This is a genomic window from Paenibacillus sp. FW126-R14 (assembly GCF_058789495.1).
On sequence record NZ_JBYTBS010000018.1, the window covers coordinates 1 to 57,671 of the forward strand.

Annotated in this window: 55 protein-coding genes and 1 pseudogene (1 of these 56 running past the window's edge); 9 read left to right on the plus strand and 47 right to left on the minus strand. The window is 44.1% G+C overall.

Translation table 11 applies throughout. The features are described from left to right. Positions 1-38: 38 nt before the first annotated feature. From AC3WRW_RS13700 to AC3WRW_RS13710, 3 genes are all read left to right on the plus strand, one after another. Positions 39-443: a helix-turn-helix domain-containing protein gene (locus tag AC3WRW_RS13700; protein ID WP_492546870.1), complete on the plus strand. Its 405-nt coding sequence runs from the start codon at positions 39-41 to the stop codon at positions 441-443. A 65-nt stretch (positions 444-508) separates the two neighbouring features. Beyond that, positions 509-1,162: an ImmA/IrrE family metallo-endopeptidase gene (locus AC3WRW_RS13705; RefSeq protein WP_492546871.1), complete on the plus strand. Its 654-nt coding sequence runs from the start codon at positions 509-511 to the stop codon at positions 1,160-1,162. Continuing rightward, positions 1,137-1,505 carry a hypothetical protein gene (locus AC3WRW_RS13710; RefSeq protein WP_492546872.1) on the plus strand — a complete coding sequence of 123 codons (369 nt, stop codon included), beginning with the start codon at positions 1,137-1,139 and terminating at the stop codon, positions 1,503-1,505. Before AC3WRW_RS13705 ends, AC3WRW_RS13710 begins: the two co-directional genes overlap by 26 nt. 462 nt (positions 1,506-1,967) lie before the next feature. On the opposite strand, the gene ppnP is transcribed toward AC3WRW_RS13710, so the two are convergent. The 4 genes from ppnP to AC3WRW_RS13730 form a co-directional block, all read right to left on the minus strand. Further along, the gene (gene ppnP, locus AC3WRW_RS13715; protein WP_492546873.1) at positions 1,968-2,285 is read right to left on the minus strand and encodes a pyrimidine/purine nucleoside phosphorylase; all 318 of its coding nucleotides are present in this window, start codon (positions 2,283-2,285) and stop codon (positions 1,968-1,970) included. A gap of 159 nt (positions 2,286-2,444) precedes the next feature. Next, entirely contained in the window at positions 2,445-4,466 is a 2,022-nt protein-coding gene (gene tkt / locus AC3WRW_RS13720) for a transketolase (RefSeq protein WP_492546874.1), read from the minus strand. Between the two features lie 191 nt (positions 4,467-4,657). Next, entirely contained in the window at positions 4,658-5,557 is a 900-nt protein-coding gene (gene purU, locus AC3WRW_RS13725) for a formyltetrahydrofolate deformylase (RefSeq protein WP_492546875.1), read from the minus strand. A gap of 42 nt (positions 5,558-5,599) precedes the next feature. Continuing rightward, positions 5,600-6,727 (minus strand): deoxyribonuclease IV, encoded by a 1,128-nt coding sequence (locus tag AC3WRW_RS13730; RefSeq protein WP_492546876.1) that lies wholly within the window; start codon positions 6,725-6,727, stop codon positions 5,600-5,602. Between the two features lie 125 nt (positions 6,728-6,852). Here AC3WRW_RS13730 and AC3WRW_RS13735 point away from each other — a divergent pair, with 125 nt between their 5' ends. Then, complete coding sequence (locus AC3WRW_RS13735) at positions 6,853-7,281, plus strand: DUF2621 domain-containing protein (protein ID WP_492546877.1); 429 nt, start codon at positions 6,853-6,855, stop codon at positions 7,279-7,281. Positions 7,282-7,699: 418 nt separating this feature from the next. Here the strand turns inward: AC3WRW_RS13735 and AC3WRW_RS13740 are convergent, their stop codons facing one another. Continuing rightward, positions 7,700-8,128, minus strand: a complete 429-nt coding sequence (locus AC3WRW_RS13740; protein WP_492546878.1) for a hypothetical protein — start codon at positions 8,126-8,128, stop codon at positions 7,700-7,702. Positions 8,129-8,265: 137 nt separating this feature from the next. Between AC3WRW_RS13740 and AC3WRW_RS13745 the strand changes: the two genes are divergently transcribed. After that, a complete protein-coding gene (locus AC3WRW_RS13745; protein ID WP_492546959.1) occupies positions 8,266-8,634 on the plus strand; it encodes a helix-turn-helix domain-containing protein in 369 nt (122 codons plus the stop codon). A gap of 217 nt (positions 8,635-8,851) precedes the next feature. Here AC3WRW_RS13745 and AC3WRW_RS13750 read toward each other — a convergent pair whose 3' ends face one another. Continuing rightward, positions 8,852-9,358, minus strand: a complete 507-nt coding sequence (locus AC3WRW_RS13750; RefSeq protein ID WP_492546879.1) for a tyrosine-type recombinase/integrase — start codon at positions 9,356-9,358, stop codon at positions 8,852-8,854. Positions 9,359-9,602: 244 nt separating this feature from the next. On the opposite strand from AC3WRW_RS13750, the gene AC3WRW_RS13755 reads away from it, so the two are divergent. Next, a complete protein-coding gene (locus tag AC3WRW_RS13755) occupies positions 9,603-9,998 on the plus strand; it encodes a hypothetical protein (protein ID WP_492546880.1) in 396 nt (131 codons plus the stop codon). 42 nt (positions 9,999-10,040) lie between these two features. Here the strand turns inward: AC3WRW_RS13755 and AC3WRW_RS13760 are convergent, their stop codons facing one another. Next, positions 10,041-10,907, minus strand: a complete 867-nt coding sequence (locus AC3WRW_RS13760) for a metallophosphoesterase (protein ID WP_492546881.1) — start codon at positions 10,905-10,907, stop codon at positions 10,041-10,043. 203 nt (positions 10,908-11,110) lie between these two features. Here AC3WRW_RS13760 and AC3WRW_RS13765 point away from each other — a divergent pair, with 203 nt between their 5' ends. Beyond that, positions 11,111-11,290 carry an anti-repressor SinI family protein gene (locus tag AC3WRW_RS13765; RefSeq protein ID WP_492546882.1) on the plus strand — a complete coding sequence of 60 codons (180 nt, stop codon included), beginning with the start codon at positions 11,111-11,113 and terminating at the stop codon, positions 11,288-11,290. Between the two features lie 19 nt (positions 11,291-11,309). On the opposite strand, the gene AC3WRW_RS13770 is transcribed toward AC3WRW_RS13765, so the two are convergent. The 14 genes and pseudogenes from AC3WRW_RS13770 to AC3WRW_RS13835 all read right to left on the minus strand — a co-directional run bounded on the left by AC3WRW_RS13770 (position 11,310) and on the right by AC3WRW_RS13835 (position 26,975). After that, positions 11,310-11,651 carry a helix-turn-helix domain-containing protein gene (locus AC3WRW_RS13770; protein ID WP_492546883.1) on the minus strand — a complete coding sequence of 114 codons (342 nt, stop codon included), beginning with the start codon at positions 11,649-11,651 and terminating at the stop codon, positions 11,310-11,312. A gap of 164 nt (positions 11,652-11,815) precedes the next feature. Next, positions 11,816-12,157: a helix-turn-helix domain-containing protein gene (locus tag AC3WRW_RS13775; RefSeq protein ID WP_492546884.1), complete on the minus strand. Its 342-nt coding sequence runs from the start codon at positions 12,155-12,157 to the stop codon at positions 11,816-11,818. A 390-nt stretch (positions 12,158-12,547) separates the two neighbouring features. Beyond that, the gene (locus tag AC3WRW_RS13780) at positions 12,548-13,672 is read right to left on the minus strand and encodes a DegT/DnrJ/EryC1/StrS family aminotransferase (protein WP_492546885.1); all 1,125 of its coding nucleotides are present in this window, start codon (positions 13,670-13,672) and stop codon (positions 12,548-12,550) included. A 93-nt stretch (positions 13,673-13,765) separates the two neighbouring features. Then, entirely contained in the window at positions 13,766-14,404 is a 639-nt protein-coding gene (locus AC3WRW_RS13785) for an acetyltransferase (protein WP_492546886.1), read from the minus strand. Between the two features lie 18 nt (positions 14,405-14,422). Continuing rightward, on the minus strand, positions 14,423-15,016 hold the full coding sequence (locus AC3WRW_RS13790; protein ID WP_492546960.1) for a sugar transferase: 594 nt from the start codon (positions 15,014-15,016) through the stop codon (positions 14,423-14,425). Between the two features lie 102 nt (positions 15,017-15,118). Beyond that, positions 15,119-15,991, minus strand: a pseudogene (locus AC3WRW_RS13795) (glucosamine inositolphosphorylceramide transferase family protein); the annotation flags it as partial. 108 nt (positions 15,992-16,099) lie between these two features. Beyond that, positions 16,100-17,134 carry a UDP-glucose 4-epimerase GalE gene (galE, locus tag AC3WRW_RS13800; protein ID WP_492546887.1) on the minus strand — a complete coding sequence of 345 codons (1,035 nt, stop codon included), beginning with the start codon at positions 17,132-17,134 and terminating at the stop codon, positions 16,100-16,102. 23 nt (positions 17,135-17,157) lie between these two features. After that, entirely contained in the window at positions 17,158-18,243 is a 1,086-nt protein-coding gene (locus tag AC3WRW_RS13805; protein WP_492546888.1) for an EpsG family protein, read from the minus strand. 21 nt (positions 18,244-18,264) lie between these two features. Continuing rightward, on the minus strand, positions 18,265-19,149 hold the full coding sequence (locus AC3WRW_RS13810; protein WP_492546889.1) for a glycosyltransferase family 2 protein: 885 nt from the start codon (positions 19,147-19,149) through the stop codon (positions 18,265-18,267). Positions 19,150-19,153: 4 nt separating this feature from the next. Beyond that, a complete protein-coding gene (locus AC3WRW_RS13815) occupies positions 19,154-20,263 on the minus strand; it encodes a glycosyltransferase family 1 protein (RefSeq protein WP_492546890.1) in 1,110 nt (369 codons plus the stop codon). Then, entirely contained in the window at positions 20,248-21,405 is a 1,158-nt protein-coding gene (locus AC3WRW_RS13820; RefSeq protein WP_492546891.1) for a glycosyltransferase family 4 protein, read from the minus strand. Before AC3WRW_RS13820 ends, AC3WRW_RS13815 begins: the two co-directional genes overlap by 16 nt. Before the next feature lie 9 nt (positions 21,406-21,414). Next, entirely contained in the window at positions 21,415-22,290 is an 876-nt protein-coding gene (gene galU / locus AC3WRW_RS13825) for a UTP--glucose-1-phosphate uridylyltransferase GalU (protein WP_492546892.1), read from the minus strand. A gap of 17 nt (positions 22,291-22,307) precedes the next feature. Continuing rightward, positions 22,308-24,137, minus strand: a complete 1,830-nt coding sequence (locus tag AC3WRW_RS13830) for a polysaccharide biosynthesis protein (protein ID WP_492546893.1) — start codon at positions 24,135-24,137, stop codon at positions 22,308-22,310. A gap of 420 nt (positions 24,138-24,557) precedes the next feature. Continuing rightward, positions 24,558-26,975 carry a right-handed parallel beta-helix repeat-containing protein gene (locus AC3WRW_RS13835; protein ID WP_492546894.1) on the minus strand — a complete coding sequence of 806 codons (2,418 nt, stop codon included), beginning with the start codon at positions 26,973-26,975 and terminating at the stop codon, positions 24,558-24,560. A 228-nt stretch (positions 26,976-27,203) separates the two neighbouring features. Between AC3WRW_RS13835 and AC3WRW_RS13840 the strand changes: the two genes are divergently transcribed. Next, a complete protein-coding gene (locus tag AC3WRW_RS13840) occupies positions 27,204-29,363 on the plus strand; it encodes a right-handed parallel beta-helix repeat-containing protein (protein ID WP_492546895.1) in 2,160 nt (719 codons plus the stop codon). Positions 29,364-29,451: 88 nt separating this feature from the next. On the opposite strand, the gene AC3WRW_RS13845 is transcribed toward AC3WRW_RS13840, so the two are convergent. The 23 genes from AC3WRW_RS13845 to AC3WRW_RS13955 all read right to left on the minus strand — a co-directional run bounded on the left by AC3WRW_RS13845 (position 29,452) and on the right by AC3WRW_RS13955 (position 52,090). Beyond that, a complete protein-coding gene (locus AC3WRW_RS13845; RefSeq protein WP_492546896.1) occupies positions 29,452-30,624 on the minus strand; it encodes an acyltransferase family protein in 1,173 nt (390 codons plus the stop codon). 35 nt (positions 30,625-30,659) lie between these two features. Then, complete coding sequence (locus AC3WRW_RS13850) at positions 30,660-31,766, minus strand: acyltransferase (protein ID WP_492546897.1); 1,107 nt, start codon at positions 31,764-31,766, stop codon at positions 30,660-30,662. A 35-nt stretch (positions 31,767-31,801) separates the two neighbouring features. After that, complete coding sequence (locus AC3WRW_RS13855) at positions 31,802-33,358, minus strand: lipopolysaccharide biosynthesis protein (RefSeq protein WP_492546898.1); 1,557 nt, start codon at positions 33,356-33,358, stop codon at positions 31,802-31,804. A gap of 21 nt (positions 33,359-33,379) precedes the next feature. Next, the gene (locus AC3WRW_RS13860) at positions 33,380-34,564 is read right to left on the minus strand and encodes a glycosyltransferase (RefSeq protein ID WP_492546899.1); all 1,185 of its coding nucleotides are present in this window, start codon (positions 34,562-34,564) and stop codon (positions 33,380-33,382) included. A gap of 17 nt (positions 34,565-34,581) precedes the next feature. Next, positions 34,582-35,694: a polysaccharide pyruvyl transferase family protein gene (locus AC3WRW_RS13865; RefSeq protein WP_492546900.1), complete on the minus strand. Its 1,113-nt coding sequence runs from the start codon at positions 35,692-35,694 to the stop codon at positions 34,582-34,584. Further along, positions 35,691-36,926: a glycosyltransferase gene (locus AC3WRW_RS13870; RefSeq protein WP_492546901.1), complete on the minus strand. Its 1,236-nt coding sequence runs from the start codon at positions 36,924-36,926 to the stop codon at positions 35,691-35,693. Before AC3WRW_RS13870 ends, AC3WRW_RS13865 begins: the two co-directional genes overlap by 4 nt. After that, positions 36,919-37,524, minus strand: coding sequence for an acyltransferase (locus tag AC3WRW_RS13875; protein WP_492546902.1), 606 nt, complete (start codon positions 37,522-37,524; stop codon positions 36,919-36,921). Before AC3WRW_RS13875 ends, AC3WRW_RS13870 begins: the two co-directional genes overlap by 8 nt. 23 nt (positions 37,525-37,547) lie before the next feature. Then, complete coding sequence (locus AC3WRW_RS13880) at positions 37,548-38,306, minus strand: glycosyltransferase family 32 protein (protein WP_492546903.1); 759 nt, start codon at positions 38,304-38,306, stop codon at positions 37,548-37,550. A 166-nt stretch (positions 38,307-38,472) separates the two neighbouring features. Next, a complete protein-coding gene (locus tag AC3WRW_RS13885) occupies positions 38,473-40,296 on the minus strand; it encodes an ABC transporter ATP-binding protein (protein ID WP_492546904.1) in 1,824 nt (607 codons plus the stop codon). Then, entirely contained in the window at positions 40,296-41,468 is a 1,173-nt protein-coding gene (locus tag AC3WRW_RS13890; protein WP_492546961.1) for a nucleotidyltransferase domain-containing protein, read from the minus strand. Before AC3WRW_RS13890 ends, AC3WRW_RS13885 begins: the two co-directional genes overlap by 1 nt. A gap of 17 nt (positions 41,469-41,485) precedes the next feature. After that, on the minus strand, positions 41,486-41,935 hold the full coding sequence (locus tag AC3WRW_RS13895) for a lasso peptide biosynthesis B2 protein (protein WP_492546962.1): 450 nt from the start codon (positions 41,933-41,935) through the stop codon (positions 41,486-41,488). After that, entirely contained in the window at positions 41,925-42,233 is a 309-nt protein-coding gene (locus tag AC3WRW_RS13900; protein ID WP_492546905.1) for a lasso peptide biosynthesis PqqD family chaperone, read from the minus strand. The genes AC3WRW_RS13895 and AC3WRW_RS13900 overlap by 11 nt, the downstream gene beginning before the upstream one ends. Beyond that, on the minus strand, positions 42,230-43,168 hold the full coding sequence (locus tag AC3WRW_RS13905; RefSeq protein WP_492546906.1) for an aldolase: 939 nt from the start codon (positions 43,166-43,168) through the stop codon (positions 42,230-42,232). The genes AC3WRW_RS13900 and AC3WRW_RS13905 overlap by 4 nt, the downstream gene beginning before the upstream one ends. A gap of 106 nt (positions 43,169-43,274) precedes the next feature. Then, positions 43,275-43,409 carry a paeninodin family lasso peptide gene (locus AC3WRW_RS13910; protein ID WP_492546907.1) on the minus strand — a complete coding sequence of 45 codons (135 nt, stop codon included), beginning with the start codon at positions 43,407-43,409 and terminating at the stop codon, positions 43,275-43,277. A 16-nt stretch (positions 43,410-43,425) separates the two neighbouring features. Then, complete coding sequence (locus AC3WRW_RS13915) at positions 43,426-45,369, minus strand: lasso peptide isopeptide bond-forming cyclase (RefSeq protein ID WP_492546908.1); 1,944 nt, start codon at positions 45,367-45,369, stop codon at positions 43,426-43,428. Positions 45,370-45,629: 260 nt separating this feature from the next. Further along, positions 45,630-45,893 carry a PqqD family protein gene (locus AC3WRW_RS13920; RefSeq protein ID WP_492546909.1) on the minus strand — a complete coding sequence of 88 codons (264 nt, stop codon included), beginning with the start codon at positions 45,891-45,893 and terminating at the stop codon, positions 45,630-45,632. Between the two features lie 70 nt (positions 45,894-45,963). Next, positions 45,964-46,134: a hypothetical protein gene (locus AC3WRW_RS13925; protein WP_492546910.1), complete on the minus strand. Its 171-nt coding sequence runs from the start codon at positions 46,132-46,134 to the stop codon at positions 45,964-45,966. 12 nt (positions 46,135-46,146) lie between these two features. After that, a complete protein-coding gene (locus tag AC3WRW_RS13930; protein ID WP_492546911.1) occupies positions 46,147-47,868 on the minus strand; it encodes a hypothetical protein in 1,722 nt (573 codons plus the stop codon). Positions 47,869-47,889: 21 nt separating this feature from the next. Beyond that, positions 47,890-49,173: an efflux RND transporter periplasmic adaptor subunit gene (locus AC3WRW_RS13935; protein WP_492546912.1), complete on the minus strand. Its 1,284-nt coding sequence runs from the start codon at positions 49,171-49,173 to the stop codon at positions 47,890-47,892. Between the two features lie 24 nt (positions 49,174-49,197). Beyond that, positions 49,198-49,863, minus strand: coding sequence for a CpsD/CapB family tyrosine-protein kinase (locus AC3WRW_RS13940; protein WP_492546913.1), 666 nt, complete (start codon positions 49,861-49,863; stop codon positions 49,198-49,200). Beyond that, positions 49,844-50,605 (minus strand): YveK family protein, encoded by a 762-nt coding sequence (locus AC3WRW_RS13945; protein WP_492546914.1) that lies wholly within the window; start codon positions 50,603-50,605, stop codon positions 49,844-49,846. Before AC3WRW_RS13945 ends, AC3WRW_RS13940 begins: the two co-directional genes overlap by 20 nt. A 184-nt stretch (positions 50,606-50,789) precedes the next feature. Further along, the gene (locus AC3WRW_RS13950) at positions 50,790-51,089 is read right to left on the minus strand and encodes a response regulator transcription factor (protein WP_171683091.1); all 300 of its coding nucleotides are present in this window, start codon (positions 51,087-51,089) and stop codon (positions 50,790-50,792) included. Continuing rightward, positions 51,086-52,090 carry an HD-GYP domain-containing protein gene (locus tag AC3WRW_RS13955; protein ID WP_492546915.1) on the minus strand — a complete coding sequence of 335 codons (1,005 nt, stop codon included), beginning with the start codon at positions 52,088-52,090 and terminating at the stop codon, positions 51,086-51,088. Before AC3WRW_RS13955 ends, AC3WRW_RS13950 begins: the two co-directional genes overlap by 4 nt. Positions 52,091-52,548: 458 nt before the next feature. Here AC3WRW_RS13955 and AC3WRW_RS13960 point away from each other — a divergent pair, with 458 nt between their 5' ends. Then, positions 52,549-52,986, plus strand: a complete 438-nt coding sequence (locus AC3WRW_RS13960; RefSeq protein WP_492546963.1) for a collagen-like protein — start codon at positions 52,549-52,551, stop codon at positions 52,984-52,986. 609 nt (positions 52,987-53,595) lie between these two features. On the opposite strand, the gene AC3WRW_RS13965 is transcribed toward AC3WRW_RS13960, so the two are convergent. The 3 genes in view from AC3WRW_RS13965 to AC3WRW_RS13975 are tightly spaced (at most 22 nt apart) and all read right to left on the minus strand, a layout consistent with a single transcriptional unit that may run on beyond the window. After that, entirely contained in the window at positions 53,596-55,833 is a 2,238-nt protein-coding gene (locus AC3WRW_RS13965) for a glycoside hydrolase family 88/105 protein (protein WP_492546916.1), read from the minus strand. 22 nt (positions 55,834-55,855) lie between these two features. Continuing rightward, on the minus strand, positions 55,856-57,595 hold the full coding sequence (locus AC3WRW_RS13970; RefSeq protein ID WP_492546964.1) for a hypothetical protein: 1,740 nt from the start codon (positions 57,593-57,595) through the stop codon (positions 55,856-55,858). Positions 57,596-57,607: 12 nt separating this feature from the next. Continuing rightward, positions 57,608-57,671, minus strand: partial view of a sugar phosphate isomerase/epimerase family protein gene (locus AC3WRW_RS13975; protein ID WP_492546917.1) — the final stretch only. It continues 884 nt past the right edge of the window; only the last 64 of its 948 coding nucleotides appear in the window; its start codon lies off the right edge, out of view — the gene reads right to left on this strand; its stop codon occupies positions 57,608-57,610.

A 57,671-nucleotide genomic window follows, 5' to 3' on the forward strand; every position in this document is an offset into this window, starting at 1 on the left:
CCTATAAGCATTTACAATAAGTAACAGGTGATGAATCGATGAAAGATATGGTCCAGTTCGGCCTTCGAATCCGGCAGCTGCGTAAACAGAACCATTTTACCCTTAGAGAGCTTGGAGAACGGTCCGGTGTTAGTTACTCGTTTATTAACTCCATAGAAAATAACCGCTTCAGTCCATCGAGGGAAACGGTCATTGCGCTGGCCGATGCGTTGAATCGCTCAGACAAGGACGAGCTCTTGCTGCTCGCTGGCTTTGCGCCGACGGAAGAAGAGTCGCTGGATATCTCAACTGAACCGGGGATTGATGGCATCGATGATCCTGAGGTCAGTTTATTTTTTAAGGACTTTCAAAGTGCGCCCAAGGAACGGCGGGATGAAATGCTCCGCTTCTGGCACTTCATCAAGGAGCAGCAGATCAACCGTATGCCGGATAGCGAGCAATAATATGAAGAAGCAAAGCCCATCGGGCTTTTCTTTATCCCTAATAAGCGAACATACATTCCTATATTTTGAATACCGAGGTGTTTACCCTGTTTACTCACTATCAAACTACCCCTCTGGAACAGTGGGTCGAAGCTTTATATGAGCAGCATGAGATTACAACGCCGGCTCAGCTCTGCATGACCCATTTGGCGGCTAAGCTGCGCATTTGGGTGTATACGATGGATATGAACAGTATGGCCGTCGAAAATAACGGGCAGTTCAGCATCAACGTTGACCGCCGGCTCTCCCCTAAGGAGCAGTGGGAGGATTTTTTGCACGAGCTGTGCCATGTTCTCCGCCACTCCGGCAACCAGATGGCCATGCCTGACCGTTATGTGAATTGGCAGGAGCAGGACGCATCCGCCTTCCAGCTCTACGCGGCGCTCCCGCTCTCCATGCTGAAAAAGCTGCCGCTGCCGGAGCACAAAAATGAAATGATCGCTTACCTGTCCGAAGAGTTCCAAGTCACTTTCCGGCTGGCCAAAGCGCGTATCGACCAAATTCAAAGACGTGTGCTGCAGGGAATTCTGGATTATGAGTATCAACAATATACGCAAAGCCAGGTGGGGAAATATGATCCGTCCAAATGGTCCGACGCAACTCGCCTCATGATGGACAAGCTGGAACAATTGAAGTCGAAAGGAGTGCTGGCAGATGGCGAAGCTAACCGTATTCTATGATTATCATGAGGAAGGAATCGTGCCGGTTCTCTTATCTTTGCGTTTTAGCCCGGGGGAGCTCGATTTCAGCCAAGACTCGCTGTACGTGCCGCTGGGGGCGCCTTTTCAGCAGTTGACCATGGAAGACATCGGCGATCTCGATGCCGGTATTACCGTGCTCATGGAGGATCTCATCGTCCATCCCGAACGCCCTCACGCCGTTGGCATTTCCCTGTCTCGCCTTAGACAGCGGTATGCGGCGTATCTGGAGCAGCTCACTGATATCCGGCAGCTGTGGCTGCGGATGAGCGACATCGAAGAGGTGCTGCAGATGGATGTGCGCTCTTTATATCGTTGGAGCTGATGGCGCGGCGTGCAGCACCCATCATTAGCGCCGCATACTACGCTTCCGATGCGGCTTTCCTGCCTTGAGACGACCTTTTCGGTCGTCTCGCTACGTTCCTGGGCCGTCCCCTCTACTGAGACGGCCTTTTCGGTCGTCTCGCTGCGCTTCTGGGCCGTTCCCGCTACTGAGACGGCCTTTTTTGCACTCTCACGACGCAAATATCCTTCTCTTGCGGCTTTTCTGCTTCGAGACGGCCTTTTCGGTCGCCTCGCTGCGCTTCTGGGCCGTTCTCGCTACTGAGACGGCCTTTTTTGCACTCTCACGACGCAAATATCCTTCTCTTGCGGCTTTTCTCCCGCAGCGCGGAATTCCGGCATCATCCTCTCCCGCTCGATCCCTATAAGCCCACAAAAAAAATCCCACACACCCGTGAACGAAGTTCACAAAGTGTATGGGATTTTCGCAGAGTTCCGCGCCTTATTACTCGCTAATATAAGAGCAAATATAATCGCTGACTGTTTTCACGTCGAGCTTGAATTTCGCATTCGCCGGCACGGTGAACTCACCTTGACCGTTGATGCTGATCCATTCGCTGCTGTCTGGAAGAAGTACTTTCAGCTCACCGGCTTGGATCTCCATGATTTCTTTGACATCCGTACCGAACTCGTATTCGCCCGGAAGCAGGATGCCCAACGTTTTCTTCGTACCGTCGGCGAATTGTACCGTGCGGCTTGTTACTTTTCCATCAAAATAAACGTTAGCTTTCGTTAATACTGTTACATTTTCAAAGCTGGACATAATGATAAGTTCCCCCTCTAAAATGGCAATAAATAAAGACCAAGCCCACGCGGGGTGGGCTATGGCGCTGTTAACTAACGCGCAAGGGTGCGGATGCACGCGATGCGATGTTTCACTTGATGTTTCACATGACGTTTCACTTGATGCTTCGCTCTTGTACTAACCCAACAATGCTTTCACTCTAGCCGCAACGTTCTCTGGAGAGAAGCCGTACTCTTTCAGCACAAGGTCGCCAGGCGCGGATGCGCCGAACGTGTTGATGCCGAGCACGGAACCTTCGTCGCCGACATAACGCTCCCAACCAAGCGGGAACGCCATTTCAACCGCAAGACGTTTTTTCACGCCAGGCAGGATGACGGAGTCTTTGTATTCTTTGGACTGTTTCTCGAACAGCTCCAAGCTTGGCAAGCTAACGACGCGTACGTGGATTCCTTCAGCTTGAAGCAGTTTTTGCGCCGCGACAGCCAGTTGCACTTCAGAACCTGTTGCAAGGATTTGAGCATCCGGGTTACCGTTCGCAGCATCGGATACCACGTATCCGCCTTTGCTCAGGTTCGCTTTCGCGCCTTCAACCGTTCCTTCGAGAATCGGCAGATTTTGACGAGTCAATACGAGCGCAACGGGTCCTTTAGCCTCAGCAATCGCATAGCGCCAAGCTTCGGATGTTTCGTTCCCGTCAGCCGGACGAATCACTGTGATGCCCGGAATAACACGAAGTGCCGGAAGCTGCTCAATCGGCTCATGCGTCGGTCCGTCTTCGCCAACCGCGATACTGTCATGTGTCAAAACGTAGATAACCGGAAGCTGCATAAGAGCTGCCAGACGGATGGAAGCACGCAGGTAGTCGGAGAATACGAAGAATGTCGCACCGTATACTTTCACGCCACCATGCAAAGCCATACCGTTCATGGCTGTCCCCATACCGAACTCGCGAACGCCAAACCATACATTGCGGCCCGCATAGTTGCTTGCCGTGAAGTTAGCTTCGCCTTTGATCATCGTGTTGTTAGAGCTCGCAAGGTCCGCGGAACCGCCGATCAGCTGCGGAAGCAAAGGAGCAATCGCGTTGATCGCATTACCGGAAGCTGCACGAGTCGCCATCGGCTTGTCCGATGTACTGTAAACCGGAAGGTTCGCATCCCAACCAGCAGGCAGTTCGTTATTAACAGCCGCGCTGAACTGGCTGCCCAATTCAGGATATGCTTTGATGTATTCATTCAAAAGGTTGCTCCAAGCTTGTTCAGCTTCAGCGCCTTCTTTGCCGATTTCCGCATAGTGGGCACGAACTTCATCAGGAACCAAGAAGTCCGGCTCTTCCGGCCAGCCGTATGCTTGCTTCGTTAATTTCACTTCGTCGCCGCCAAGCGGGGAACCGTGAGGTCCAACGTGTCCGCCTTTGCCGCCTTTATTCGGGCTTCCGAAACCGATTGTCGTTTTCACTTCGATAAGCGTAGGACGGGTTGTATCAGCTTTCGCTTCAGCAATCGCGTTGGAGATCGCAACCAGATCATTCTGCTCCTCTACGCGCAGCACTTGCCAGCCGTAAGCTTCGAAACGTGCTTGAACGTTCTCGGAAAAAGCCATATTCAGCTCGCCATCGAGCGAGATATCGTTTGAATCGTACAGCATGATCAATTTGCCCAGTTTCAAATGAGCAGCCAAGGAAACGGCTTCAGAGGAAACCCCTTCCATCATGTCGCCATCGCCGCAAATCGCATATGTATAATGGTCGATCACCGGGAAATTCTCTTTGTTGTAAGTCTCTCTCAAATGAGCTTCAGCCATGGCCATACCAACGGCCATACCGATCCCTTGTCCGAGCGGACCCGTCGTTGCATCAACACCCGCCGTGTGACCGTATTCCGGATGTCCTGGCGTTTTGCTTCCCCATTGGCGGAAGTTTTTGATTTCTTCCATCGGCAGATCGTATCCGCACAGGTGAAGAAGGCTGTATAGGAGCATGGATCCATGACCCGCAGAAAGTACAAAGCGGTCGCGATTGACCCATTTCGGATTAGCTGGGTTGTGCTTCATATGCTGTTTCCACAGCACGTAGGCCATTGGGGCTGCGCCCATCACCATACCTGGGTGACCCGAGTTGGCTTTCTCAATGGCATCGATGCCCAAAGTACGAATCGTGTTGACTGCCAATTGTTCAATTGTTTTGTTTGTTGCTGTCATTTCGAAAATTCCCTCCTATATGTCTATACTTACGTGAGTCTTAAACTTGTACATACAAGTGACTTTTCTCGCTTGCATTATTGTACCATTTGCTTTGAGGCTTTGCCACAATAAACCGCTAAAACTCGATGGATATGCGGCTCTCTGCCAAAAAAGACTGCATCCTTATCGGATACAGCCTAGCTTTCCCATCAATTGAAGACGACAGTCTTATTGTTGTGAACGATGATGCGATCTTCCACATGCCAAGCAACGGCTCTGGCGAGAACGATCCGTTCGATATGACGGCCGATTCTTTTCAAATCTTCCACATTGTCGCGGTGGCTAACCCGCTGAACGTCTTGTTCGATAATCGGCCCGCCGTCTAATTCCTCGGTCACATAGTGCGCGGTTGCGCCAATAATTTTCACACCGCGGTTATGCGCTTGGGCATAAGGCTTACCGCCTACGAAAGCAGGCAGGAACGAATGATGGATATTGATGATGCGATTCGCGTAATGCTGAATGAAAGATGGCGAGACAATCTGCATATAGCGCGCCAAAACAATCGCATCCACCTTGTCTCCCACCACTTCAAGCTGACGGCGCTCAGCTTCTGCCTTCGTATCTGCCGTAACCGGAATATGGTAATACGGAATGCCGAAAGGCTCGACCAATGATTGCATATCGGGATGATTCGAAATAACCATGGCAATATCGGCATTCAAATCCCCAGCGCGCCAGTGCCAGAGAAGCTCAAGCAATGCATGATCTTCCTTCGATACGAAGATCGCGATGCGCTTCTTATGACTAGCCAAAGACAGACTCCAGTCCATGGAGAACTTGTCCGCAACGACGGAGAACGCCTCTTTCAATTGCTGGACGCGGCTCTCTAGCTGCTCCAAGTCAAACTCGATCCGGATGAAAAACATGCCGCCTTCCGGGTCCATGGTGTACTGATCGGATTGCACGATGTTCGCGCCGTAGTCAAACAAAAACTGTGAAACTGCCGCTACAATGCCCGGTTGATCCGGACAAGAAATCAACATTCTTGCTCTGTTCGCCCATTCGCTCTCCCTGCGAGCTGAGCTGTTCGTACTTCCCCGTTCCATGTGAATCCCCCTCTATGCTATCTGTACAAAAAGCTATCTGCGTTAGACTTTTTTAAGAATTTCCTGACCGGCAAGCCAAACGATCAGACGTTGGTTAAGCTGCTCTTCGCTAAGGTCGGACAACAGTCTTTCCTCGTGCAAAATATCATACAAACGCTCTAATGGCTCGCGTCCGTCCGCTTTTTTCGCTTTCGCATCATTTTTCAAAATGTCCCAAGTTTTCAGCACATAATCGCGGAAATGAATATCTTTTTTGCCAAACAAATGATCGATGCGCTCGACATGATCCAGGAACTCATCGCCGAAACGGCCTTTGAGATTACCGGATAAGAGGGCAATCTCCGCTTCGTACATCGGGCGCTGCGTCTTGTCTTCTTTACCGATCCATGGCGTCTCCAGAATCATAGGCAAATGCTGCAGCTTCTCATGGTTAGCGACATTGTTCATCGCCTCAAAGCCAATCCAGCCCGAGCCTAGCGGCGCATGGCGGTCCTTGGCGGCTCCGCGGGGATTTTTGCTGTCGTTTAAATGAATAACGCCCAGCTTGTCTAAGCCGATAACTTTGTCGAAATGATGCAGAACACCGTCCAGATCGTTCACGATATCATAGCCGGCATCATGAATATGGCAAGTGTCCATACAGACCGTAAGTTTGTTGTTAAACTCAACGCGCTCCATAATCTCCGCGATTTCCTCGAAGCTGCGGCCGATTTCGGTCCCTTTGCCAGCCATCGTTTCCAGCGCGATATTCACATCCGTGTCCTTGACACCAGCCAAGACTTCGTTCAAACCCTCGGCGATACGGGCAATCCCGTAATCCGCATCTTTGTCCGTGTAAGCCCCTGGATGCAGCACGATGTTGCGCACCCCGATGTAGGCTGTCCGGCGAATCTCTTCTTGAAGGAAACGCACGGCTAATTCAAAAGTATCCTCTTTATAGGAGCCAAGGTTGATGATATAAGGAGCGTGCACGACGATTTCATTAATCGCATGCTTGTCCATCAAAGCTTTGCCTTCTTCGATATATTGATCTTCGATCGGTTTGCGGCGCGTATTTTGCGGTGCGCCGGTGTATATCATAAACGTAGAAGAACCGTATGAAACTGCCTCTTCTGCTGCATTTAACAAGCCTTTATCCGAGAACGAAACGTGTGAGCCGATTTTGGGCATGATTCATTGCTCCTTTACTGAAAATCTGTACTACCTTCCTATTTTACTCGGATTGTCGCAAGAAATCTAGAAATAAGGTATAATTCTTATCAGAAATGATTGGATGGTAGTGAGGTGACAAATAAATGGTTAACAATTATTTCATGTGGTTCATTATTTTCTGGGTATTTGTCCTGCTCTTCTTTATGTCTGTAGGCGGGTACTTCATGTTTCGCAAGTTCTTGAAAGTTCTCCCCAAGGAAGACGGAAAGTCCAAGCTGGATTGGCAGAATCATTATGTCGACAATTCCCGCCATCTATGGACAGAAGACTCCAAAGCTTTTCTCGATCAGTTGGTCTCTCCTGTGCCTTCAGCTTTCAGAGATATTGCCAAGCATTCGATTGCCGCTCGAATCGGACAGGTTGCACTAGAGGCAAATGCGAATGAAGTAACGAGGGAGCACTGCATCGAGGGATACATTCTTGCGACGCCGCGCAGAGATTATCGAAGTTTGACCAGCTTTCTTGAAAAAGAGCAGATTGACTATAGCGCTTATAAACATTTGTTGAGTTAAAATGAAAAAGCCACTCATTTCTTATTTATAAGAAGTGAGTGGCTTAATTGTTATGACAGCTAAAGCTCCGGCATCCCGAACAATTCCAATCCAACGTTAGCATGCAGATCCCGCCTTATTCATTCAAATCCAAGTCTCAGTTGTCATTTCTTCGTACCTGTGTATGCACACGCTGCGCAGCGAATCGCACTTTTGGCAATGCGCCAGAGGAATTGTCGTCTGATAGAAACCCGTTTTGAAAATCTTCTTTGCATAACATTTGGCCATGGTTGAATTGCATTCTACACAATATACCGTATCCGAATTGCCCATTATTTTTTCTCCCCTTACTGATCAAAATGTCGTTTATTGTTACAATATGTATATATAAAACATTATAAGATACATTTCGTAACTTAACAAGGGGGTCTCTACATTTTCAGCACATGTAATCGACAATAATGTCATCAAAAATCCGGTCTGGATCATAGCTTTTTGTTAATTTTACAAATTCTTTATTTTGCAGCGCGGCAAGTTGGTTTATTTCATAAAGCATTTCCGATTCTACATAGTCATTAGGTTGAATAACCGCTTTATAAATACAGCTGTCCTCTTTTTCATTTAAGAGCTCTATCCGGCCTACGCTATGAAACATACGGCTCGAAACCATAATCCCAAAGCCATAAATAACTTCATCATCGGTAGGCAAAATCAATGGACTCTCAAACGTAAATTGAGACTTCTCCAGTTCCAAAATATCGATCATGGCATATTTCGTATGAATCGGTCTTTTGTTAATTTGAACAATCGTCAGCTTGCCTTGCAGAGGTGAAACCAGCGATAACTTGCTTCTTTTCGTCATCGTCATACGACCTTCACACCACCTTAATACATTTTGTATCTAGTCAAATGAATCTCTGCTTTGATATAATGGTTTTCTGGTATATTTCGCTAAACATAGTGGATATAATGGTAGAAAAAAATAAACTGTGAGGAATGATCAAGCTGAAGTATGGAGATCGTATTGCCCTCTTACGTGAAAAAAGAGGACTAACCCAAGAAGAGTTATCCATCAAAATAGGAATTTCTAGGGCATCCCTTTCTCACTATGAAACAAGTCGCCGTGAACCTGATTACGAAACCATTAATAAGATAGCAACCTTTTTTAATGTTTCTATTGACTATTTGCTTGGCCGTACCAATCTTCAGCATACGATTCTTGATAACGATGTTCGGGACTTCGTAGAAAATCTTGATTTAACGGACGAGAATATTTTGCAAAAGTTTTCACTGACCGTTGACGGCAGAAAACTTTCCCCGGACGAAGCGAAACGATTCATTGCTTTTGTAAGGGCTGAGCGTTCATTGGAGTAGTTTGTAAAGGAAATCTTACATCTTGCGCCTGAAACTTATGTTTGTAGATGCCCAGGTAGAGAAGAATCTGATGAATATCAATTGAAATTTTATGTTCTTGATTCATATGTAGGCCTACTCCAAACGCTCAGCTTTTCTCAAAAGCAAGGAAACCGTATTCATGATATGCGATACATTATGTATCTCTGGCGAGACAGTCTTACGAGGGAAACTGCTTTTATTTATTTACACCAATATACTTCAAAGTCACGGATGGGGCAGATTGATTAAAGAGGTCTCTAAGGACTGAGACGTTTTTGGTTTTTAAGTAGTAATGATAGCCATATGTTTTTCGAAGAGTATGCGTGCCAATGTCGGTTAAGCCAACCTGCTTGGCAGCTTGATTCAAAATCCTGTAAACGCGAATTCTCTTGATAGGATTGCCTGTTCGTTGGGACGGAAATAAGTAATTATCTTCGTCCATATATTGTATATATTCCTTGATAAAGGCTTTTAACTGTGAAGAAAGCTGAAAAGTCTTTATTTTACCCGTCTTTTCCTCCCGTACGCTTACGACATTCCGATCCATCACATCCTTGACTTTCAAAGACAGAAGATCGCTTAGATGGAGTCCGGAATTAATTCCAATCGTGAAAAGAAGCCAATCTCGAATCGATTGTTCTTTCAAAACCTCTTGCAATTGTTCAATTTTCTCTTGATCTCTTATAGGCTGCACAACTTGCATGAATAGCACCTCACATGACCTTTATCAAATTTCATTGTATGCTACTAATTGATTTTCGCTATTACATGTAATCTCAATCTATACGCTATCAATCCTCCCAATTGCTTTATGTTACATATTGTATCACAAATTTGATAAATGATCTATGCCTTTTCCTGTTCTCAAACGCTAATCTGTACGGTATAATTCTTAATAAAGAACGTTTTTCGCACACTAAACTATTATGGGATGGAGGCCTCCTGCATTGTTAAAAATCGTTAGGTTTCTTTTTATTATGCTGCTCCTCAGTGCAATTACGTTTCCTGCATCAGCCTATGCCTCAGGTAATGAAAAAGGAAGTTCTCAGAAGAACAGTTTATTGTCTCAGATCACTTCGATCTTTAATTTAAGTAAATTATGGAGTGCCAGTACATACCAGGATAATAGCAGCAGTACTAGCAACAACAAGAACAATAGTAAAGACAATGATCACAATAATAACGGCAAAAATAACAATAACAACAATAATAACAAAGACAAAAACCAAAACGAGAAGAACAAATGGGACGATTACGATTGGCATGATATCGGCTGGAATGACAAAGATTGGAATGAACGTCCGGATTCGTTTGACATATGGAAGAAGTGGTTTTGTTATTAAACGATAAAACTCCGTCCGGATCAGCCGGCGGAGTTTTTGTGGTTAGGGCAGCTTCGTTTCAAGAACGAATACCGTAATTTCAGGTCGGCAATTAAACCGGATTGGAAACAAGGTTGTTCCGATCCCGCGGTTCGTATACACGTGAAACTCACTTTCCTCAAAGCTGTAAAGCCCTATTTGGTACTTTCGACCTAGATCCGGTGTAAAGAGACTCCCGTAAAAGGGGATTCGAATTTGTCCGCCATGGCTGTGGCCCGAGAGCTGCAGATCGATCCCATGGGCCGAAGCCGTATCGGCGAAATCCGGTTCATGCGCGAGCAGCAGGACAAATTCGTCCTCCTTGGCACCTTGTAAGGCGTGCGGCAAATCGGGTTTTCCATGAAAAATTTCATCCAGCCCGGCCACTCTTATTCGCCCATTCCCTCGTTCAATCGTTCTGTTGTCGTTAACCAGTACAGTGAATCCGGATCGTTCAAGCACATCCCTTACCCGCTCGGATGAAAGACGCATATCATGGTTGCCAAGCACCGCGAATTTCCCCATCCCGGCTTGAAGCCGAGATAGAACGGGGATCACATCATCCGTTATTTCACCGTATTGAGAATCAAATAAATCTCCCGTAAAACAAATAATGTCCGGCTCTTGCCGCTGAATCATAGCAACCGCCCGGGCCACATGTCCGATACTGAAATGCTTGCCGATGTGCGTGTCGCTGAACTGTACAATCCGTACGCCAGCAAACGCCGGCGGATAACGGCGGTACGAAAGTCGAACCGTTTTCAACTGAATCCAATAACGCTCTCCGAAAATGCCATATAGTCCGCTAAATCCCGCCAAAATCCCTAAGGATCCGGCAACGGATAAACTACGCTTGAGAAACGTCCTGCGAGTGATACGTCTATTGTTCATGGTCTTTTCCCCTAACCTATTCCGCGTGTATGGGGCTAAATATTCAGTGGCTCATGCAAAATTTGTCGAGGGGAGGCGCAAAAGTATTGATACACTTTGTATAATTTTAATATTATCGGGATTGATTTCGCTGAAAAAACGTGCGATAATAAACTACGAGATACGATTTGTATCACAAAAGAAATGTTTTGGAGGGGTCACTTGTGAACAAGTTAAATCAGATGGATTTCGAAGAGTATGATACGGAATGGATCGATCTTATTTTGAGCGCACGTAAGATGGGTCTTACTATGGATGATATTCGCGCATTCCTAAGAAGCCCTTTCCAGACGACTCAAAAATCGCAAAATTCAACTGAAAACGATCCTTGTATGTCCCCATAAATTCCGAAAGCACTCATCGCTATTCATCGTTTGGTCGTTTCATTCTCCATTTGTTGAAATCCAGAAACTCCCGAAACTGCTGCTTATCAACCCCGGATGACATAGCTTCTTTAATAATCTCATACCATTCCTGATCTAGTTCAAGCCCATTGTCTGTCGTCTGTTCCTGTTCGTCAATTAACCGCTCGACAGGTACCTTCAAAACAGCTGCAATTTTCTCCAGAAACTGAATTGAAGGATTCTTTTGAATGTCCCGTTCGAGGCTGCTAATATATGACTTCGCAACGCCTGCACGTTCAGCCAGTTCTGTCAGTGACAGGCCCTTCTCTTTCCTCAACTGTTGGACACGTTTTCCAATCATGTGTATCTTCCCTCGTAATAAAGTTATAGTTGCTCTTCTAATTATACCAGAATTCCTTTAAAAGAACAAATACGTTTCTTATTAAGAACAAAAAAAGCCCCTTACGGGGCTTTTGCCTTTATATCTCTCATCATCTGGCCAGACTTACCATAACCGATCACATTTCACTTCATTTTATCATTATGCCATTTCATAAACTCAATCAATATTTTAAATTCATGAATGCGTTCCTTATCAATCCCTGATTGCTTCAAATCAATGATAAAATCCATCCATTCTTGATCAAGCTGGTGACTGGCCTCTGCATCTACGGCAATTTTCAGCAATAGTTTGAGATCTACCTTGAGCACCTCGGCGATTTTCTCCATTACGTGAATCGATGGGTTCTGTTTGAGATTTCTTTCAATATTGCTTAAATAGGATTTGGAAATACCTGTCCGTTCCGAAAGCTCGGACAACGTATACCCCCTTTGTTTACGAATACTTGAAATATTTTGACCAATCATGGTTATCATCACTCCACAGTGACACTTTTGACAAGATTTCTTTGCTTGCTAACATGTCAACACCTCAACCTATCATAGCGGTTGCCTAACTGTTCAGGTCCAGCCTTATATGTTCTTCTATCCTCTCCTTCCTGTTAATCATCATTTTCTCCAATACAGCATACATTCGGCATTTCACTCATAAGGTTTACAAAAGGGAGGGATTATGTCATGTATTTACTTTCGACAAGTGTGTGGAAAAAAGCTCAGCGTACTTATCATAAGGTCATGCATGTATACAATTCTATACTCTATAGAGACTGTCTTGATGTGGAGCTGAAAATAGCTTTATTTGAAAAGGTTCAGCACCACCGGCAAAAGTTGAGTGAAAGCGCTTAAAAAGATGGCGTATCAGGCAATATAAGACTTTGCCTTCAATAGCTTTTTAATACACCCAATGACTCTGGATTGCTCGTCTTCCGTTAAGTTGGATCCGGACGGCAGGCATAGTCCTGTCTGGAACAATTGCTCGGACACGTTCTCATTGTCGCTATGCGAGTAATATTTAACCCCTTCAAAAAGCGGCTGCATATGGAGCGGTTTCCAGACAGGACGGGCTTCTATATTGTCTTCAGCCAGAACTTCCAACAACGCCTCGACAGATACCCCCGCCTCTTTTTCCTCTAGCGTAAGAACCGTCAGCCATCTATTTGACCGGGTATTGGCTAGTTCCGGCATAAACCGGACTCCCGGCAGATCAGCTAATTCTTGGTAGTACCGGTCAAAGACCGCTCTTCTGGCAAGTATTCTGTCTTCCAATACTTCTAACTGAGCTCTGCCGATCCCCGCCAATACGTTGCTCATTCGATAATTGTAACCCATCTGACTATGTTGATAATGTGCAGCATAATCGCGTGCTTGGGTGGCCAAGAAACGGGCTTTATTCAATTCCTCGACCTCGTTGGAAACCAGCATCCCCCCGCCTGAAGTCGAAAGAATTTTATTTCCGTTAAACGAATAAATGCCAAACTTCCCGAATGAGCCGCTTGCTCTTCCTTTGTAGGTGGAGCCCAACGATTCAGCCGCGTCCTCAATGACCGGGATATTAAATTGATTGCATAACTCCAGGATTTCATCCATCTTCGCGCTTTGGCCATATAAATTAACGACGATAACCGCTTTAGGCAATTTTCCTTCTTGAACAGCCTCGAACAAAGCAATTTCTAAGGCCGCAGGAGACATATTCCAAGAATCCGGTTCCGAATCGATAAAAACCGGTTCAGCTCCTAAATATACAATCGGGTTAGCGCTCGCAACAAAGGTGAGACTTGAACAAAAGACCGTATCCCCCGCTTGCACATCAAGCAATCGCAGCGCCAAATGAATGGCTGCCGTCCCCGAACTGACTGCGGCCGCATCTTTCACCCCGACATGGGAGGCCATTTCCTTCTCGAATGCATCAACATGCGGACCTAGCGGGGCAATCCAGTTCGTATCGAATGCATGCTGGATATAAGTCATTTCGTTCCCGCTCATGTGCGGAGGGGAAAGATAGATTCTTTTATGATTCGAAAACACTTGTTGTGCCACATCCTTTTATAGGTTTTTGGGATGAAGAAGCGCTGGACGCTAGGCGAACTTCCGGCTGTTTAGAATTTTTGCCGGGGTTCCTACGGCTGTGCTATGGGGTGGAATATCACGGATTACCGTAGCCCCTGCGCCTATAACTACCCATTCGCCGATCTGCTTCTCCGGAATTACCGTAGCCCCCGCTCCAATCATTGTCCCTTCTTTTACAATGACTGCACCGGTAAGCACAGCCTTTGGCGCAATGTGAACATAATCCCCAATGTGATTGTCATGCTCTACGATTGCACCAGAGTTGATAATGGCATGGTCGCCTATAACGGTATCGGCACTCACGATTGTATTCGCCATGATAACCGTTCCATACCCTATAGATGCGCTGGTACTAATAATCGATGTATCGTGAATGAGTGAAACATATGTATTCTTGGATAAGTTAAGCTTCTCAACAATCGACTTTCGAATGCCGTTATTGCCAATTGCAATAACAAATTTAAGATGGTTCCTTTCATGCAATAAAAGATGCGCTGAGGAAATCGGACCTAGGTAAATGTCATTGCTTAGAGTTAACTTATCGTACTTATCATCCAAAATGGCTATGATCTTATTGTCACTTTTAGAACGAATCAATTCCCTAATGACTTTACTATGTCCACCCTCGCCAATAACAACTAAATCCAATCTGCCTCACATCTTTCATCAGAGATTTGAACCGGAGAATTTCTCCATCGTCACATGATTCCCGTGACTGATTCCATCTGACTTGATGACTTTAACAAAAGTTAAAGCAAGAATTTTGATATCAAGGAGGAAGCTCTGATTTTCCACATACCAAACATCAAGTCTAAACTTTTCTTCCCAGGAGATTGCGTTTCTCCCATTAACTTGCGCCCACCCCGTTATTCCGGGGCGTACTTGGTGACGTTTGGCCTGTTCTTCCGTGTACAAAGGCAAATAATCCATCAGCAGCGGCCTTGGCCCTACTAAGCTAATGTCTCCTTTGATAACATTGACCAATTGCAGCAGTTCATCAAGGCTGTATTTTCTGAGGAATTCCCCGAAAGAAGTTAGCCTGATTGAATCAGACAATAAGTTCCCTTCCTTGTCTCTAGCATCTGTCATCGTGCGAAATTTATAAATATTGATAGGCCTGCCATGCAATCCTGGTCTTAACTGCTTAAATATAATCGGAGATCCCAGCTTTACTCTAACCAATACAGCAACAATGCCGATAATCGGAGATAGAAGCAGCAATAAAGGAATAGCTATCAGCAGGTCGAAAAGTCGTTTCATCATTGACCTACTCCTATTGATTTTGACTCTAAGTTTTGATTTCATACGGTTCATTTTCCAAACAAAGTAATTCGATTTCACTGTACTTTGACCATCAACAGCTACTAACCACTGATTGTCCTCCATCAATTGTTGGTCGATATGGTGCATCCCATCTTTTCTCCAATCACCGTTTTTGTTCGAGCCGCATAAGACGACGGAAATTTCCTCTTCCTCATATTCGGTTTCTGTCAGTTGGTTTACTTTAAAGACCCTTACGGACTCGCCATAATGAGGATAATCCGCTTGTGTGTACCTGTAGATGTTTCCTTCTGAAAAAATAATTCGGCCTGCAGGTCTGCTAATCATCATATTGCTTGTAATGACCGGGCTTTGGGGATGTTCCATCCATGGACCCTCTAGCTTTTCAGACGAGAATAGATGCAGATTTCCCCCTGCCGTAGAGGCAAATATCCACCATTTCTCTTGATACTGAACAATGGAAGGATCCAAGAAGTTGCCTTTGAACAACTCACACGCAATTTCCCATTGAATTGGGAACTGTTTCGCTCTGTACAATAAAACACGATTGGCTTCCGTCGTTTCAGGCAGCATAAATATTTCGTCTTCAACCTTAAAAACTTGAGGATAAGATAAGTGGAAGTTTTCACGCAGGACGACTTGCTGATAATCCCAATTAACCCCGTCCGTACTTACGGCTACGCCAATTTGCCCACGTTCCAGTTGTTTATTCAAGATCTCAAAAAATAGATATAACTGCGAATCATGCTTAATAATAAAGGGGTCTGCTACAAATTCAGCTTGCACATCCGTTACATCTGACGCTTGTATCGAAGGTGTGTCCATGTCGGTTTCATGCCATGACTTCATGATCATGACAGGGGAACTGAAAACCTTAATCGACCATATCTGAGCAACAATTCCCGTCTTTATGAGAGAAGTGACATTCGTAATTCTTTGGAGAAGCTTCTTCATAGGGAACAAGTAGTAATCCTCCTTTGAAAGGAGGTACTCTGATTTTGCAAAAATAATTGTTTGAACTGCTGCTCAGTCAGCACCAAGATACACATGAGTAAGCCCCCACTATACAGTTATTTCTTCTTCCGCCTTTTGAAATCCATTCGGATTTTGGGTTTGCCATCTCCATGAATCAAGACACATCTCACTTATGCCTCTCTGAGCGATCCATCCCAACTCATGCTTAGCCTTGTTTGAATCCGAAAAACAGACGCCTATGTCGCCCGGTCTTCGATCTTCCATCGTATAAGGTATATGCTGCCCGGTTACTTTTTCAAAAGCAGTCACCATCTCCACAACACTGTAGCCCTGCCCGGTTCCAAGGTTGTAGGCTTCCACCCCAGTGATTGCCATGATCTTCTCCAACGCTTTGACGTGCCCGAGCGCCAGATCAACTACATGGATATAATCTCTTACACCCGTGCCGTCCAAGGTGGGATAATCGCTTCCATAAATCTTTAACTCCTTTAATCTGCCTATCGCCACCTGTGTAATAAACGGCATTAGATTATTAGGGGTGCCATTGGGATTCTCTCCTAATCTTCCACTGCTATGGGCTCCAATAGGGTTAAAGTAACGTAAAAGCGCAATGCTCCATGTCGGATCAGACACATATAGGTCCTGCATAATTTCTTCAATCATAAGCTTAGTACGGCCGTATGCATTCGTGGCGCCTACTGGGGAATTTTCGGTAATCGGTACTTGTTCCGACTTGCCATATACAGTAGCCGAGGAGCTGAACACGATTTTATTTACCCCGTATTCCTGCATAAGTTCACAAAGGATAAGCGTCCCAGTAATATTATTGTGGTAATAGCGAAGCGGCAACCGAACCGATTCTCCTACTGCTTTAAGTCCTGCTAAATGAATGACCGCTTCAATTTGATGCTGCTGAAAGACCCTCTCAAGATCCTGCCGGTTTAAAAGATCAATGGGATAAAACGCAAAATGTTTGCCTGTTAATTCCATTACCCGCTTTAACGCTTCCGAGCTGCTGTTACTAAGGTTATCTACAACCACGATCTCATGTCCTGCATTTAATAATTCCACACAGGTGTGACTTCCAATATACCCGGCTCCTCCAGTTACGAGGATTGTCATCGTGTAAACCTCCTAACTTTTTTTCAAAACTTCAAATATTCGCTTCGATAAAAAAGATGTAAAGTAACCACATTCTCGTAATAAAAATAAATCAGATAAAAGCCTATTATTGCGTAATACATAATTTTCCGTTCCCTTTTTACAAATAAACTGATGACCCATGACATAAGAATGACATTGTATAATCCAAAGTAGATGCTAAATCTTGCAAAAATCCAATTTTGCGTAGCGACGGCCATGACAACAAAATTCAATAATGACATGTTGACGACATAGTCACTGTTGGGAAATATTTCTCTAAGTTTGTTTCTTCCCAGATAGGCGAATATCAATGGAACCGCTCCGACAGCCACCCTAATGATGTTAGCTCCGCCTTCTTGGATACTTTGATATTCCCCATAGTGGGTATCAGAAATGGCAGTGAAGATAGCGTCCGAGATCACGCTGTATCCTACAATTAACAACACCGCCAAAGTCAGCAGCACGAAAGTAGAGGATGTCCAAGCCTTTCTTCTCACAATGAAGTAAAGCGGTATAAGAATTAAGGCGCTGCCATGAAATGTAGAAGCAAAGGCAACCACAAGAAAATACTTTTTCCAGCTTCCTTCAAATAAATACTTCGTAGCCGCGAATACCATCGCCGAAGCCAAAAATTGCCTTACCCCGTTCATAGAAACAATGTAAAGTCCTGAAGTTATGTATACATATACGCTAAGTTCAAACAATCTTGAGTATTTATATAGCACATAGATAATGAGTACATTGGTTACTAAGGCAGTAATAAAGATTAACAGCTGTGGATTCTCCGTAAATTTTTTTAAAATCATTTGAAGAATTCCGAAGCCTATATCCTTCTCCGCTTTAACTTGTTTCCATGTGAAATCATTAAGCTTGTAGGCATACATATAAAAAAAGGTATCGCCAATGTTATTGCGGAGCCCGGCTATTATGGCGAATGTGGCCATTACGATGCCTACCATCCATTTATTGGGCTTCAGCGATAGAACTCCAGAGCCTGCTCCAGAGCCGATTGTCACAGGTTTGGCCAAGTACCTTGAAAAATAGGAGGCAATATAAACGACAATCAGATTAACCCAAAGTATGGCCATAATTGATTTCCTTTCGAGTCCTTATGTGACACTCGTTTTTCTCATTACATACCAATAGAGCATGGCACCAAGCGGAATAGCGAGAAAGGTGAGGACTTTCGAAGGCGATTCCCTCAAGAACTTGCGATTGCCGGAAGTCATGCAGCTGGACACATAGTGGATGGATTGTCTGAATTTGAAGAGCAAGCCGGCAGACGGCAGCTTCATAAGCTCCTTGCGGTAAAAGGCAAAGCCTTTCGGGTTCTTGCGGTACTGATTCCACATATTCATGGACGAGCCATCCGGCAAATACTCCACGCAGCAAAGCACTTCATTCATGAGAAGCATTTCATACTGCTCATCTAACTTATAGTATTTATAGGCCAAGCCTACATACTTTTCATTTTCAAAAATGGGATAAGGATAGTCCCGAGTTAATTCGGTTCGATAAACCAGCTTCTTATCCCCGGTTACCCGGTGTTTGCTGTACAGCTGAAAAAGGGTCGAACGCTTGATGCCCTCAGGCAGTTTTGTGCCAATAATGCGGCCATCCGTATAAGAATCAAGTCCAATGATTCCACTTACTTGCTCACTACCGTGCTGCTCCCAAAAAGCGTTTATTTGTTCCACAGCATGATCTGGCATATAGTCGTCGGAGTCAATACATACGTTAAGCTCCGTATCGATCAGCCTGTAAGCCGTATTATGAGCTCCATGCATGCCCTGATTGTCCTGGCGGTAATAACGAATTTGGATTTCATTCTCAGCCATCCAACCGGCCACCAATTGTTCCGTATGGTCTGTCGATCCATCGTCGATAATCAGCCAAATGAAATCTTTGGACGTTTGCCGTTTAAGGCTGTTATAACAAACGGGAAGGCAATACGCTCTATTATAGGTAGGTGTAAAAACAGTCAATTTCTTCATACGATCACCTCGATAAGCCTAAATAAAACCCCTCTGTCCATAGAGCGGTATTCTTAATATCGTATCCCTTGTTTGATAAAGAGAACTCCGGAATATGCCTGGTTGCATTTCTTGAAATAACGTGATTCATTCGATCTATCCAAATCGATTTATTCCCCAGCGATAACCGCTCTACGAGTTGAATGCCCATATCCACTTCTTGGGTAATCTCATCGGATACGAGACATGGCAGTCCGGCCCCCTGCGCTTCGATGAGTGTAACAGGAAGACCTTCATGCAAGGAGGGAAATACGAACATATCAAAAGCTTGCAGCAGCCGTGTGATGTCACTTCGTACCCCAAGGAACTTCACCTTATCCTGCAGGTGCATAGCCTCCACTTTCTTCTCGACCTCTGCACGCAGCGGTCCGTCTCCTACTAAAATTAGGACCGTATTCGGCTTCTCTTGGTGCAGCTGCGCGAATAGATCGACGAGGAACGAATGATTTTTTTGATGCGCAAATCTCCCGATATGCCCTAAGACATAGCTTTCTGAAGGCAGGCCCAGTTCTTGCCTGACTTGCTCTCTAATCCCGGGTGAGAACGCAAATTTGTCACTCTCGATCCCGTTCTTTAAAATCAACGCTTTATTCACCTTGTTTGCAAACAACCATTTGGCCGCTTTATTGGAGCAGGCAACAAAGTGAGTGGCACAGGATGTGATAAATGTTCCCGCAACCCACTTATATGTTCTGGCTGCAATTCCGCCCTCACTGCTTGTATTATGGCTGTGCGCAATTCGTATAGGTGCTCCCACTTTCTTAGCGGCGCGCAATACGAATCCGCTCATTTTGTCCATGTGGGCATGCACAATTTTGTACTTGGGATGCGTTACAAAGAAATGATCCAAAGCTTCGATATATTTCGCATGACCAATATCCGACACATAGGGAATTCGATGAATCGTTCCGCCCATCTCTTCAATTTCAGCATCAAAGACCCCAGCTTTACAGGTTAGGAAATCAAACTGAACCTTGGAGCGGTCGATATTGCGATATAAATTCATAAGGAGGGTCTCCGCTCCACCGCGATTCATATTAACGACTACGTGTAAAATTCTTATTGGATCGCCCACACGACATCCACCTTTTCGTCCATGTATAGGGAGTAAATATTTCTTTTCTCATTTAGCACCGTCTGGATGGCATATTTCCTTTCAATCATTTCTCGGCCCATCCCGCCCAGCTTTGACCGCAGATCCTTATTTTGCGCCAACTGTTTGATCCTCGCTGCCATTGCCTCATAATCATTTGGCTCTATAATCCAGCCATTATAATCATCGCGAACGAGTTCTCTATGCCCTCTATTGCTGCTCGCGATAATTGGGAGGGCACACGCCATAGCTTCCATGATATTTACCGGCAATCCTTCGCGCAGACTCGAAGCAACAGCCACATCGCATATGGGCAATAAGCGGTCAATATCATTTCGATACCCAAGAAAATCGACCCGGTTTGCAACACCTAACTCCCTGGCAAGATCAAGACATTGCTCTTTCAAGGGGCCCTCGCCTGCAAGCAGAAGCTTGACATTAGGTTCCTCATCTTTCAGTAATGCCATGGCACGAACGAGCATTTGCTGATTCTTGTTCCGGTTAAATTCTGCGGCATAAAACAGGAGAATGTCCTCTTGTTTATACCCCATCGTCATTTTTCTCAACTCATGCTTATGTATTTCATTACTCGGAATGTATTTTTCAATATCTACGCCTACACCGTGTACGTGCTCAATTCGACCTGCTCGGAAACGCCGATTAAGGGCTAGATTGTAATCTTCCTCATTTATGGTGATTAAACAATCCGTATAGGAAGAAAGGACTTTCTCGAGAGGATAATAGGCCAGCCAATTGATGAAGGGAGCGCCTTTGCAAAAGTGAAAACCGTGTGCGGTGTAAATGACCTTAGCTCCGTTCCTGCGCGCTTCCCGCGCTGCTAAGCGAGCGAGCAAACCGCCCATTGGCGTATGGCAATGGATGAGATCATAGTTGTTTTCATCGATAATTGACTTTAATGCTCCGTAGGCCTTCAAGTTGATTCCCCTGAAAGGTGATCTTTGAATCGGAATATTAAACTTTGCGTCGACATAAGGAAGGTCCATCTCACCGTTAGCGGCAATATGGACCTCCCATCCCTGCTCTTTAAACCACTTCATGTAAGGTAAGTGAAAAGCTTTAAAATGATAATCGACCGTGGCACACAAGAGTACTTTTTTGGACATCTATATCCCCTACTTAATTAGTTCTTTCTCCAAAATTGAAGAAAAATATTTGAGTAATTCGTATTTTAAATCGTCACGCTGCAATGCGTAATCAATTGTCGTCTGTATAAACCCCAGCTTCTCGCCCACATCGAATCGCTTGCCTTCGAATTCGTAGGCATACACGGATTCCAGAGTATTTAATTCCTCGATGGCATCCGTAAGCTGTATTTCTCCTCCAGCACCCGGCTTTTGATCGTTCAAAATGTCAAAAATTCTCGGCGTCAGAATATAGCGGCCCATGATGGCAAGATTCGATGGAGCTTCTTCTTTCCTTGGCTTCTCCACTAAATGATTGATGCTAAACAAGTGTTCTTCCATTTGTTTGCCGTCAACAATTCCATATCTGGACACTTCCTCATCCGTTACATGCTTCACGCCAATGATGGAAGAGTGACGATACTCATACTGATCCATCAGCTGTTTGAGGCAAGGTTTGTTGGCCCGAACGATGTCATCCCCTAATAACACTGCGAACGGTTCATTTCCAATGAACTTCCGCGCACACCAGATCGCGTGCCCCAGACCTCTAGGCTCCTTTTGGCGGATATAATGAATATCTACTTTGGACGACTTCTGAACTTCCGTTAATAGGTCGAACTTTTGTTTTTCAAATAAATTTTGTTCAAGCTCAAAAGAGTTATCAAAATGATCCTCAATAGCTCTTTTCCCTTTGCCTGTCACAATAATGATATCTTCAATTCCCGATTCCACAGCTTCTTCTACGATATATTGAATGGTTGGCTTGTCGACAATGGGAAGCATTTCTTTGGGCATTGCTTTCGTTGCGGGCAGGAATCTTGTACCCAATCCAGCTGCTGGAATAATGGCTTTACGTACTTTCATTGTGTAAAAGCTCCTTTTCAAACGATTGAAATTAATTTTTTCGGCATTGGAAGGACATTGTTATTGGCCAAATTCAACAATTGAACCCTTAGGCTTTCTTTGTCTAAGGTGGTGTAGGTGGAAATCATTTCTTTTATTTCTTCCATATACAGATCGGATGTTTTACCGATATAAATTTTAGGATAAACCTGCTTTTCATTGATTTCATCGCTATTTAACAGCTCTTCAAACAACTTTTCTCCCGGCCTCATACCGGTAAATTCAATGCCGATATCTTCTAGCGTGTTTCCCGAGAGCTTGATCAGGTTCTTGGCCAAATCAACAATTTTCACCGGTTCCCCCATATCAAGGACGAATATCTCCCCGCCTCTGGCTAAGGCGCCTGCTTGAATGACTAATCTGGAGGCTTCGGGAATGGTCATAAAATAGCGAATCATGTCAGGATGAGTAACCGACACCGGTCCGCCTTTGACAATTTGCTGTTTAAACCGCGGAATTACGCTGCCTCGGCTCCCTAACACATTGCCGAAACGCACAGCAACGAACTTCGTGTCACTGCTTTTATCCATATCCTGAATAATCATTTCAGCCATTCGTTTGGTGGCTCCCATGACACTTGTTGGGTTAACAGCTTTATCCGTGGAGATCATGACAAACGTGTCCACATTGCTTTGACTTGCCGCTATCGCTACATTCATCGTGCCTATCACATTGTTTTTAAATGCTTCTTCCGGATTTCGCTCCATTAGCGGAACATGCTTATGTGCGGCGGCATGGTAGACGACATCCGGACGATATTTATTCATGATCGACATCATCTTCTTCACATCTTGGATATCGGCTATTTCCGTTATGAACTCAATCGAAGTAGAGCCGGACAAGTCCTTAAGCTCCATTTCAATGGAATAAATGCTGTTTTCTCCGTGACCTAACAGAATTAGCTTCTTAGGCGTAAACTTCGTGACTTGACGGCAAATTTCAGAGCCAATCGATCCGCCGGCACCGGTTACCAAGACGACTTTATCCGTGATATAGCCTGAAATACTTTCAATATCCAAATCGATGGGATCTCGGCCCAATAGATCTTCTACCTGTACGTCCATAAAATGGCTAACCGACAGTTTCCCCGAGACCAGATCCTCCAACTTAGGCAGCGTTTGCGTCTTTGCTTTTGTTTTCGTGCACGCTTGAAAAATGTGGTTCAAATCCTTTTTGCTCAGCGATGGAATGGCAATGATAATGTTATCGATGTTTAATCTTTTCACCGCACTCTCTATTTGCCCAACCCCACCCATCACGGGAATTCCCAAAATATCAAGGTGATGAATTTTCACATTATCATCGATAAATCCAACAGGAACCAATTCGGATTCGTTATTTTTAATCAGCTGTCTGGCAACCATCGTCCCTGCGGATCCTGCGCCAACGATCAAGGTCCTTTTTTTAATCACGGTTTTATTGATATATGTATTCCGAAGCAGGCGCCAACAGAAACGGGAACCTCCAATTAACAACATGTGCAGCATCCATGTCACAGTGAGCAAACGAAAATAAATGTCATGGACGATGATTTGTTGAATGCAAGCGACGGTAATAATCGAAAAAGTGATGGCTTTGATAATAAATAGCAATTCTCCAATACTAGCGTGCTCCCAAGCTTTCTTATAAAGCTTATATACAAAGGAAAACGCGTGATGACTAAGAAACAAGGTGATTGAACTAACGACCAAGGGCAGCGTTATGACATTCAGATCTGCGCTCAGTAAAAAGCGGCTAATAAAAATGGACGTTAATACAATAAAGGAGTCTATGAAGAATAATAACGATAACCTTTGTCGGTATGACAAATAAATCCACCCTCTCTACTTAAAGTTCTTAAGTATAGGGCCTTTGTGAAAAGACCATATAATTAAATCCTTTAATTGTACGGGGGCATCTAACCCCACCTCGCACCACACTCTTGACGACTCGCGTCTAAGGTTGATTCAACCCACAGCATGGCCGAGTGCCTCCATTGATATTGGTTAGGAGGCATCACCGAACGTTGTATGTTATTAAGAACGGCAACATAAAATTTTTTAGGAACGCCGCTGCGTGAGCCTACAGAAAATTCTCAATAAAGAACGATAGGCTCATTTTCATTTTAGTTCTTTATAGAGAACGTGTCAACACAGTTTTCAATATTTCCTGAAGCGTACCCTTATTCCATTTATGAAACCAAAATAGGCCACGCGCAGTTTTATGGTGGCCTCACATATACAAATTTTTCAGCTTATTAATCCAAAGGGCTTGAATTGTGCTAACACATCAACGAACTCCCATACCAGGCTGCCATCCGTTGAAGTTCCGCTTGTTTGCGATGGAGGAACTTTACTGCTTTTACCTGCCGCATTGGATTTATAAACGTTGCCGTTCGCATATACAAAGGCGTTCAGTGGATATGAAGTATCCGCTGACCAAGCCGTACCCGCCGCTGTTCCAGGCACCGTGACTACCCAACCGATATAACTGCCAGAAGCCGGGCTGGCGTTGTTGATAATTTGGCCGCGTCTATAGTTTCCGGAAGCAGGCGGGCCAGCCAGCTTATAATATGGATCTACAACGCCATCGATATAGTTGTTTATTTTCACATGATTTTGATACTCGAGTATTTCTGCCGTTGCCACTTTGACCACGTTGTTACTGAATAAGATTTCGATTGATGCTGATTTGGGATCGCTTGCATTTATCGCTTTCATTGCTTTGGTTGACTTAAATATATTCCCGTCGATGATAAAAGATGCTGCGACAAATGTAGGCCACCAGAAGTCAATCATGGTTGCCGCGTTCGTTGGATTGTAGCTAAAAGTATTCTGTTTAAATACAAGCTCGCCGCCGATATCCCTAAAGAGGAAGGCTGTGCTTTCTTTGCTGGCAAAAGAGCTGCCGCTTATATGAAGCAAGGCATTTTTCTTGTTCTGATCGAATGTAAGCAGCGTATAACCGTCCCACTCAAACGTGCAGTTCTTAAATTGATATTCCGCTTGAGGATTGTTGATTGTAGAAATCGGTCCTGAGTTCTTGAACGAACAGCCCAAATAGCTCCCTGGAGGCAGCCCGGTCACAATATTCTGAGCATGCTTCGTGTTGATAAAAGAAACGTTGTTGAATAACCACCCGTTCTTGGTTGAGTTCGACACCCACGTCAAACTGCTGCCTTTCGCTCCGCCCCCCTCAATCGTGCAATTCGAGATCGCCTGAGGTTCTGTAGAAAATAAGAGCGTTGAGCCTAAACTTTGGTACGTACCATAATAATCAATATCATTATAAAACCTGCAATTATCCAGTTGTACACAGTATGCTTTCGTTCTGTTTATATTCAGAGGACTATTCTGAAATAGGCAGTTACTGACCAGAGCTTCCTCACTGCTTTGGGTTAAAATGATTCTTGAGCCATAAAAGTGATTATTCGATAGAATAATTTCTCCCGCTATTAACCCCGACATATCCCTGAGATCGTTTCCCTGCATGATAGCCTTGTCCACGTTTTCATTAATCGCAAGAGTGCCGCCTCTTATCGCATTGTTGGTAATACTTATATGTCTTCCGGCAACTGCAATAATATTATAGGTTGTATTATCATGGAAATTATTACTGTCAATATATATATATTGATTAAACTCATACATATCTTCAATATCTATTGCTCCCTGCGGGGCCGTTCCTTTAATATGGTGAATTTTGCATTCTGTAATGTAAACATGCTTTGCACCGGTAATACTCACTCCCAGCCTTCTGCAATCATGTATATTGCATTTATCGATATAAAGTTGTTTGCCAAACTCTACCACTTTTAAAGTTATTGAGCTTTGCCCAGCCGGGGGCACTGTATTCTGATGGATAATAAATTTGGCATAACTAGCACCTGAGGGGACTTCTACTTCGTCAAAAAACTGTATGTTCGTTTTGGCCGAAAGGAAGGTGTCGTCTTTTTTATAAAATACAAGGTCGTACAAATTAGAAGTTATTCCTGCACCTACTCCACCATAACTGCTTCCATACAATCCAAAATAGCCCCATTTTGCGATATTTGCTTGATTCATATCTATTTTTATCGTATTTCTAATTCTTGTATCATCGGCTACAAGCGTTCCATCCGTTAAGCTAATACCGCCCGCCTCAAAGTTTCCATCAAAATTATAGCCTGGAATTTGACCATACAAGCTTTCCAGAGAAATACCGTCCCCTGTACAATTATAAATTTCCAGGTTGTCAATTGTTAAAAACTTAACATTAGCGCCAACTAGCGGGGTGTTGCTGATCCTGATCCCATGTCCCCATTCATGAGTACCTGGTACGGTGGTATAGTCATGCGTATTTCTATCGCCTTCAATCTTACCGTTCGTAATCCGGCAATACTGCTGATTTCTTTGAAATAAAATAATCGCATAATTCGGCAATCCATTTGGATTTATTTTCAAAGTAGCACCGTTCAGATTGAAGGCCATAAAGCTTTGAGGTTCTATGGGATTTTTTTCATCGACTAGATATATTCCCTTAGGCAATGTCGCCTCTGAATAACCTTGGTCAAAGGCATATTGCAATGCATTATTAATCCCTTTACTTGTATTTACTGCATCCGTTCCGTCGCTCTTAATCCCCCAACGTGACAGTTCAATCAAATAGGCACATCCTATATCCGCCATCTCTTAAACACCTCCATATCAAATCGTATTCAATAGAGAAGCAGATGGTTACAAAATCCCAATATTTGGTTTAATGCACATATAGTTAAATAGAAAAGGAGCCTACATGACGCGGCGCACGGACAAAAAAATTTTAAAATACATTTTATGACTTCTTACGACATTTTTTCCGATTTATTGTGTACAATGGTACCTGTATTTAAATAACTGACAAGGATGGTAAGATTAATGATTAAAAAGGCAATAATTGTTCTAACTTTTCTCATGCTTTCTTTTCAATCTTTACTTGTTGAGGCTGTGACCCTAGAAAATTCCACACAAGCGATAGGCTCCAAAACTTACAACTTAGAACTTTCCCGATGGAATGTATATAATGACGGAACACATCCGGTTGAAACGACCAATGGGATCAACAAAGCGTTACAGTGGGCAAGCGAGCAAGGATACCAAGTCTTTAAAGTACCCGCGGGCAGATATCTCATTAGTAAAGGGACTAAACCGGACGATCCACAAGCACGAATTAATATGGTCAGCAATATGACTTTCTTACTTGACGATTCATCCATTATTCAAAAAGAAACGAACAGTTATGAGAATTATCGAACCTTATACGTCGGCTATGGAGTCAATAATGCAACCATCAAAGGCGGTACTTATCAAGGAGATAAAGAAACTCATAATTATAGCGGTAGAGACAACGCAGACAGTGCGGGAACTCATGAGTTTGGCAGCGGAATATCCTCGGAGGGATCGTACAATTTAACCATAGACGATGTTAAAATAATTAATTTTACAGGTGATGGCATTACAATTGCCGGATCCAATATTGGAATTTCAGGTACCTATGGGAAAGACTATCTTAATGGCGATATAGACGGTTCAGGCAAATTTATGAATTCCACTTCCAAGATTAGACCCAAAACTGCCATGGACTTCGCAAGCTCCAGTTATAAGGGGAGAAAGTACTTTGCCTTTGAACAACCGCAAGGTGTTACGAGCAATAGATATGATGTCCATTTCTATAAAAACGATGGAACGTACTTATCTTCAGTTAAGCAAGTCAGATTTGGAATGGATCTAATTCAGATTCCGCAAGAGGCGAAAAGCTTTTATCCTGTCTTTGGTTCTAATGCCACTTCTAGTTTTTTTGTTAAATTGTTCAGTAATGACGTTTCTAGAAATGTAACGATCAAAAATTCAGAATTAGCATTTAATAGAAGGCAAGGGATATCAATATTCGGGGTAGATGGCATCGAAATTAGCAATAATAAGATCCATGACATCAAAGGTACTGCGCCAGGGTTTGGAATTGATTCCGAGGCTGAGGGCTTTTTTCCTAACAATAACCTGAATATTACGAATAATCACTTTTATAATAATAGAGGCGGAGACATCGTATTTGCTGATGGAGATACGGCTTTAATCAGTCATAACAAATTTGAGAGCAGTATAGGCGTATATATTTATAGCGCATTTCCAAATACAACGGTTAAAAACAATACCTTTAATAATGGTGGACTGACCATGGGAGGTACTGGGGTTGCGGACTCAAACACCTTCACGAACGCCGAAGTTAATTTAAGTGCAACAAGCAACACACTAACCAATTCAACTTTTCTTAATAGTCGCTTAAACTTGAAAAACACGGACTCCTTTGGCTCTAAAGTAGAGAATATTACTATGACCAATACGGATTCCTCCGTTTTTACTTCTTTAAATGTAGGGGATCGTCCTGTCCGTCTCTCGAATATTACGATCCAAGGGGTAACCAAGCTTTCAACGTTAGGCGGAAAAGGTACGGATCAAAATGTCTATAATAATCTCCGTATGGAGGATTATAATGCATACAACGGTACCGCACTTCCAGCCGGAACTTACAATAATTGCCAATTTTCGTCGGAAACCAACGAGCTTGTTGGCTTAGCTATTAATCAAACAGGCACATATACTTTTAATAACTGTTCTTTTCATGCTATAGGAAAGATATTTACAATATATAGTTTATACGGAGAAGCAGATATTACGTTTAGCAATTCTAATTTTAACATTTCCAAAGATGTTGGTTACGCAGCTGCAGTATATGTACAAGGAGCAAAGCAGTTATCTATTCTAAACAGCACCTTAACTGCTAATAATCTTACACTGAATAATACGCCTTATATCAAAATTGGATCATTAGGCGGCGCAACTAAACCGACTGAAGTCAACTCTTTTACATTCAAAAACAACTCAATTACGACCAGTAAAGCTTTGTATGGCATTGATTCCATGGATGCAGGAACCGGAGCGCCTGCCTATACGATTTCCAACAACATCTTTAATGTAGCCTTACTGAAATTAAAAACGAACGACTTGAAACTAAATAATGAAGAGTTCTCTCAATATTAATATTTTAATATAAAAGTCCCCCGCCAGTCATACGGCCAAGCGGAGGACTTTTTTTATGGGATTAAAAAGCTTATATCCTCATTCCAACTTAATTAAATTGCTTTTCAAATTCATTATTAAATTGAGGTTTTGATCTTCTGAATATTTTATTTGTTAGTGCCTTACCTAATTGGATAGATGTCCTTTCTATCAGATGATACATGCCAACTGAGATAATTAAACTAGTAATCATTGTAATGAGGAAAATACACCATAATGGGAATATATTATGCAACCTGTGAACAGCTGAAAATAAAACTACGACATGTATCAAATATAGGCTATACGATATTTTACCTAAGTAGTTAATCAGATAATTCCTTAATAATCTAGAAAAAAGACTTGAATTAAGGGCAAATATGATTAGAATAACGGCTCCGCCTGTTACTGCCCATGAGTCAATAACCGTTCTGTAAAATGGGGATATCGCTGGATATAATAATAGTTTAATTCCAAAAGAAGGATGTAAAAATAAATACGTCAAAAGGCCAATTACGAATAATGTGATCTTAAACTTTTTAGTTAAAAGAGAAAATTTATTTGCAATAGGCATCCTATATTTAGCAAGCAATGCACCTATTACAAACATAGCAGTGTAATTAATCGTGGCTACAAGTTCTGTCCCAGTATTAGTAGGTTTCGATAGATGATAGATGATAATTCCAATCAAGCTAAATAATAGACTCAGTGCTAATCCTTTTTTCCAATCTAGTCTGACTATAAGTATCATTAAAAATGGGAAAATAATTGAAATTCTCATTTCATGTAGAAGAGACCACACGACAGGGTCTAGATTGCTAAGAAATGTCCCCATCAAGACGACATGATTTTTAATCACTTCCATGTTTATTGAAGATACCCAATATGAATTAAACCATTCACTGTAGCCCCTTAATTGCCCATTATAAAATAGTTCTCTACAAATAACTGCAACCATTACCGTAAATAAGTATGGCAAATAAATTCGACAGATTCTTTTTATAACAAATGAAAAGTAATTGGACTGTTTATTATTAAAATATGGTAATGATAACACTAGTCCACTTAACACGAAGAATAATACAACAGACTCTCCACCTGAGGTTAATAAACGAAATGGGCTATACTCAAAGATGATTTTTAAAAACTTATTTCCTGGCACCATCAGATACATATGCAAGAAGACTACGAAAATTGCAGCAAAACCTCTTAATGAATCCAGCTCTTCCAAACGCGTTTTCATCTAACACCTCAAATATAAATTTTCTAAGTACCATACTAGCTCTCCACTCTGCTGGTTAGAGGCTCCAAAGGAACATGTTTTTTACTTGCATTGTTTTTTCCGAGCAACAAGGAGGAGATCGGAGTCCTCTTTATAAGCTCAACGCACCAGTAAGAAACAATTAGTGTTAGCAGCGTGCTTAACATACTAAATAAAAGATTAGAGAAAAAAATCGATGAGACCATGAAAATAACCTTTATTACTGCAACATGAATAAGATATATGCCAAAGGAATTTCGATAAAGCGACGTTACAGGTTTCAATTTATATGTCATGCCTAATTTTACGAGAAGTGCCATTGACGCAAACGAATAGATCAAGACGGTTATTCTGAAATAACCCATTATTTCCATTTGCTTTGCATATCCAAAGCTTATAAAGGCATCCGTAATTAAAGCGATAGCAGACACCGCATAAATAGCAATAAAGATAGCTATCGATTTTGATTTCATAAATTCAAGCAATCTGGAGTAATATTGTGCTGCATACACGCCCAGGCAGAAATAACTCATCCAAATAACAAAGGTGGATTGCAAGATTGTACTCGCTGATCCAACGAGATCTTTACTTAAAAACGTCCCCACTAATAAAGTTTGATAGCCAACGTACATGAGAAGGTTTATAAGCAAGATGCTAATTAACATTTTTTTGCTTCCCGCCAGTTTGATGATCGATGGCAAGAAAACAAACATTTGAAACAGAAGAGGGATATAATAAAGCTGGTAAAAGGGTCCATTGCCTGTTAGATAAATCATTATGATGCCTTTGTAATTGCTGGAGAAAGACAGGAACAGGACTAAGCCTAAACTAGTCCAGACTAGATAAGGAATAATTAAGTCCTTGATCTTCCCTTTCAATACTTGCAAATAGCTGTTCCGCTTGTAGCTTTGAAAGGCTAACACGCCATAAAAAAATAAAAACGCCGGTACGCAAAAGCGGCTCAGTTGATTTAAGATAACGCTTGCATGAAATGTGAATGGATCCGGAGACATTTTCGTCAAGGTCATGCTAGTAACATGAATAGCAATAACTGCGATTACAGCTATTGCTCTTACGAAATCTAATTCTGGGAATCTATTAGTATTCTTTACCTCTGATGCCATGTCAGCACCTCCGAGAATAAGTAATCAAATACTATTTAAACATTCTTATGTTTCATACGTATGGCGACGATTCTTACTTTAGATTTTTCAAGCAGCGCACCAAGCAAACCCTTAAAATAAATAAACTCTTCGTTTTTCCTAAATATGAAGTAATACATCACATTTATCAGTACGAGATTGATCACGCAGTTACCCATAAGAGCATATATGCTTTTCGATTCTTTCAGAGGCATTGTTGCAAAGTAAGTTAATATTAAAGGAATGCAACCGATGAGCAGGTATTTGGCATACATTTTGAAGTATTCGATTAAGTCAACTTTGAATATATACTTATAAACCATCTTCGGTTTCACCCAAAATATAACGGTCACATTGCTTAATAACGTCCCTAAAAGTACACCGGGCAAGCCAATGAGCTTAACCAAAATGATGGATGCGCCCAAATTAATAGCTGCCTCTGCTAACGGTGCATATCGGTCTTGAACGTAGATTCCTCCCCCCTCTTTAAAGCGCTCAACAGATCCTCGCATCAAAAAGAAATAGAAGTTTATGACTAACAAGATAATGCTCAAACGGCCAAGTACTTGACCGTCCCCTAACCAAAGCAGCACGAATTGCTCAATCGTATTAAGCAAAGAGATGGTTGCCAAAGAAACTAACCAGAAGCTTAAGAAGAACAGCCTCTTATGGACCTTATAGGCCGCACTTTTATCCCCTTCTGCCAACAAGTTTCCAACACTGGCTGAAACACCTGAAAGCGAACTGGAAATCAGCCCTTGAGCCGCACCGGTAATCATGCTATAGCTATTAAAAATACCTACAACCGTCAAATTGATAAAAGCGGAAATGACGATATTACTTGTCCCTAATACTAAAATACCGCCAATTTTATGCATGAACAGAGCTTTGACATTTTGAATTAAGGATGTTCGTTCTTCTGAGCTTATCTTGCCTGAGGTTATCTTAATCCATGGGTATTTGCTCCTAATGTATAAATCCATAAATAAAAAGTAGAGCAAACTTACCGCGATCTGAATAATTAAAAAGACATATAAACTCGGATACAATTTCAGCATTGCCAGTTGTAAAATAGATACCAATAGTTTGCTTGCCGTAGTGCCTATTGCTACTTTATAGCCATCTTGGGCCACATTCAGAATGCATATCTTATAAGAAAAAAAGTAGGTAATTATGGTATTGACTAAAAACAACAGAAAATATAGCTGTGCATCCAGCAAGTTAATTTGATCCTTGATGAAAAACTGTAAGAAGAAAGAGACGATGATGCCGAGCACCAAAATGATGAATCCGACCGCATTGTAGAATTTGGAATAAAACTGCAAATACCCCTTAACTTTTACCCGGTCATTCTCTGCAAAGGGTTTATATAAGGAGTAGATAATTGCACTCCCTATGCCAAGTTCAACGATGGAGAGTAAACCAATGATATTGGTATATAGCGAGGTTAGGCCTAATAGCTCATTTCCCAGAGAATCTAAAAAAGCTTTTCTCACAATAAAAGAGGGCAATAAACCTAGCGCAAAAGTTAATAAATTTACGATGACGTTAATACTTGCCTTACGTACTCTCATTCTTTAGCTCACCATCTTTTATTATGACTCAATCAAGGCGTACACTTTATGGATTTCCTCTTCTGTTCCTACATTTTCTTTCTTTAAATTGGAGCTTATCTTTTGTCTCAGGTCGCCATCTTCCATCATATTTTTAATTCCCTGATAGATATCTTCAGAATTCATATTCACAATCAGCCCATTTTCCCGGTCTGTAATTTGATTATGAACAACAGTAAAGTTAGTAGTCACGATTGGGATATGTAATATTCTCGCTTCTGCTATGGCCAATCCATATCCTTCAAATCTCGAGGGTTGAACATAGACATCGCTTTGTTTTAAGTAAGTATATGGATTTTGATGCGTCCCCAAGAAAATAAAAGTGTCTTCTAAACCCAGCTTTTTTACCGTATCCTCTAGCTTCGTCTTTAACTCGCCTTCCCCAATAGCAAACCATTTGAAGTTAAAGCCTTCTTCTTTTAATTTATGACATGCCTCAATAGCCCATTCATACCCTTTTTGATGAACAAGCCTGCCGATCGTTAATATTCTCATTCCTTCAAATTCTTCGGTAAATCCTCCGTTTTCATTCGACATAGATCTGATCAGCAGGGGTGAAATAATATCGTATATGACGGTTACTTTGGACTTCACGCTTGGCAGTTCACTGACCAATACATCTTTGCATAATTCAGATACAGCGATGATTTGATTAAATTTCTCATAATAATTAATATCAAACTCTTTGTTGTATCCAGCAATTTTATAGTCGATATTAACCCATGAGAGTTTCTTTATTGCACTTACTTTCTCTGCGACAAAGTAGGTAGGCATCCCTTGACTGTAGGCAATGGCTACATCATATGTCTTATCTAACTTCTCTATCTCCTTGCTTATCCATCCCCAGTTGATTTGTGCTCCGTGCATATTCTTCTTCACATGCGGAATTCTGAGCGAAGTGGACACTCCAAGCCTTACGAATATTTGTTTAAAATTTCTTTGCCTGATTAAATGCTTAAATCCTCTCATTTGATTTCTCATATAAACCGGCACTTCGATGACATTCACTTCTTTGGGCAATAACGGTAAATATAACCCATTTGGGGAAAACATTAATAAATCGACTTCATATTTTTGAAAATCAAATAACGTTAATAAGGAGATTAGACTTTTTTCGGCCCCTCCGCTATGTAAAGAATCTATGACAAATAGTATCTTCTTTTTCATACATGACTCCTTTCGCCCTATTTCTTTATAGAAAGTACATCCTGTAAATATTTTTTTGAGTGTCTGATCTTTTCATGCAATATCGCATTACTTTCTTTATAATCAATTCCCGTTAGCATCTGATCTAAGTTGTAGTTTTGATCGACTAATCTGTCCTTTAGCTGTAGATCGTGCAGCAGATCCCTCATTCTCGTATTTATAGCTTCATTCCTGTTCACAATAACGAACAACTTTTCGTAGAGAACTGAAAAAACCGCCGCATGAAACGAATTCGATATAACGAATTGGGCATCTCTGACAAGCGATACAAAGGTCTCAGGTCCATCTAATGTAAAATACTTATCGGCATATTTGAGCTTCCCTGAATAAATCGTGTAGATCTTATACCCCTTTGCCATAGCAATTTCTAAAGCTATTTTCCTTATTAGCTCACTGTTATCAAAATCGTAGACCAGTATGTATTTTTCATGAAATTCCTTTGTGCAAATATCGTTCCAATCGTCCCGATCTAACAAGAACACAGGATCAACAACATGATTTGCTTTCAGGATGTTCAACTTATTTAAAATTTCAACGCCACTCTTCTCTCGCACTCCAACCGCGTCTAACATCTCAACTCTTTGTTTCACAACCGGTTGATATTCAGACGGAATGGTTTCTGTGGCGAAGCTTGCCGCATAAGAGGCCTTTATTTTTTCATCAGGGGCAAAATCCAAATAAAACGCGGGATCCTTGCCATTTTTGTGGAGGCAATTCCAAATCTGATCACTGCCACACAGGTAAGCATCGGCTGCGGGGGGATTATTCTTTAATTCCTCATTTGATTTATATCGCTTATCTGTGATTTGCAAGAATTCGGACTTGAATTGATCGAATGCCCTTTTTCTTGCGCGCTCGCGTAATCTTGTTGGTATTTTCAGCGTCAAATAGAGCGCCTTAGTGATAACATTCTTCTCCCACCTAGGGTTATCTATGCTCCACAGATTATAATGATTACTTAAATAATCAGGTTTATAATCGATAATTTCCGCCTCATGGCCGCTATTCTTTAGATGTTTCAACAATCCATAGGCCTGCAATGAAGCACCATGATTGTATACGTCATGGCAAGTAATTGTACAAACCTTCACACTGTCACTTCCTTCATTACATAGTTCTGCTCTGGAACATGCACTATGCTGTATAGTTTATTCAATTCATGGCTATTGCTATGATTTATTTGCAAACATGTGCTAGCCAATTTGCTTCGCAACTCGCTATCTACAAGTAATCTTTCGATCCCATCTGCTATGCCTTCAACACTTAACCCGCAAATGAAACCTTCCTCACCGTCCACAATCTGGCTGCTCGCAGTAGGATAATTAGTAATTAGTATCGGCTTGCCTAATATTTTCGCTTCTGTTACAGTCACCGCTTTGCCTTCATACCTGGAGGGCTGGACATAAATGTCGCATGCTTTCATATAGGGATATGGATTCACTTGCTTCCCTACTAACACAAAGCTGCCTTCTAATTGGTTCTCTGCGATTAACTGCTTCAGTTCAGCCTCGTAGCCGCCGTATCCTACAACTAACCATTTGATTTGAGTAAGCCCTTTATCATGCAACAGTCTCAACGCCTTAACGGCCATATCGAATCCTTTGACATAGGACAGTCTTCCAACGGATACAATCGTAAAAGCATCCTGATCGCTTTTATTTAATTGAATTGGCTCATCAGCCATTTTTCGAATGAAGTTTGGCGAAGTGATATTCTCGATCAACTTGATTTTGTCTCGTAATGAGGGGTATGTCTTAATAAATGCTTCTGTGACTGCTTCCGAAATAGAAGCTATGACGTCGAATTTGTTCCAAACCGCCAGGTCCATCTTATTATCTATTTCCAATTCGCTGTAGTCGGTATGAATCCAGGCGATCTTCTTCGCCGCGGCCACCTTATTCGCCACAATATCATGAGGCCAAGCGTAACTAATGGCTAGATCATAGGTTTTCTTAAATTTCGGTAGTACATAGGACGTGTATTTGAGATCAAGCTGCATTTGAATATATCCAGGGCCTTCTTTTAGATGTCTAAATCTAGCTTTCGCAGCTGCAATGGTTTTACTTAGCAACCTAATAATCAAAGCCGGGATATGCCCTTCCTTTAAGCATTGGACCATTGATTTTCTGAATACGGTGTAGCTAGGGTTTTGCGGCAGAAGATTTACTTGCTTCGGAATCAGTCCCAGAAAATCACCTGAATGATTGCAAATGAATAAATCCACTTCATAGTTATCGTAATCGAAGCTCTCAAGCATATTGATTAAGCTTCTTTCAATCCCGCCAATTTCCATGTCATAAACCGTTATTAAGATTTTATGCATATTGAATGTAGCTCTTTTCCCTTTTATTTAAGAAAACCGTATTAGCAGGAACATTCCCCTTAACCACACTGCCAGCCGCAATTACCGCATTATCTCCGATGACCGTATCCCTTAAAATCACAACATTCGAACCGATCCAAACGTTCTGCCCGATTAGGACTTCTCCCTTCAGCAAATGTCCTTCTATGGAGTTCCTAAAATTGTGATCATGGTCATTGATGCATACGTTTGGAGCGATTTTGGTATATTTGCCTATCGAAATTTTATGCGCGCAATTGATGTTGCAGTTATCGTTAATAAACACTTTATCTTCGATGCGGAGCTCTCCATAATGATCGACTCTAATACTCGTGTTTTTCCTGATGAACACAAACTTTCCAATATAGATCTTTGCATGTTTGCTAAATGCCTCAATTTTGCTGTTTGCTTGAAGGGAGAACACCGTTGAGTTAATATTTTTGAAATAAATCAGCTTGTTCAAGTAAGCCCTCAAAATACCGCCAAGATGCGATAGATTCATAATCACCGTGTAATAAAGTCCCCTGCCGCGACTTTCCGCAATGATGGTTGCTATAATTTTCCGCAAAATAGATATCATACCGTTCTCCCAAAAGATTTATTTTAACTCATCAGCTTGCGTAATCTGGCAATATTGTCGCCACCAATAATCTTGGCCAGCAGCACCTTTAGATTACCCTTGAATCGTACGCCAGGCGGCAGCCAGCTTTTATAGAAATGATGCATAGCATACGTGTTATTTGTTATAAATTTGCGGCAGTTAATATAGTCGTAAGGCGAGAAATAAGTCTGAGGATAAAATACGGCATCGCCATCAATGACTTGATACTCCCCGTTCATTTTAAGTCCCTTGTTCTGCAAAATTGCTGTGATCATCGCCACATTGGTTAAATCATTATAAGTGCCATCCTCTTTAATAAACTTAATGCCTGTATAGGAGGCTAAAAACTCTTCAATGAGCTTATTTCCTTTGGCTGCTCCGATCGTGCTTGTCGCGATATAGTTTTCCTGCTCAAATCCCCAGAACGAATGGTGGTGCAGCAAATCGTCAAAGGATTTAAACACTTCAACATCCGTATCCAAGTAAATTCCGCCAAAATGATACAGCGCATAGACCCTTACATAGTCGCTTACAAATGCATATTTTCCGGATTTATAAGCTTCGCTTACGTAGGGGGTGCAATGAATATCAAAATTGTCCTCATTCCATTCGATAATTTGATACTCCGGACATTTTGCTTTCCAACTGCTAATGCACGTTTTTACGATATCCGGCTGTTCATTTTTTCCGAACCAACAGTAATGGATCATTTTGGGAATGATGCTGCTTCTATTGTTCAAAAATATTGCCCCCCAGCTCATACAAATAGTCCAGAGCATACTCCTAACACTTTAAACCGTTCTTTATAGTGAACTGTCACTTATGAAAAATCCCCATTTATCGAAGAATGGGTTGCAGCATGCAGTCCTCTTCCCCTTTAATTGTAGTTCTTTATAAAGAACGTGTCAATGTTTTGGACTATTTAATTTACGTTGATGTCGCAGCCATCGCTTTCGTGTCTGCGAATTGATTGCTTAGAAATGTTGAAAATAAACCATCTTTTTCTCTCGCCAATTGGATGAATTCCCCGCTTTGCACAATTCTGCCTTGATCCATGACGATGACCTGATCGGCATTTCTAATCGTCGACAACCGGTGAGCGATGACAATGATGGTCAGCTTTCCTTGAAGCCTATCGAGCGCCTCTTGAATCTTCGCCTCATTCTCCGAGTCTAGTGAACTGGTCGCCTCATCCAAAATCAGAAGTGAAGGTTTGCGTAATATCGCTCGCGCCAATACAAGCCGCTGCCTTTCTCCGCCGGACAACCGGACACCGCGGTCTCCAATCAGCGTATCAAGCCCCTGAGGAAGCCTTCTTACAAATTCAGCCGATGCGGCGAACGCCAGAGCATCCCAGATTTGCTCCTCCGTTGCATCCGGGTCGATCATTAACAGGTTTTCCCGTATACTCCCGTTAAAAAGAAACGGGTCCTGCGGCACATAGCTGATCGCTTTTCTCAGAGATAACAGATTCGTTCCTGTAAGGGGAACTCCATCCACGAGCACCTGCCCTTTCTCCGGCTGCAGCATCCCCATCAGGATATCGATCAAGGTGCTTTTACCCGCGCCCGATCTGCCGACGATGGCTGTCATTTGATTGGAACGGATTCGCAAGTTAATATCCTGGAGCGAACAGACCTCTTCATTGCGATTATACCGAAAAGACACATCACGGCATTCGAGGCATTCCTTGATATGAATCGGCTTTACCTGATTATTGTCGCGGCTCTCTTCTTGAACTTCCCTGGAGGCTCTGCATGCATTTTGCAGCTCCTCCAAAGATTTAAAGGCAGGAATCGCCGTGGCGATTTGTTCCAGGTTCGTCTGAACGCCTTGAAAGCGGGGCCAAAGTCTAAAAAATACGAGAATGATCAGCATCAATTGCTGCCCTTGTGTGTGGAAGAGCATGACGGATGCGTAGATAAAAACGGCAATAATCAGCGCTGACGATACCTTGTAATACAGCTGTGAATTTGCACTTACTTTCGCCGCCTCCAATCGTTCCCGGGCGAATTGTTTGCTCCAGTCGATCAGCCAGCTGCGCCGGGATTCCTCCAACATATTGCTTTTGATATCTTTGATCCCGTTGAAATGATCTGTAATTCCGCCAATATAGCTTCGCCCGATCTCTAGCGACTGATTTCCGATCTTGTTGGCTCTCCGAATAAAAGTCCGGGAAAAGAAGGATACGGCCAACCCGCAGCAGATGACGAAGAGCGTCAATTTAACGGATAGCCATAAGGCAATCCCCACTTGAATCAAAGTAAATATCATGGATGTCAAGAATTGCAAAAAGACATAGGAGCCTGTTGTTACATGTCCCAATTCTCCAGTCAACGAATTAATGAGATCCGATTTTCTTTTCTTGATAAAAAAATCCCAATTCGCTTGCAACAATGCGTTGTAAGTCTCTAATCTTACATGACTAATGAATCCTGTATGGATTTTGATATCCCGAAGGTGAAGATTCCGTTGAATGAAACTTTGACCGGTTATGAGTGCAATGTATGCGCCCATGATCACAAGCAGCGATACTGACTTTGGAAGCTCATTCAATACTTCAATGATGGCTAGATGAGAGCTCCATCCGGTGTTAATGTCCATGATGCCGCTAATGCCGAGCAATGGGAGCAATAAAAATATTCCCATTCCGTCAAGGAAGCTGATGAGCATCATGCCCAGAAGGTTCACGTACAGTATTTTACCCGCGTAGCCGTGCAGCTGTTTGACAAAATACAAGAGATGTTCCATTATGCTTCTCCCTGCGATAAGTTACGCTTCCAAGTTTTTCGCCAAACCCATAAAACAGGACGTAATGGGAAGTAGAGCAGCTGCAGCGGTTTGGGCAATGGCAGCGTCTCGGCATCTTCCGGGTATGGATATAAGAAACTTACTACGAAAAGAATCTTATGCGGAATCGGCATCAGTGAAAACAAGTGGCGTTTATGATACTTAGACACATGCTCCGGCAATGGAGGGGTATGCAGATTGACCATTTGACCGATATAGAATAGTGCATCATGGGCTAATCGTTTAGCACGCTTAGAGGCAGTTATTGATTCCAAATCCGCTGTTAACGGAGTATGTAGAAGCTGTTTAGACAAAATTAGCGCTTGTGCTCCAAGGTGGAGCTGCCGGTTTTCCTTTAACAGCTGATGAAGTCTGACGAAGTCGAAATGTTGTCTGGCAATCCGATCTATATCTGCCAACCAGCGAAGTCGGGACCATCCATGGCGTGCCCCATGTGAGGCGAGAAATATAAATAAATCCTCTCTCCCTAAATAATAGACAGGATTGCTCGTTATCGTGCTTATTCGTTTCCGATCCCACAATTCATCGAAACCGGGCTCTTTGCCGGGACCCGGGCCTAATCTCCAATGGATTTCTAGCGTAACTCCCGTATTCTTGTGGATATAGGTGACATGATGATGTCTCCATTTCCAGTCATTCAATATCGTCTTGTACTCTTCATCCTTCACATAGCCTTGCTCTTCGAGCAGCTCCTCTGCTTGGTCCAAATCTAGTATCGGAATCAGGATGTCTAAATCACGTGAAGTTCGAAGGGATAGATCGCCATAAAGATCAGCGGCAAGAACGGGTCCTTTCAAGACAATAGCGCGGATGCCGGTATCGGAAAACAGCTTGCAAAGCTCTTCCATCTGTGCGCTCAAGCGCAGCATATCGAAGGTATTGCTTTGATATTCCCTTTTCAGCGTTTGCCTGACTTGCGGAGGTATCCGTACATGATCTATTTTGCGAAGGTAGTGATAAAGGATGGAGTACACCCGGTGATGCCTGGCAAGCTCAAGAAATTTGTCCCAATCGATTTCAGTTATTTCAGCAGGATCGTTTCTCATGAAGGCTAACAGCAAACTCAATTCTTTAGAAAAAGGTCCTTCATCCAAACGGAAATCATCGTCCATCTTAATCTCCTTCATTTCTATCCACTGATATATTTTGCGAATTTCCCAACCACCGCGTACCGTTCCATGCCGTCAGATCCGGTAATATAGTAGGGGCCGCTGCGGAGCCAAGCGTGAGCCACCATTTTTCCCGATTCGTCCTTACCGGTCCCGAGATAAAGCGTGCTTTCGATTCGACGCTTCTCGAGCATCTTCAAAGCAGCGATAGCCTTAACCAAACACTTGCTTTCCCAGAACGTATGCCGACTCATAACCTGAATCGCATCGTGAACGCTAAGCAATACAGCAGTGTTCATTGGGTTCTGCGCGTTAGTCGTTTCCTCCATCTGTGCGCCTAACGAGGGCGCAACCTTAGCAAAAGGAATAAAGAGCAGGAAACGTGCCCACCCCAAATACAGATAAGCTTCTATAAATAAAAGCACGGTTCTCGCATCTAATGAGAATAAAACTCTTACTTTATTCACGATGCCCCTCGACTCCAATTTGAACCAAACCTTCTTCCGCCATATGTGCTATAAAGGATATCACGTGCTGCTGGCACTCGCTTTGATCCACATCATATTCCAACATCAATGTCGTAACGACCTGCCCGATGGAAACCGGAGCTTCCAAGCAGTCCCATATTTTACCGCCAATTTCCCCCAGATTGTAATACTTTCCGTTTTGAACGCTTAACATGACTTTTTCTCCGCCCATATCGCTTACGATGTTCCCTTTTCCTTGAACTACGCAATCTTGCAGTGAAATGGATTCATTTTTGATCATGGTTGATTCCCCCCCACATTTAAAGTTTCCATGATAGTTGATACTAATTGAGGAGCCGTAAAGCCGGAAACCGGACGGCTTAATTGGAACATATGAATATGCTGCAGAATGCTCGCGGATGTCTTAAAATGCCAATCGGTTAATCCCAGACCTGAGATAAAGAAATTGCGATACGTATGATAGAAAAGGGGATAGAACCGGTCCAGCTTTTCAATTCTGCGGATGCCTATGGCATCGTTTTCTGTTTTCACGAGTTCGATCACGCCGGCAAGAGGCAAGGATTCCGTAAAATAGTTCGTGGATACCGGCACATAATATTTATCCACTCTGCCATATAAGCTTTGATAATTGCTTGACTCCATGCCAAAGTTCGTAAGGCTATCCTGCCAAAGCTTCTGTTGGGGGTAGGATGGCGTCACGTATGGAATGTTGTCCTGCGACAGTGAGACTGCAATCACATCGTCACTCAGAAGCTGATAGCCTTGCTTCAAGAACGCTGAAGCCAGCGTCGACTTCCCTGCGCCTGAATCTCCAACAATCGCATATGCCTTACCGTGAATTGCTAAAGCACTCCCGTGCAGAGGAAATATCTTTCTTTGCATCAAGATCGCGCCCATGCAAGTTCCCAGAACAAGGAGCCGAATCTCGCCTTCTTCCGCCTCTTTCATCGGCGCAAACGCGATCCTTTTTCCGTCTTGAATCGAGAAGGTTGCAACGCCCGGGATATGAAACATAATGAAATTCTCTTTGACCAGAAATTGATTGGGATCTTGGGATAACGCCAAAAACAGTTTGGTGACATCCGCATCCACCAAGATTTCAATGTCCGCTGCTTCTTGCGGCTCGCTCATCTTGATCAATTCCGGCAAATCCATTTCGCTGGATATCGTTAAGCCGAAGGCTTTATAGATCAGTTTTTGTTTGATCTCTAACATGATTTCACTCCATTGGTACCATGATTATGTTAAAGCCCCTATACTGTCTTGACGTATAAGGGCTTTAACATATGTAAGAAATCTAGCCGGATAAATCAAAACAAACTTAGCTCCATGTCAATTGGTCTTTCGGTGTTCCTGTCGGGTAAGTATGATCAAGGTGATTTCCGTTTTTAGGATCAAGCATCGTCATGTTTACATCCAACACTTCTAATTCCGGTTTTTGCCATTCTTTTTTCATATCTATTCACCTCCTTTCAAGCAAACTTTTTCATATATCGGTATAAAATTAAGCTGCGCATTACAATCTTATAATCAGCATCAGTCGCATACTCCGGTATAGCCCCTGCTTCGACTTTGGCTAACGCAGCCTTCAGCACTTCGCCATCTAAATAGCCTAAAATACTTTCATTCTTACTAAGCCCCTTCAGCTCATCCTTAAACGCATCCCAATGCGGACCCATCCGATGAACCCAATCAGCCCCCTGAACACCTCGATAATGCAGGTTTAACCTGACCTTATCCGGCAATAATTGGTCGGTAGCTCTTCGAATAAGAGCCCGGTCCACACCATTTTGCACATATTGTTCTTCGGGTACAGAGAGACAGAACCGGATCACGCGCAAATCGTTGGTTGGGTCACGCTGCCATAATGAGTAGCGCAAGGACAGCTTCGTCATCAGTGTATTCGTTGTATTCCAGTGGAATACATCTTCGAAATGCTTTCTTCTTAGTTCATGCAGATTCGTAGTAGAAAACCATCCCGTTTGATCTATGCCGTAGTCTTTAAGCTTATGGAAGACATTCGTTCTTTGGGCAAAATTCTCATTAATTAATCTAGGAAATACATAGGGTTTATCCTCTGATGGAAAGATCCGGTCAATCAGCGGAAACGCGATTTTGGCCACTTCAGGGAGCCTCCGCAGTCTTGGTCCTCCCATCTTATTGCTGTAATGGTGCAGTTCTTGTATAAGGCGAAGCCATTTCATTTTTTTTAAAAGAAGGGCGTAATGCTCGTAAGCGGATCCCCAAGATATGCTCAAGTTTCCTCGCGCGCCGCTTAACAGCACGCCGATCCCTTCCTCACGGGCTTTCTCGAATATTCCCTTAATCCAGAATGAGTTCTCAAAATATTTATAAGGCAGCTCTGTCATTTCCAAAAAGTCATCAATCTCGGAATACGAATTTTTCCCCTCAAGGTCTAAATAATGGTCGTTGATTCCCCCCACGTGCTGGACCGTTGAATGAATGAAAGGCCTCTCATCCGGCATTAAATGCCTGGGTGTATAATCCTGGAAGTCTTTCGGAGGAATATAACTGAATGTATGCAGACGTTTGTCTTCCTTGCTCAGTGCTTTCGCAGCGAAACTGACAACGGAGCCGGAATCTAACCCGCCGCTCAATTGAGCCCCAACCCCACGGTAAGTCCGCAGTCGTGATTGTACGGCTGTTCGAAAGACATCTTGAAACGCTTCTACATACTCATCATCTGACCTAAGCTTTAACCGATCTCCGGTCGTTAGCGTACAATATCTTGCAAGCTTTATTTGCCCGCCCGTTATTGAAATACTATGAGAGGGAAGCACTTGTTCAATATGTCGATACGGCGTTATAGAAGCATCTGCCGCTTCAACCACTGCCGATATAGCCAAATATTCAGCCAGCCAGTTTTCATTAAGTTCCTTCTTTACATAAGGTAACGACAGCAGCGGCTCAATGACTGTGCAAAACGCAAAGCGCTGAGCATTTCGATGAAAGTACAGCGTACGACTCCCCGAAAAATCCCGGGCCCCAAACAACATCTGTTTCCGCTCATCCCAGATCATAAAGGCAAAATCACCGATCAAAACCTTCGGAGCCTCTTCCCCCCACTTGTGGTAGGCAAGCAAGATCAGCTCGCTATCCGGCATCCCGGCTCTCCGGTCCCGCTCTATTTGTAATTTCTCGAATAATTCGTCTCGATTATCTATGATCGCATCAGCCGTAATAGCTAATTTTCGATTATGGTCATAGTAGGGCAAACGCTCGCCAACGGATTCAGGTGTGATCCACTGTGCATGACAACCCAGGAAGATTTGCTCTTGGTGCCATATTTGAACATCATCGGCTGGATATTTCGCTAAATCGAACATCATGCGATGACCCTGCTCCATATTTATGGGCTCTTGATCATAATGGAATATACCGGCTATGGCACTCATTTTGTACCCCACAGTGTTATTAGTTAAATGTTTGATTGATTTTTCATTTATTGTTCTTTTTAAAGAACGTATGTATATTCAGACATATGAACATGCGCCATCAATTCTAGCACTGGCTTTCATTTTCACTCGCTTGCAGTTGTTCTTTATCGAGAACAATTTCAGGATATCATCTTACTAGTTCACTGTCAACTGCTTCCAAAAACTTTTTATTTCGCTCAAAGATACTTAAATAAAGTCTTAACAGCCGCGATGCCACCTTATTCCTCCTGAACCAGACCTCGCCCAACCATATCCTTCAGAAATGCTTCCACGTCTTCTTCCACCGTCTCACAGGCGGATTCGTACTCCTTACGAACCGCTTCGCTAATGGAACTTACCGTCTGAGGTATGCCGAGCAATGACCAGCAGTATCCACCTACTTCGTTTAATTTCGTTAACGTAAACTCATCTGTGTTCAGAATGATCCATTCCATTTCCAGTTGAATAGACTCATAATCATTCATCCGAACATATTCCGTCATCTGGATAGCAACTCCCTCTCTAGAAATTTTGAGGCCAACGGCAGTTTACCATTGACCTCTTTGTCGAATTCTACTTATCCTTGCCGTTCCCGCCGCTGTCCTCACCGCTATTGTGCCTTGGATGATTCAGATTGCCATAACCTTGATTCGAGCTTTGAGAGGTCTCAAAGCGAACCGGTTGTTGGCTTAGAACCATCGGACGTGTATATACTTTTTGTTCCCTTTTCGCATCTTCTTTCATCGGCTCACTCTCCTACCGTTTCACTGTTTGGATAAGGCGTCTTGCCTCTCCGAAAGGAGTGTCAATGATTTCATACATCCGAAGATAGATCGTCGTCTCAAATCGATCCAAATTAAAATCCAGGGTCTCTGTTCCACTAACCAGCTTGTTCTCGCCCGTAAAGGAAAGGACCTTGGAAGCCATGATTTTGTTTTTATCATCGACGAATTCCAGCCTCATTTTGGAAAAGCTTTGATCGACGACGATTTCATCCTGAAGTTTAATATCAAAATCCAAATTCATCTTATACGAGTAGGGTAAACTTCCCGCTCCCATACTGTAGTTGGTCGCCATGGTCCAATTATTCAAAGTCACTTGGAAAGGAAAGAAGGCAGAGGATTTATCATCCGTCTCTTCGATAACTTTCGTCTTGAAGGCAGCAAGAGGCAGATTGTAGGGCTCTACGCTTTTCCCATCCGTAATCTCCATGGCCAGCTGCTCGCCGGTTTCTGCGTTCGGAATAATAAAGGAATAATAGAGAACATAACTGATGTTCGGGATGAGTGTATCGACCTGCGTATTTTGTCTTGTGCCCAAGTATTTATTGCCGCTAACGCTGGTCAACACGGTCTGAAAATGCGGAACCTGCTGTGGACTCTCACTCTTATTGAGCAGCTTGAACTTTGCGACGGCTGCTTTAAAGCCGCCTCCGGCACTTTCATAAATGCGCAGATCCGACATGGACACATTGATCTCTGGGCGAATCAGCTTCGTCAGCGGATCGAACTGAATCGGCTTATTCCACTCATACGTTGACAATTGATTCATGAAGGTTCGTGCGTTGCCAGCTCCTGGTGGCGTGATCGTCAATCGGCCTATTAAATAGCTCGTATGCGCTTTGTCATCGCCTACAAAGTCTTCCGGCGTCAGCACCGACAAGCTTTTCAATTCCAATTTATTTCTGACAGGAACCGCATAATGGACATAGTTCTTCTCCCCCGGTTCGAGGGTGACCGCATCCTTCTCAATTCTGCTGCCGCTATAGATCTTATTCTCTGTTTTTCCGTTTATCCGAAAATCAGGTATCGTCGTCTTCTTGTCCCCCGTATTCGCAGCAAGCAATGCCACGATCGTCATAGGTCCGTCCGGCGTATTTTGTTCGGTAAGGCTGACCGGTTGGTACGTCAGTGTGCTTGAAAGGACGGGGATCGTAAACGTATCTTCCCATTTCTTCATCGTTGTGGGATCGGTAAGGACAGCCTTTTCACCTTTCCATTCTATGTCTGAAATAGGCAGCGATATGATTTTCTTTTCCGTTTTCGGATAGACGAATTCATCCACATCATAGAAAGAAAGCTCAGTTAGCGCGAAGACGTCATAACGCTCGACGGTATTCAAATAGCTGAGCTCCACCTTCTCTTTGGGCTGAATATTTTTGGCGTTAGCTTGGCTTGGACGCATAATATACTCCAAACCTTCTTGCGTCTTAGCTCTAACTTCATATTCAGGTACGCCAATTAAACGATCTCCGTTGTTATACAAGCGTACAACGGTGCCGATCCTTGTCCCATCAGAGGTTGATTCATTAATAACACTCTTTACTTCCACTTTGATATCGTCCGTCAATGAATAGCTTTTCACCGTTGTCGTAAGGGCATATTTTTCATCGGCCGCTGCATGGAAAGCCGCTGATGGAATCACCAGGGAGACAGATAAGATGAAAGCAACCATCGTATGTTTCCATTTTAGTTTCAATTCAAGTCACTCCAATTTTAATTATTGCTCTTCGACAGCCGACATTTGAACCTTTTCTTTGTTGCTTAACTGGCTTGGGCTTGTTTTAACGACCAACTCTCCCTCTTTGAGGCCTGAGAGCACTTCTTGATTAGGCTCGTTCAATCTGCCTAACTGGATGCTGCGCTTCTCTAACGTATCTCCTGTAAGTACGAAAACAAAAGCATCGTCACCCTCTTTAACAATGCTGTATGTAGGAACCGTCACTACGATTTGGTCCTGCTGATCCGTCAGCTGCACCTTTAGCTTCGTGCCGGGCTTTAAAGACAAATCTCTGTTCGGCACCTCAAGATTGACTTCATACGCTTTCGTTTCCGGATCGATCACCTTGGACAGATAGCTGATCGCTCCTTTGTACATCTCTTTGGATCCTGCCACGTAGTAAGTCAGCTCCGTTTTATTGCTGATCTGATTCGTTTCCGCTTCCGTTAACTGTGCTTTGATTTTAATCGGGTCCAGCCTTTGAATAATACCGACCTTGGCACCGGGCTGCAGCGCCATTCCTGCTTCCATCGGCATCTCCGTCAATAGACCGCTCACCGTGGCTCTTACTTCCAGGTTTTTAATCGCTTGCTCCAGCTGCTGCAGCGAAATCTGGGCGCTCTTGAGCTGTGTTTCCAATTCAGGAGGAGCATCCAGCGGTTCTAATGCGCTCAGTTTCTGCTTGAGTTGATCCAAGTCCATACGGGCACTCATCATTTGAGTTTCCATTTGATAAAGCTGAGCTTTCGTCACCAATCCGATATCGTAATCGTTTTTCATTTTATTGTAATTGCGCATTAAGCCGGTCATCCCCAGCTCCATCTTTTGAATCGAGTTGCTCATATCCGTTCTTTGGTTTTCCGTTTCCTTCTTAGCCTTCACTTTCGCTTTTTCTAACGCCTCTTGGGCCATTTGAACGGCAAGCGCCGCCGCATCTCTTTGCGTCTGGAGCTCGCCTGACTTCAACCGGAGGATAACATCGCCCTCCTGAACCATATCTCCGCGCTTTTTCAAAATTTGATCAATATCCCCGGAAGCCTTTGACGTAATGCCAAATTGGGCGGAAGACTGCGCTTCTGCGGCACGTTCCAGCGGATCTCCGATTTTTTGCTTGATGACTTTAAATACTTTAACGCTTTTCGGCGCTTGATCCTTATAAATGGAATTGCCTTCCGAATTGTTAACCACTGTATCTGAGCACCCTGCCAAAATGCCAATGCTTAACGTCAGAATACCAAGGGTTCTCACGACTTTCGGTTGCTGCTTTCGTCGTTTTTTTCTCATTAGATATGAACTCTCTCCCCATAATCAAAGATACGAAGCCGCATGTTCGCTTTTCATTTCATTCATGACAACGCCAATTAAGTTCACTTTCGCCAGAAGGAGCTCCTCTTTCACTTTCTTAGCTATGCCGCGCTTCATTTTGCCGAATTTAACGATGAGCAGCGTACCGTCGCACTTCGTCGCCATAATTTTGGCATCGGTTAAGGATAAGATCGAGGTTGTGTCCACGATGACCATGTCATAGTTCGCTCTAAGCTCTTCCAGCAGAACATCCATTTGATTCGAAGCCAATAAGCCGGAAGGATTTTGCGGTAACGGCCCCGCTGTTAGAATAGAAAGATTTTCAATCATCGATTGGTGTACGATCTCGTTCAATGTGTTCTGTTTCACAAGATAATTCGTTAGTCCTCTTGCGTTATCTTGGCCAAATGAAAGGTGGATCGCAGGATTTCGCAGATCAGCATCTACCAAAATCACTTTCTTTCCGGTCTGCGCATACGCCACAGCCAGATTAATGGCCGTCGTCGTTTTCCCTTCGCCTCTGCTTGAGGAAGTGACCGTGACGATCTTGGCTTCGCGGCCGAAAACCGAACAATCGATATTAAATCTTAAAGATCTGTACGCTTCCGAGGAAGCAGAATTGGGATTCTTGTGCATCATAATGGCCGAATTAGTGGATAGTTTTGGCATAGGCAATATCCTCTACTTTTTTTCTGGATTTACTTTTCTGTTTGATTCGCTTTTCGCTGATTTTCACTTTCGGTATGTAGGCTAAGGTCGGCAGTTCAAAAGCTTCACGCACATCCTCATCCGTTTTCAATGTGTCATCTAAAGCATCCAGCAGGAGTATGATACCAATCGTAGCAGCCAGCGAGGCAACAAAGCTTAGAATGATGTATTGGTTGGACTTTTGATTGATCGGTATGGGATTGTCCTGAACTTTGGCCCGGTTCAGAATAGTGATATTATCGACCTTCATAATTTTGGGGATCTCGGTTTGAAAGACATCCGATACCGCATTCGCAATCTTCACGGCTCTTTCGTGCGAAAAATGCCGGGCAGTAATCGACATGACTTGCGTTTCATTGAGATTCGAAACATTGACGATTGAAATCAATTGGTCTGTGGATACGTTTAGTTCGGGGTATCGTTGGACGACTTTATCCATAATGGCCGGAGTTTTAATAATTTCCTTATAGGTATTAATGAGGGCCATATTAACGCCGATCGCTCCGTAATCGATTTGTTCTGTGCCGAGTTGACCCTGTTCAGACGTTTTATTGACGATCAATTTGGTTGAAGCCTGATAAATGGGAACGTAATTTGATGTCGTATACATGGCTGTAAGGATTGTACAAACAAGTACAACAAAGACAATAACCCACCATCGCTTCTTTATGATCATCAAATATTCTTTTAAATTAATTTCCATGTTTCCCCTCCGCGAGAAGTCTACTTGTCAACAAAATGATACTATTTGTATCTTATTCCTACTCTTACTTTAAGATACTTTTCGTATCATGTCAACAAAATATTCCATTTCTAAGTTCCAAATCGTATCAATAAAAATGCGCATAAAAAAAAGAAAAGAACCCCAAAAGGCCTTCTCTTTTTGTTTAGTTAATCCCTACGGAGGATACGATATTCTTCTCATGTGTAAGCCCTGAAACTTTAAGCGCTTGCTGCAAAAGCAGGGCCAACAGCCGGCGCATCGAGCCGATGCCGATTTTGCTCATAATGTTCGCTAAATGAATCTTGACTGTTTTTTCACTGATGCAGCAGCTTTCAGCAATTTCCTTATTCGTGTACCCGTGGGTAGCGATCAGGAAGAGAATTTCCGATTCGCGTTGTGTCAGCCCATAGTTATTGAAAAATTGTTGCAAAACTGTGTTCTCTGCCATTGGATTATGTCTCATACAACAACTTCCTTTATATGAATGTGTCGTTCTCGACTAAGATCTACGAATGTTTCATCAATTTTCACAAGAGGGTTCGTGTCATCCGTGGGATTAATATAAACGACGTCTGCCCAGCGGCCATCCGTCAGCTTGACTTTCCTGCCGACTAAGCCGCGAATCATATTGGTCAGAAAGACCGATACGATATGAGGGTCCAATTCACCGAAAAGACCTTCCCTCATCTGGCGGACAACCTCGTAAAATGGCATCATGTCCTGATGCGGCCTTCTCGAAGACATGGCATGGAAAACGTCGGCCACAGCGACAATACGGCTAAATCGATCGATTTGGCTATCCTTTAACCCCATCGGATATCCGCTGCCATCCAATCTTTCATGGTGCTGCAAGGCTACAAGAGACACTTTGTAGTTAAGGCCTTTGGTCTCCCTAAGCAAGTTATAGCCTCGAACCGTATGCTGTTTCATTTCATCGAACTCTTCTTGGGTCAGCTTCCCCGGTTTTCGAAGAATTTCTTGGGGGATTTTCACTTTCCCAATATCATGCAGTGTAGCCGCGAGCGTTAGCAAAGCTACCTCTTGATCGTTCATTTGGAGCCACTTCCCAATCAGCGTCGATAATATGCCTACGCCGACATTGTGCTGGTGCGTGTACTCGTCTTTCGCTTTAACCGCTTCAAATATCTCAAATAAATCCGAATGTTCGGCCGCCTGCTGCACGATAGGAATGAGTTGATTCTGGATTTCAAACAATGGGATCTTCTTCTGCTTCTCCACCTGCTCGAATAAATCCTTGGCGAATTGAGTTGCTTTGCGTACTAAGAGTCCTGACGGATTCTGGGACTGGACATCTTCCAGTTCTTGTTCCTGGGGGCTTGTGGCAATAATGTCCATGAAGTCAATACGATGCTGTCGAAATAAATCCAAATGCTCTTCCATGAGTACAGTTTGAGCTGTTGCCAGTACAAGCCCATAGCTCGTTGTTACATCGTATTTCAACATCTTCCCCGCTAGATCTCTCAATAACCCCACTCCAATGTTTCAAAATATAACCATTTTCTATTATATACGACAAAATAGGCTCAAACCATGGGAGGTAAATCCCGTATTTTTCCTATTTGAATAGGATAAAAAGCCTACAGTTTCCATAATTTCAAGTACAACTAGGACTATTGGTATAGTTTGGTAAAATGAACGGAATCACACGCTCCAATCGTGACATCCGTCTAGTCTCCTGCATATAGTAATTATCGACTAATCCGCTTTTACCCAAGGAGGTACTTACATCCATGACTTCGAAACAAAAGAAAGAGACCCGGAATTTGGAAACGAACAACGAAGTTTTGCAGCAGCCGGAAACCGATCCTGCGTATGCTGCTTCGTATCCGCAAACCCCATACGGCTATCCTGTGCCGCAAGCTTACGCTTGGGTTCCTATCTATGATGCACGCAGCTTAGGCATGTTCCCTGGCATGCCCGGCGGTGGCATGCCTGGTGGCGGAGGCGGTATGCCTGGCTTCCCAGGGCAGTCCGGTTTTCCGGGGCAGCCTGGTTTCCCAGGACAGCCTGGTTTTCCGGGGCAGCCCGGTTTCCCGGGGCAGCCTGGCTTCCCGGGCCCTGGGATGCCGCCAGGAGGCGCAGAGCAAGCGCCGACTTCAGCTCCTCCTGCCTACACCCCGCAAAAGCCGTTTGCAGCTGCCGGCACATTCGCCGTAGATCCGGGTGCCATTAGACGCTGTATGTTCCGTTTCACTTATGTTTGGCTGAGCAATGGTCAGCATTTCTGGTATTTCCCGACTTTTGTCGGCCGTAACTCGATTGCCGGTTTCCGTTGGAACGGCTTCTCCTGGATGTATTTCGGCATCGATTTGCGCTTTATTGATTCATTTACTTGTTAGAAAGTCTGCTCCCACGTCTATATAACAAGAAAAGCCTAGCGGGCATCCGCCAGGCTTTTCTTGTTGCTGTGAGAGGGAACTGGCGTCCTCTATTTGGACGAAAACAGGCTGCTTCCCTTCCTTTGCGGAACTACAGGGTCTAATCTGCTCCAAGGTGCCCTCATATCGCGTTATATCGGGAAAATAGCGGAACAGCGTTACCTCTAAATTGCCAAATGGCTGCTTCCAGGACAATTAGCGGACTGTTGTTCCCACAAAAACCAAGAGAACTTGCAATTTGCCCTTGCTTCGGACACAGCAGCCGTTATTTTCGCTACAAGCGGCGTGTCTCTCTGCGGACGGACACCAGCGACGTTATTTGCCGATTTCGGGGCGAAATCAGTCCCCCAGTGAGCAAGTAACAGCGCTTGTGTCCGTTACATGTTCGAAGGAGGCCTTCTTCATCGGATAAGGGCTTCTCGGTCCGTCAGCGAGGCAAGAGGACGGGGATCAGCGCCTGTCCCCCAACGTTTAGCTTGTTTTTCAGCGTTATCTTCCACCTTCTGCCCTCTCCGCCTACTTTAACGCTGAAAAACGACGTCTCAGCTCACACATCGGGAGGATCGCCCCTCAATCAGCCCGCTCCCCAAGCCAACCCTTCAGCTTCACGATCTCCGTACCCGCAAGCATCATAATTCCTATGCCATGATTATCATTCGTGACGGTAAGCAGATCCTTCTTATAATAATCCGCTGTAAAAGCATACCGCGAACCGCTGCACACGCCATGCACATTGCCTTGCGCGTCAATAGCAAAACGCGTTAAACCTTCCCAGGCCTTGAAGGCCGCCTGAATGAACCGCTGCGGCTCCCTGAGCCAGCCGAACCGGACGCCTCTGGCGAACGAATAAGCAAACATCGCTGTACAAGATGCCTCCTGATATGCGTCCGGATCATTCAAGACCTGGTGCCACAGCCCGCTTTCCGCTTGCAGCTCGGCATAGCCGGCGCACAGCTCGTTAAAGAAGCGGACGAGCTCGTGGCGATGCGCATGGTCTGCCGGCAAAGCTTCCAGCACCTCGGTCAGGGAGAACAAGGTCCATCCGTTTCCGCGCCCCCACGGAATCCCCGTCGGCATCCCGTATTTGAAATCAAATACGTGGGACATCAGGCGCTGCTCCGGCATAAACAAATAGTTCCGAAACAGAAGGAACTGATTAGCCGCCTCATCCAGCGCTTCCCTGCTTCCCGTGATAGCCGCATAGCGGCACAGAAACGGCGTGCTCATGTAGAGATCGTCGGCCCACATCGTGTTCTCCGAATACTCGTCCCGGCACACTCTGTAAAAGGCGCCGTCTTCCTTCCTTTCCAAGTGCTTGAGCATGAAATCGGCAATTCGCTCTGCGATCGGCAAGTCCCCCGCATTCCCGTCCTCTTTGTACGCCTCCAACATGGCGGAGCCGAACGAGCCGCAGTTATCGAGCATTTTCATCATAACCAGCTGTTGATTGATGGCCGGAAACCCGTACTGTTCGCGATCCCACAGGGAATATTCGAACATGTCGGTACAGCTTTGCACGTGCTCAAGCGCATAGGAGACAATATCGGGCCGCTCCAATGAACGCCCCGCTTGCAGCAGCCCGTAGATGGTCACTCCCAGCGGGTAATCCCAGCGGGCATAATTGGTGGCGTTCCCGACGGTCCATTTATTGCTCAGCATCGCATTTTCATAATAGGGACGAATCCACGTCTCCGGGCGGTCCAAACGCCAATACTGATTAGCAAAGACACGCTTCGTCGTGGCGATTTCCTTCATTCCCTTCATTTCCTTCACGTTCAGTTCATCAGCATTTGCATCAAAAGGCCCCAAATAAAGCCATGCTTCCTCAGAACCATGCACGTCCACAGGCGAACGGAATGGCACTTGCTCTCCATCCGCAAAAGCATTCACGGCAAAGCCCCATGAACTAGAAGCGGCCTCGCATTCACTTCGGATCAGCACATCGTGTCTGCCATAGGCTAGCGGAACTTCCACTTGGAAGCTGCCTCCCGTTCGCAGCTCCGCTGCCTGCTTCCCATCTACCCAAATGGTTAGCGGACCGGTTGTCGTTCCCTTTAGCACATAAGGGGCTTCGCCGAAGCTGACGGCGTTCAGCTCCGTCCAGGCATAAGCTGCCTTGCCGGGCTGAAGGCCGAACAAGCGCTCGCACACCGGCCGAGCCTGCTTCTCCTCATCCCACTCACATTCTGGCAACCAAGTCACGCCATGCTCCCTCTCGGAAGAGAACGCCGCTGGCAGCGGGCTCCGTTCAAACACATCGTCGTCAACCGGAGCCGAGTACGCCCATCCTGCCTGCCCCTCGCGCTCGGCAAAAGGAGAACGGACATTCAGGATTCTGACTTTCGCTTCATCGGATCCGAACAAGCACCCGAAGCCCGCCGCCGTCATCTTCGCTTTGATGAAAAGGCGATTCCAGCCTTTGGCGAAATGGAGGCTCAATTTGACGGTCGCATCCGGCTTTAACTCCTCAATCACATTAGAACGGTACGCAAGCTCATCGTTAAAATAAAACTGAATAGGACCCAAACAACGAACCAACACGTCCAAACTACGTTCGCTATCACTCCATACAAGCGAGTACGCATAAGAAACTTGACCTTGTTTGGCCTCCGGGAATCTATGGCGAAAGTTTAGATCGAACAGTCCTTCGTCATTTTGCAAAATGCCCGACCGGTTGAACGCGCGGAACGTGAACGGTACGGGAGGATTAGCCCCGATATAGCGATCCGCAAGAACTTTTAGTATCCGTTTATCATCCCGGCCCAAGCGGGTTTGTATGCTTTCTTGTTTACTGAAATAGGTTGTCATAGTTCCACAATCACAATCCTTTCTACAGCAGCCGCACGGTGAAAGTTCGGTCGAACGGCGTTACCAAGTTCACGTGGACATATTGGCAGCCTGCCGGATGCTGATCTTCTCGAAGTACAGGCAATAAGTGTTCAAAGGCTCCTGAGGATATTTCAATGCGGTCTTCATCCACGCTATAGGTCATAGAGCCGTCCTTCAGAAAATATTTCCCTTCCCCTGCATCCTGCAAATCGCCACCATCAACAACACCCTCATTGCCTAAAATAAAAGTCAGCTGCGTAAAAACGTCTTCACGCTCATCCGAATGAATGCGGATCGTCCACTCAGACGCTTCTTGCTTCAACTCTACCTGCAGCTCATGCGTCTGCAGATGCGTCATCGGCCGGTGCTGATGCGGCAGCAAGTACCACGGACTTACCGTGCCTTTCGCCGAAAGGGGAAGATGCTGCTGCGGGACTGGCCCGTTGTAGCCTTTCTCCATGACGACGCTTAACCGATAAACGCCATCCTGGGCGGTCAATTGATTAAATTTAACGATGCCCGGCGAAAAGGAAGTGGACAGCTTCATGCCCAGCAGCCTTGCTTTCCCGTGGCGAAGCGAGAAGAAGGACGGCGTTTGCGGCATGATGGTCACGCTCGTATCCCTCTCGCGAATGCGCACGACCGGTGCTCCGAAAGCCAAATGCATGGAGCTGTGCTGAATTTGCAGATGATGTCCGACGGCATCGATCAAGCTCAGATGCTCGTTCATCGGATGGAACTGATTGAGGATGCAGACATAGCGATCGGGCAGCTCAGCGCGCTCCAAATCACGGACAGCTTCCTCAACTTCCGGGTAAAGAAACCTGTGCAGCAGCGCATTATTGTTTACGCCATCAGGATGCTTGATGAAGGTACCCGCATAATCGCTCATCGCGGCAAACACGGGATCCTGATCATGAGCGGCCATGAGGCGGTAAATCGTATAGTACGTCGCCATGTCGTACGTTTGGCCAAAATCCTGCCTCCCCGAGTAGTCGGTCACCACTTCGCCTGAAGGGTGAACGAGGTAAAGCATCATGCGCAGATTGCGGCGCACGCTCTCCAATAATTCGGGACGGTTCATTACACGGGCGGTATGGTACAACGCAACATTGCTGACCGCGTTGTAAATGCCATTGCTCCGTTCGGTCCATTCCCCGTCTGCTGTAATATCCAAGCCCTCGGCCAGCCATTCCTCCGCTCTCGCGAGGAGCTCGGGCTTTTCGAAAATATCATATAGCAGGGCTAAAGCAGCCGTAATGACCCACCGGTGATTGGGCGTATGGCATCCCCCTGTGAGCATGGCTGGAATTGTTCGCTCCAGAAATAGCTTTAGCTTAGCAGCGATGGGCTTTACAGCAGCCCAATCATCTCCCGCAAGCAGCTGATAAATTTGCGTTACGCCGCCAACGACAAATCCGGTGTCAGGCGGCGAGTTGTAATTGGTGGAACCGAGCGATACGGTTCCGTCCGCATGCTGCCTGTTCAGCATGAAAGCCGCTGCTTTTTCCAAGGAAGCCGCTAACGACTCGCTACGATAGTATCTCGAATCTGGATTAACCAAAGCCGCAGACCATGCGGCTATATACACAGGGGTACTATGGTGGCTTGCACGCGCAATGCCTGTCTCATCGATAATGCCGCCGTCGTACTTCGATGTAGCATCCTGCACTTGGCGCTCAAGCGCGGCAGCCGCAAGATCGTCATTTTTATCCACTAACTTTCTATAGATGAAATCCATGTTGGTCACCTTTTACCCTTTCCTCGCGGCCATTTTGCTTATAATCAGTCGGTGGCTTTCATCAATCTCTTCCGGC

Coding starts and splice junctions, on each gene's coding strand:
- AC3WRW_RS13700 (WP_492546870.1), top strand. CDS start 39: ATGAAAGATATGGTCCAGTTCGGCCTTCGAATCCGGCAGCTGCGTAAA.
- AC3WRW_RS13710 (WP_492546872.1), top strand. CDS start 1,137: ATGGCGAAGCTAACCGTATTCTATGATTATCATGAGGAAGGAATCGTG.
- ppnP (WP_492546873.1), bottom strand. CDS start 2,285: ATGTCCAGCTTTGAAAATGTAACAGTATTAACGAAAGCTAACGTTTAT.
- tkt (WP_492546874.1), bottom strand. CDS start 4,466: ATGACAGCAACAAACAAAACAATTGAACAATTGGCAGTCAACACGATT.
- purU (WP_492546875.1), bottom strand. CDS start 5,557: ATGGAACGGGGAAGTACGAACAGCTCAGCTCGCAGGGAGAGCGAATGG.
- AC3WRW_RS13730 (WP_492546876.1), bottom strand. CDS start 6,727: ATGCCCAAAATCGGCTCACACGTTTCGTTCTCGGATAAAGGCTTGTTA.
- AC3WRW_RS13735 (WP_492546877.1), top strand. CDS start 6,853: ATGGTTAACAATTATTTCATGTGGTTCATTATTTTCTGGGTATTTGTC.
- AC3WRW_RS13740 (WP_492546878.1), bottom strand. CDS start 8,128: ATGACGATGACGAAAAGAAGCAAGTTATCGCTGGTTTCACCTCTGCAA.
- AC3WRW_RS13750 (WP_492546879.1), bottom strand. CDS start 9,358: ATGCAAGTTGTGCAGCCTATAAGAGATCAAGAGAAAATTGAACAATTG.
- AC3WRW_RS13760 (WP_492546881.1), bottom strand. CDS start 10,907: ATGAACAATAGACGTATCACTCGCAGGACGTTTCTCAAGCGTAGTTTA.
- AC3WRW_RS13770 (WP_492546883.1), bottom strand. CDS start 11,651: ATGATTGGAAAACGTGTCCAACAGTTGAGGAAAGAGAAGGGCCTGTCA.
- AC3WRW_RS13775 (WP_492546884.1), bottom strand. CDS start 12,157: ATGATTGGTCAAAATATTTCAAGTATTCGTAAACAAAGGGGGTATACG.
- AC3WRW_RS13780 (WP_492546885.1), bottom strand. CDS start 13,672: ATGAGCGGGAACGAAATGACTTATATCCAGCATGCATTCGATACGAAC.
- AC3WRW_RS13790 (WP_492546960.1), bottom strand. CDS start 15,016: ATGAAACGACTTTTCGACCTGCTGATAGCTATTCCTTTATTGCTGCTT.
- galE (WP_492546887.1), bottom strand. CDS start 17,134: ATGACAATCCTCGTAACTGGAGGAGCCGGGTATATTGGAAGTCACACC.
- AC3WRW_RS13805 (WP_492546888.1), bottom strand. CDS start 18,243: ATGGCCATACTTTGGGTTAATCTGATTGTCGTTTATATTGCCTCCTAT.
- AC3WRW_RS13810 (WP_492546889.1), bottom strand. CDS start 19,149: ATGAAGAAATTGACTGTTTTTACACCTACCTATAATAGAGCGTATTGC.
- AC3WRW_RS13820 (WP_492546891.1), bottom strand. CDS start 21,405: ATGTCCAAAAAAGTACTCTTGTGTGCCACGGTCGATTATCATTTTAAA.
- galU (WP_492546892.1), bottom strand. CDS start 22,290: ATGAAAGTACGTAAAGCCATTATTCCAGCAGCTGGATTGGGTACAAGA.
- AC3WRW_RS13835 (WP_492546894.1), bottom strand. CDS start 26,975: ATGGCGGATATAGGATGTGCCTATTTGATTGAACTGTCACGTTGGGGG.
- AC3WRW_RS13840 (WP_492546895.1), top strand. CDS start 27,204: ATGATTAAAAAGGCAATAATTGTTCTAACTTTTCTCATGCTTTCTTTT.
- AC3WRW_RS13845 (WP_492546896.1), bottom strand. CDS start 30,624: ATGAAAACGCGTTTGGAAGAGCTGGATTCATTAAGAGGTTTTGCTGCA.
- AC3WRW_RS13850 (WP_492546897.1), bottom strand. CDS start 31,766: ATGGCATCAGAGGTAAAGAATACTAATAGATTCCCAGAATTAGATTTC.
- AC3WRW_RS13855 (WP_492546898.1), bottom strand. CDS start 33,358: ATGAGAGTACGTAAGGCAAGTATTAACGTCATCGTAAATTTATTAACT.
- AC3WRW_RS13860 (WP_492546899.1), bottom strand. CDS start 34,564: ATGAAAAAGAAGATACTATTTGTCATAGATTCTTTACATAGCGGAGGG.
- AC3WRW_RS13870 (WP_492546901.1), bottom strand. CDS start 36,926: ATGCATAAAATCTTAATAACGGTTTATGACATGGAAATTGGCGGGATT.
- AC3WRW_RS13875 (WP_492546902.1), bottom strand. CDS start 37,524: ATGATATCTATTTTGCGGAAAATTATAGCAACCATCATTGCGGAAAGT.
- AC3WRW_RS13880 (WP_492546903.1), bottom strand. CDS start 38,306: ATGAGCTGGGGGGCAATATTTTTGAACAATAGAAGCAGCATCATTCCC.
- AC3WRW_RS13885 (WP_492546904.1), bottom strand. CDS start 40,296: ATGGAACATCTCTTGTATTTTGTCAAACAGCTGCACGGCTACGCGGGT.
- AC3WRW_RS13890 (WP_492546961.1), bottom strand. CDS start 41,468: ATGGACGATGATTTCCGTTTGGATGAAGGACCTTTTTCTAAAGAATTG.
- AC3WRW_RS13900 (WP_492546905.1), bottom strand. CDS start 42,233: ATGATCAAAAATGAATCCATTTCACTGCAAGATTGCGTAGTTCAAGGA.
- AC3WRW_RS13905 (WP_492546906.1), bottom strand. CDS start 43,168: ATGTTAGAGATCAAACAAAAACTGATCTATAAAGCCTTCGGCTTAACG.
- AC3WRW_RS13910 (WP_492546907.1), bottom strand. CDS start 43,409: ATGAAAAAAGAATGGCAAAAACCGGAATTAGAAGTGTTGGATGTAAAC.
- AC3WRW_RS13915 (WP_492546908.1), bottom strand. CDS start 45,369: ATGAGTGCCATAGCCGGTATATTCCATTATGATCAAGAGCCCATAAAT.
- AC3WRW_RS13920 (WP_492546909.1), bottom strand. CDS start 45,893: ATGACGGAATATGTTCGGATGAATGATTATGAGTCTATTCAACTGGAA.
- AC3WRW_RS13925 (WP_492546910.1), bottom strand. CDS start 46,134: ATGAAAGAAGATGCGAAAAGGGAACAAAAAGTATATACACGTCCGATG.
- AC3WRW_RS13935 (WP_492546912.1), bottom strand. CDS start 49,173: ATGAGAAAAAAACGACGAAAGCAGCAACCGAAAGTCGTGAGAACCCTT.
- AC3WRW_RS13940 (WP_492546913.1), bottom strand. CDS start 49,863: ATGCCAAAACTATCCACTAATTCGGCCATTATGATGCACAAGAATCCC.
- AC3WRW_RS13945 (WP_492546914.1), bottom strand. CDS start 50,605: ATGGAAATTAATTTAAAAGAATATTTGATGATCATAAAGAAGCGATGG.
- AC3WRW_RS13950 (WP_171683091.1), bottom strand. CDS start 51,089: ATGAGACATAATCCAATGGCAGAGAACACAGTTTTGCAACAATTTTTC.
- AC3WRW_RS13955 (WP_492546915.1), bottom strand. CDS start 52,090: ATGTTGAAATACGATGTAACAACGAGCTATGGGCTTGTACTGGCAACA.
- AC3WRW_RS13960 (WP_492546963.1), top strand. CDS start 52,549: ATGTTCCCTGGCATGCCCGGCGGTGGCATGCCTGGTGGCGGAGGCGGT.
- AC3WRW_RS13965 (WP_492546916.1), bottom strand. CDS start 55,833: ATGACAACCTATTTCAGTAAACAAGAAAGCATACAAACCCGCTTGGGC.
- AC3WRW_RS13970 (WP_492546964.1), bottom strand. CDS start 57,595: ATGGATTTCATCTATAGAAAGTTAGTGGATAAAAATGACGATCTTGCG.